Source organism: Bifidobacterium hapali, from assembly GCF_002259755.1.
Taxonomy (GTDB): Bacteria; Actinomycetota; Actinomycetes; order Actinomycetales; family Bifidobacteriaceae; genus Bifidobacterium; species Bifidobacterium hapali.
Window position 1 is genome coordinate 1 of sequence record NZ_MWWY01000043.1, and the last position, 49930, is coordinate 49930.

Sequence of the window (49930 nt, forward strand, 5' to 3'; positions counted from 1 at the left end):
TACTACCGGTACACCGCCGACGAGCTCGACCTGCTCAACGAGCTGTGGGAACTGGTGCGTGTCAAGGCCAACCTGTTCACCCCGTCCAAGAAACCCATCGCGCGCGAAAGCACACGGGACGGACGCCCCCGCCGCGTCTACGACAGGCCGCGCACACCATGGGAGCGGCTCAAGGAGTTCGACGACCAAGATAGGGCCGCGGGCGGCCCCGGCTTCATCCCCGACGACAAGCGCGAGGAGATCGAACGCACGCTCGCGACCGTGAACCCCGCCGAACTCGTCCGCCGCATCCACGACATCCAAGACCGGCTCGAGGACATGGCCGCCCCGCGCACCGCGCGGCTGGCCAGACGCTCGGGCCCGGACATGGCATACTTGAACAAGACGCTCGCCCGGATCGCGGGCGTCGAACCGGAAGACAACGAAACCCCACCAGCCGATAAGGACTAGGATTTCGCGCTCACCCTAAGTGAGGCACCACTCCGGATTACGCGCTCACTTTCAAATGAGGCACCTCGTGACTATGAAGTTAGATGAGTGGCTTAGACATGAACGTGATCAGAAATTGTCTCATGGCTTGTATTACAACATGCAACTTGCGTTTGCATATAACTCGAATCATATGGAAGGTTCTACGCTGACGCCTGAGCAGACGGCACAGTTGTATGACACGGGAGAATTATTACCGCAAAATGGGAACGATCTCATTCGTGCGGACGATGTTATTGAGACAACGAACCATTTTCGTGCATTTGATTGGATGCTTGATCATGTGGACGATCCAGTTGACAAGAGATTCGTGTGCACGCTTCATGCGATTCTGAAACGTGGTACTCGTCAAGAAACAGATCCTGACCGTAACGTAGGCGGATGGAAAATACTTCCTAACGTTATTAACGCTATCCAAGGTATACATACGGTTTTACCTGCCGATGTGCCACAGGCAATGCCCATAGTATTTCACGAGTTCGCGCAACTGGTAGATGAGCCATATGCCATTGCTCATGCGCATTGGATGTTCGAGACAACACACCCATTTTCAGATGACAATGGTCGCGTCGGCCGTCTCGTTTTATTTAAAGAACTGATGCGCATCGGCACAGTGCCACCACTGATTCGAGATAAGAACCGGGCATTCTATATTCGTGGTCTTTCACAATTTCCTACAGAGCCGGGGTATCTTATTGATACTTTGTTGTCTGAACGCGATTACTGCCGCCAACTTATCGACATGATGGCAACAGATCGTGTTGACTACACATACGTTGATGAATGGCATAATCGACATGATATGGAACAGAGATATGCTGCGAATCCGGCTGTTAACCCTTATATACGCGAACGCTGGGATGAACATGACATGTACCGTCGTGTGCCATCTGAACGATTCGTTCTCGGAGCGGGATTCATACCACCATCAGATTAAATTACGATACGTGCGGCAAGATCGTTCGCAACATATGTAATAAAACTGATGATTGCCGATCTTGTTGCGGACAATGAATGCACGAATGGTCATGGACACTGATAGTGTTGCACTGACTGATGAGCGTTCAAATACCAGTGAACATTTCAAGGAGACATGCAGTATGGCTGAACAGTCCGAGCAGAATACCGAACACCTCGCCCTGTGGGGCGGACGTTTCACGTCCGGTCCGTCGCCGGAATTGGCTGCCTTGAGCAAGTCCACCCAGTTTGACTGGCGTCTGGCGGACGATGATATTGCCGGTTCACGTGCACATGCGCGCGCACTTGGTCGCGCAGGACTGCTTACGCCGGATGAACTGACTCGCATGGAAAGCGCGCTCGACGAACTTCAGCGCCGCGTTGACTCCGGTGCGTTCGCCCCGATCGAAGACGACGAGGACGAAGCCACCGCGCTGGAACGCGGTCTCATCGATATCGCCGGAGACGAACTCGGCGGCAAACTGCGCGCAGGCCGCTCTCGCAACGATCAGATCGCCTGCCTGATTCGCATGTGGCTACGTCGTCACAGCCGCGTGATCGCACGCCTTCTGCTCGCACTCGCTTCCGCACTCATTGAACAGTCCCTCGCCGCAGGTCGCACGGTTATGCCAGGACGCACCCACATGCAGCACGCTCAGCCAGTCCTGCTCGCACACCAGCTTATGGCACACGTATGGCCGTTGTTACGCGATGTTGAACGTTTTGCCGACTGGGACAAACGTATCGACGCATCCCCATACGGTTCTGGCGCACTCGCGGGTAACACGCTCGGTCTTGAACCGGTTGCAGTCGCGCGTGAGCTTGGTTTCACTAATGTGACTGCTAATTCCATTGACGGCACTGCATCGCGTGATCTCGTTGCTGAATTTGCGTTTATCGCAGCCATGACCGGTGTTGACATCAGCCGCCTGAGCGAGGAGATCATTATCTGGAACACGCAGGAGTTTGCATTCGTGCGACTCGATGACGCGTATTCGACCGGCTCTTCGATCATGCCGCAGAAGAAGAATCCGGATATTGCTGAGCTTGCACGAGGCAAGTCCGGCCGCCTCATTGGCGATCTGACCGGTCTGCTCGCCACGCTCAAGGGACTGCCGACCGCATACGCGCGCGACCTGCAGGAAGACAAGGAGGCCGTTTTCGATCAGGTTGACACGCTTGAGGTGCTGCTGCCTGCGTTCACCGGCATGGTCGCTACCATGCAGTTCGACCATGATCGTCTCGAAGCTGAAGCGCCGACCGGATTCGCGCTCGCCACCGACATCGCCGAATGGCTTGTTAAGAATGGTGTGCCGTTCCGTCATGCGCATGAACTGTCCGGCGCATGCGTCAAGCTCGCCGAAGGTCGCGGTCAAGAGTTGTGGGATTTGACTGACGACGATTTTGCCACCGTATTCAAGGATTTCCTGTCGGCCGACATCGCGCCGAAGGTGCGCGAAGTACTGTCTACGGAAGGTTCCGTGTCTGCTCGCAACGGCAAGGGCGGCACGTCACCGCTTCGTGTACGTGAACAGATTGCTGCAGCAAAAGCGTCGGTTGAATCGTTGCGCGTGTTTGCGAATTCTGTGTCGGATGGCCCGGCATACAAGTCGCCTGAATCGTTGCGTAAATAATCGCGACCACTGATGATGTCAAACCGGGCGGTGAGCAACGTGAATCGCGATACAGTCGAGTAACAGGGGGGACGACATGGCGATGAACGATAATCAGTTGGAACGTTATGCGCGACATTTGATACTCAACGGTGTCGGTGTGAAAGGACAGAAGCGCCTGTTGGCAGCGAGCGTACTGATTATTGGTGCGGGCGGACTTGGTTCGCCTGTCGCCATGTACCTCGCTGCTGCTGGCGTTGGTCGTATTGGCATCGTTGATGGCGATACGGTTGATGTCAGTAATTTGCAGCGTCAGATTGTGCATACTACTGATCGTATTGGTCAATCTAAAGCTGAGTCTGCTGCTGTGACTATTCGCGCACTCAATCCGGATGTGAAGGTTGACGTCTATAATCAAACCGTTGATGCAGATACTATTGCAGCGCTGATTGAACCGTATGATCTGGTGATTGATGCGACTGATAATTTTGCTACAAAGTTTCTCATCAACGATGCGTGTGTACTGGCCGGTAAGCCGTTCATTCACGCTGGCGTAGTTGGGTTTACTGGACAAGTCATGGATGTGATTGCTGGCGAAGGACCTTGTTATCGGTGTATTTTTGAAGAAATGCCTCCGGCTGGTGAAGTCCCGACGTGCAAAGAAGCTGGTGTACTTGGTGCGGTGGTCGGCGTGATCGGTTCACTAGAAGCAACTGAAGCGCTCAAACTTATTATTGGAGTCGGAGAGCCCTTGATTGGACGTATGCTCACCGTAGACGCTTTGACGATGAATGTGCGACGTGTGCCGTTACCGGAGCGTGTGCCTGATTGTGCAGTATGTGGCGATCATCCGACAATCACATCGCTTGACCCGCAACGGTATATTCAACCTGCTTGCGTGATCTAACGAGCACGCATCGTAGTCATGAGATACGCCGAACATCGAGATACGGTAAAAACACGGTAAGATTACCACATAAACAAGGGGGAGTGGCATGGCAATCGCATTGCATGGGGAAGATGATACGCGCGACAACTACCGGCACATTACACCGGCTCAATTTGCTGCACTCGATCACAGTACGGTTACGTTGTTGGACTTGCGTGAACCAGATGAAGTGATTGTGCATCCGGTTAAGGATGCGATCAACATTCCGTTCGACCAGATCGGCCAACGCTTAAGTTCAGTACCGACCGGCAAGCCGGTGGTCGTATTCTGCCGTGTGGGCGACTGGAGTGAACAAGTATGTGAGATTCTCACAGATCGCGGTTACGAAGCGATCAATCTTGACGGTGGATTTACTGCTCTGCGTGATGCTGGATATGCGGATAGTACGGTTAGTGTGGGTAATGCGGATAATGCGGCGCGCACAATAGATGACAATCGTGTCGTAAAGTCAACGCCGGCACCTCTAGCCCCCAAGACACTGCATGTTAATGCAAAGGGACTCAAATGTCCCGGGCCAATCGTCGCTGTCGCTGACGCACTACGCCCTGAACCAGCTGGTACGAGGCTTACCGTTGATGCTACTGAAGATGCGTTTTGCTCTGATATCGCCGTATGGGCTGAACGTACCGGCAACAAGCTGGTAAGTCTTACGCGTGAAGGAGAACACGGTATTATTCACGCTGAACTTGAGAAAGGTTCAGTTGAAACAGCTAACGGTGGCACACCGGTTACTTGTGCGAGTGGAAATGCAACAGTGAATGGTTCCTGTACAGTACCTGCATCCACTGCGCAAGCGGGTGGCGATGTACTGCACGATAAGACATTTGTCGTCTTCAGTGGTGATCTTGATAAGACTATTGCCGTATTCATTATGGCCAACGGTGCGGCTGCGATGGGTCGTAAAGTTACTATTTTCTTCACGTTCTGGGGACTCAATATTTTACGTAAGCCCAAGCGTGTGCATGTGGCGAAAACCATTATCGAGCGTATGTTTGGCTTCATGATGCCACGCGGCACGCAGCGACTCGGCCTGAGCCGTATGAACATGGGCGGTATTGGCGCGAAAATGATTCGCTGGATTATGAAATCAAAGAACGTTGCCTCGCTGGAAGAGCTTATGAAGCAAGCTACTGATCACGGTGTGCGTTTGGTTGCATGCCAAATGTCGATGGACATTATGGGTATCCATAAGGAGGAACTCATTGACGGGGTTGAACTCGGCGGCGTGAGCACGTTCCTTGGCGCGGGTGAAACTAGTGATATAAGTCTGTTTGTCTGAGCTGTCGACAGACCCTGTTTGATCGGCCGAGGGTCGAGGGCATGCTATGGTAGAACGCATGGCTGAATCGGGGAAGAGTTTCGTACATCTGCACAATCACACGCACTATTCGCTGCTCGATGGCGCGTCGAAAATTCCGAACCTTGTCAATCGAGTCAAAGAACTCGGCATGCCAGCTGTCGGTATTACGGATCACGGCAATATGCACGGTGCATACGAAATGTGGAGCACTGCTGTCAATGCTGGTATTAAGCCGATTATCGGTATTGAAGCGTATGTGACGCCGGAAACCGCACGTCAAGATCCTACCCGTGTCAGCTGGGATACGAATTGGGACCCAAACTTGGACGAGAAGGGACGCAAGCGTAATCCCGATGATGTGTCTGGTGGTGGTGTGATCACCCACTTAACCATGTGGGCTGAAAACGACGAGGGCTTAGTGAGCCTGATGAAAGCATCGTCAGTCGCTAACCTTGAAGGCCGTGTCATGCGCTATCCGCGTATGGATAAAGAAGTGCTCGCAACCTATTCAAAAGGCGTCATTGCATCCTCTGGTTGCCCGTCTGGCATTATTCAGACTCGTTTACGACTCGGCCAGTTTGATGAAGCATTGCGCGCAGCCGGCGAGTTCCAAGATATTTTCGGCCGTGACAATTTCTACATCGAACTCATGGACCACGGTCTGAGCATTGAGACGAAGGTTACGAAAGACTTATTAGAGATCGCAAAACGTCTGAACGCGCAACTACTCGCCACGAATGACTCGCATTACGTGCGTGAAGAAGACAAAGACGCACAGGATGCGATGCTATGCATCAACTCTGGTGACACACTTGACAATCCAGACCGATTCAAATTCGACGGTTCTGGCTATTACATTAAATCTGCTGAGCAGATGCGTGAACTGTTCAAAGAGTTGCCTGAAGCCTGCGATAACACGTTAGAGATCGCTGAACGTTGCAATGTGATGTTTGACGATCACGAAGATGGCGCCTTCATGCCACAGTTTGCATGCCCAGAAGGTTGGGATGAGACATCACTCTTCCTCAAGAAAGTTGAGGAAGGACTCGAAAAACGATATGACGGGCATCCGCCAATCAATGTGTTGAAACAAGCTGACTACGAATGCGGTGTGATCTGCCAGATGCAGTTCTGCGGCTACTTCCTTGTCGTCGCTGATTATATTAACTGGGCGAAAAGCCACGGCGTGATGGTCGGTCCCGGTCGAGGTTCTGCAGCAGGCGCAATGGTCGCTTACGCGATGGGTATTACCGAACTTGATCCGATCAAACATGGTCTGATTTTTGAACGTTTCCTTAACCCTGAACGAGTTTCCCTGCCGGATATCGATGTTGACTTCGACCCGGATGGTCGTGCCAAAGTCCTCGAATATGTGGCCGACAAGTACGGTCACGATAAGGTTGCCCAGTGCGTGATCTACGGCACTATTAAAACGAAACAGGCACTTAAAGATTCCGCTCGTATCATGGGATACGATTTCTCAATGGGCGACACTGTCACCAAGGCACTGCCTCCAGCAGAAACCGGCGGCAAAGATATCAGCTTGCACGATATTTTCGATCCCAAAGCGAAACGTTACGCTGAAGCTCGTGAATATCGTGAACTCTACGAGTCCAATCCCGATGTCAAACGCATCACCGAGGAAGCGAAAGGTATCGAAGGACTGATTCGTCAAACCGGTGTGCACGCGTGCGCTACCATCATGGGTTCCGAACCCATCACCGACACGTCTCCGCTACTTGAACGCGTCGACGGTACGGTTACGACCACATTCGAATACCACACGTGCGAAACACTCGGTCTCGTCAAGATGGACTTCCTTGGCCTGTCCAACCTTACAACCATTCGAGATACTCTGCGCAACGTTGAACTCAACGGCAAAGGCAGTATCGACTATACAAAAATTCCACTTGACGATAAAGAAACCTACGAGCTCTTGTCACGTGGCGACACGCTCGGCGTCTTCCAGCTCGATGGTGACGGCATGCGCTCCCTACTACGCACGCTGAAACCAACTAACTTCAACGATATTTCCGCTCTTATTGCCCTCTATCGTCCGGGCCCAATGTCAATGGAATCACACACCAATTACGCCAAGCGCAAGAACGGATTGCAGAAAATCACGCCAATCCACCCCGAGCTTGACGAACCATTGAAGCAGGTGCTTGACGAAACATACGGTCTGATTATTTATCAGGAGCAGGTACAGTCTGCTGCGCGTATTCTCGCCGGCTATTCCCTAGGTAAAGCTGACGTGTTGCGTCGTGCAATGGGTAAGAAAAAGCCCGAAGTACTAGCCAAAGAGAAAGTCCCATTCTTTGCTGGTATGAAAGAACACGGCTATTCAGAAGAGGCTGCGGAAGCAATTTGGGAAATCCTTGTTCCGTTCTCTGGCTACGCATTCAACAAAGCCCACTCAGCCGCCTACGGTTTGATCTCATACTGGACCGCCTACCTAAAAACACACTATCCAGTCGAATTCATGGCAGCACTCTTACAAGGTGCTTCCACAAACAAAGACAAGACTGCACTGTACTTAGGTGAAGCGCGACGCATGGGCATCCAAGTACTCTCCCCAGACGTCAACGAATCCGTGTACGAATACTCTGCAGTCGGTGACGTGGTACGTTTCGGCCTCGGCGCAATCCGTAACGTAGGTGATGCCCCAGTCAAAGACATTATCGCTGAACGCAACGGCAAACGCGGCAAATTCGTCAACTTCATGGACTTTATTCGCCGCGTACCATTAAGCGCCCTCAACAAGCGCATGATCGAATCGTTGATCAAAGCCGGTGCATTCGACTCCATTGACCCGAACCGTCGTGCGCTGTTTACCATCCACGAAGCAGCAATCGAATCAGTCGTCGGCATCAAACGCAAACAAGCCGAAGGCCAATTCGACCTATTCGCGGACGATGAGGATGGGGGAGCAGAAGCAATGGGCGATGCCACCGTCAACGTACCCGACATCGAAGAATGGGATAAAAAAACCAAACTCAACTTCGAACGCGAAATGCTCGGACTCTACGTATCCGACCACCCGCTCTCAGGCATGCAATCCGTACTCGCAAACCTACGCGAAATGTCCATCGCACATCTTGTCGACCGTGCAAAAACCATGAGCGACGGGCAACAAGTCACCCTCGCCGGCCTCATCACCGGCGTCGACCGACGCGTCTCCAAAAAAGGCAACCCGTGGGCGATCGTCACTATCGAAGACATGGAAAGCTCCATCCAATGCATGTTCTTCGGTAAAGTGTACGAAAACTCAGCCGCACAACTCGAAGTTGACCAAATCGTACAAATCCGCGGACAGGCCGAAGTGCGCGACGAAACCGTCAGCCTACGCGCTACAGAAATGCAAGTGCCAACACTCGACGCTGAAGATGAGCGACCGATCGTGCTAACACTGCCACAAGCAGCAATGAACCGAGCAAACATGAACCGACTCGCCCAAGTACTACACGACCATCCGGGATATTGCGAAGTACACCTCGTCATGCTCGACGACGACGGCAACGCCACCGTTTTCACCCTCGGCGACCGATTCCGCGTCCATCGCAACACGTCACTCCTAGTCGATATCAAAATGCTGTTCGGCCCCAGCTGCCTACCAGCAGCATAACTGTTGATGGTTGGCAGTGTTTCATCAGTCTTCCTTGAATAGCGAAAGGTATCAATATGGTTGAGGTAACGGTGCCATCACCGATGTACGAGGACCCAATTACGGGAGGTCCAACCGATCCGACTGTGATCTGGAATGATGACGAACAACGAATGTACATGTTCTACACACAACGTCGCCCAAACCCGCATGCGGTAGGAGTCTCATGGGTGCACGGCACCAGCATTGCTGTTGCATCCAGCTATGATGGCGCTCACTGGCTGTATCGAGGCATGCTCGATCTCGCCATCGAGCCGGGATTGAACACGTTCTGGGCACCGGAAGTCGTCGAAATCAATGGCACATACCATATGTTCGTGTCAATGATTCAAGGAGTACCTACCGACTGGAGTGGACGCTCGCGCATGTTACACTACACGTCGCATAACTTATGGCATTGGACATGCGAAGGCGAGATTGACCTTAACTCGAATCGTGTGATTGACCCGTGCATCGCCAGCGAACCCGACGGCAGTTACTCCATGTGGTATAAGGATGAGGATCTTGACGGCGTCACCTGCCGTGCATCCAGTGACGATCTCATACATTGGACGGTAGTAGGACAAGAGATTTTCGATTGCCATCAAGAAGGACCGAACGTGTTTGATCTCGGCGGATACCGCTGGATGATCTCAGATTATTGGCATGGTCTAGCCGTATATCGTCAAAATAACGACGAGAAGAATACACACGACATACATCGTTGGACACGCTGCCCCGACATTCTTAACCACCCCAGCACGCGCAACCGTGATCAAGGCTTCGGCCACCATGCCGACATCTGGGTCAATCCTCGTGACGAGCATGCCTACATCGTATATTTTTGCCATCCATACGCACACGATGACAGTTCAACACGACTTACCGGAGAGCCAACCGACCCGACTGCAGCCCAGCTCAGCGTCGTACAAATGGCAGAACTATCCGTTGAACACGATGTGATCGTATGCGACCGCAACGCAGCTCCCACCATCACTCTATACTGACACATATCAACACAGAGCGCACATCCCACGCTATAGAGACGCAACCATGATAGACGAAACCGAGTCACAATGGATTGATAACACCCTCGAACGCCTCTCACACTCAACATTCCGAGCGAAATTCACGCTCAACGACAAAGACCGAGCCTACGCGCGAGCAAAAGGCAAAACAACCATCGACCGCCACGCCCACGAACTACTGCGCTCGCGGGTTGGTGGCGCCGAACCGCATAACGACGGTCGGCAGACGCCGTGGCGAGGTCACCCGGTCTTTACTGCGCAGCATGCCACGGCCACGTGTTGTCGTGGTTGTATCGAGAAATGGCATCATATACCGCGAGGACGTGCGCTGAGTGATGATGAGATTAATCGTCTTGCGGATCTGGTTATGGCATGGATTGAACGCGATCTTATTGAACATCCTGTCATTCATGGAGCTCAGTGATCTTGTTGAGCAATCCGTAAGATGAGTAACAATGTCAAAGTTGTTTTGTATGCCATATTCGGTATAGCATAGGAATCGCATAATTGCATATGTCACGTCATGCTGAAAGGGGCAATGATGAGCGAAGATACAAACACGGCGGTGTCGCCGCAGATTACGCTCAACGACAAAGCGCATTCGGTGATTCCACAAATCGGTTTTGGTACGTTCCAGATTCCTCCTGAAGATACACAGCGTGCTGTCGAGGAAGCCCTCGAAATTGGTTATCGTCATATCGATACTGCGGCCGCCTATTACAACGAGGAACAAGTTGGTGACGCGCTCAAAGCTACCGGTATGGCTGGCAAAGTATGGGTTACCACGAAGCTGCGCAACTGTGATCAAGGCTACGATTCTGCGATGGTCGCATTCGATGAATCACGCCGTAAGCTCAAAGTTGATGTGATCGACATGTATCTTATTCACTGGCCGTTCGCTGCAGCCGGATTCTATAAGGAAACATGGCAAGCATTGTTGAAGCTACGTGATGAAGGAGCAATCCGTGTGCCCTCTGTCAGTAACTTCCTGCCTGAGCACTTGCGCGGTATTATCGACGACTCTGGAGAAACCCCGGCTGTCAACCAAATCGAAGTACATCCGCGTTTCAGTCAGCCAGGCAATCTTGCCTTCTGCAAGGCGCACGGTATCGTCGCTGAAGCATACAGTCCGCTCGGTCACGGCAAAGATATCGAATCTGAGCCTGTTGTCGCCGCTGCTCAAGCGCATAATGTCACGCCAGCACAAGTCGTACTACGCTGGCACACGCAAGAGGGACGCATTATTATCCCCAAGTCGAAGCATGTTGAACGTATGAAAGCAAACCTCGCTAGTGCAAACTTCGACCTGACCGAAGCAGAGCTTGCTGCTATTGACGCATTGCACGATCCTCACGGCAACGTGAGTGCGGACCCGGCAACGTTCACGCACTCACAGTCGTGGGCAGATCAGCACGTACGCGGCAACATCTGAACACGCGAGCATATAAACGATTGAACATCGATATGGATGCGCTACTCGTGCTACTCTCGATACGCACGATCGAGTAGCGCATCCATATCATCGAACCGTTTAACTGTAGGATGCCATAGTGGACGTCCATCAGCGATAATCAATGTAGGTGTCTTCAGCACGCGCAAATCAAGCAACGGGTCACCTTCTAATACCAGTAGATCCGCAGTTTTACCAACCTCAACAGACCCAGTTACATCGTTAATATTGAGAATTTCCGCATTCCCTTGCGTAGCTGCATGAATCGCTTCAGCTGCGGTAAATCCAGCTCGTTTGACGAGCAAATCAAGCTCACGCCACGTATTGTACTGGGTTACAAAAGTCATTGCTGTATCCGTGCCAACACCTACTCGAAGCTCTTCGTCATGCGCATCGTCAACGCCGGCTAGCATACCAGCTACGACAGTGCGCGCGTTTGCTAATTGAATGTCGGTAATACCGGTCGTCTCTCGATCAAGCAACGTCATTGGCAAACCAGCTGACAATGTTGGTATCAGTGCTGACCAACCACGCAACGCATGAGGATTATGACGGAACAGTTCTACTGTGGTTGGGTCAAGCGCACTACCATGCTCGATCGTGTCAACGCCAGCTAACAATGCGCGACGCACACCTTCGGGACTTTGCGCGTGCGCTGCGACGATCACACCAGCCTCATGCGCTACATCACAGATTGCCCGCATGTGGTCAACACTCATTTGCGGACTGCCGGCTTCACCGAGCCGCTGCGCATCTGTCACGCCACCAGTTGCAGCGATCTTGATCGCATTGACACCATGCTCAAGATTGACACGCGTATTACGCGCCATGTCATCAGGTGTTTCACCGGTCAACGCGATCAGCGGAGCACCATGCCCATCTGGAATCGCTAACAGTGGTCCAGAAGCGAGAATACGTGGGCCAATCATTCGCCCATCAGCAATACGATCACGCAGCGCAACTGCTTCATAACCAACATCACCCAGTGTACGAATGGTGGTCACTCCAGAAGCAAGCAAGGTACGTGCGTTTGCCGTAACACGAGCGGTAAGGTATGGTTTGCCGATCGGCGAGTGCATAATCGCTGCAGTAATACGTTGACCGCGTGGCGTAGCTAGCTTCGGGTTAAGCGGCCGGCCATCGGAAAACAAATGTACATGCGCGTTAATAAGACCTGGCATCACGGTTTTACCCGTGGCATCTAGTACTCGGTAGCTTTCTGGAATAGTTGTCTGCGTGCTGGGAGAGATTTGTTCAATACGACCGTCACTACTGACAACGATGGTAGTATCGGGCAGCGTAGTGCCGGCTGCATCGCCAATAATGACCGATGCGTGGGTGAGTGCGAATGATTCTCGCGGTTGAATAGTCGTCATCTGATGCTCCTTTGCACCCAGAGTATAGGCCGGCTTCCTGAGCGAATGTGAAGCCGGCCGTGAAACGAGCGGATAATGATCTATGATCAGTCGTGCACAAGCTGGATATGCTCAACATCATCGCGATGCGAACGACGGTATATGACGAAACGATTGCCGATCGTCTGCACGAGTTCCGCGCCAAGTTCTTCAGCTAACGCGTCACCAGCTTCCTTCGCACTCAAACCGCAGCCATCAAGTACTGCACATTTGATAAGCTCGCGTTTTTCAATCGTCTCATCAGCCTGCTTGACAGTCGGCTCATTAATGTCGTTCTTACCGATTTGGATGAGAGGATTCATTGGATTGGCCAGTGCACGCAGTTGCTTGATCTGCTTCTTCGTTAATGCCATAAAGACTCCCTACTTGTTACTCGTTATTCGCATGAGCGTTTCGCCGTGCTCTATTGTTTCGATTATTTCCTACGGCTGATACCGTACGGATGCCTTATATGAGAATACCGGTGTGCCACGATGTCGGTTATTACCATTGTTTTTCGACACAACACGGGCTAATGTCTATGGCGAGAGACATTGAAATGCGACATCATGTCTATCAAGATTGGTTGACGTAATGTCAACTCCACCGTCAAGGAGGCGGAACATGTACTACTCGTCCGGCAACTATGAAGCATTCGCTCGCCCAAAGAAACCAGCTGGCGTTGACAATGCATCAGCCTACATCATCGGTACAGGACTAGCAGCCCTATCAGCAGCATGCTACCTCGTACGCGATGCACAAATGCCCGGCACTAACATCCACATCTTCGAAAAAGATTCCATCGCCGGCGGCGCATGCGACGGAGCCAACATCCCCGGCCTCGGATACGTCATGCGTGGCGGACGCGAAATGGACAACCACTTCGAAGTCATGTGGGACCTCTTCCGCTCCATCCCATCCATCGAAACGCCCGACGTAAGCGTACTCGACGAATACTATTGGCTCAACAAAGAAGACCCCAACTACTCACTCTGCCGCGCCACCAAAGATCTCGGTAAAGATGCCGAAACAAACGGCAAATTCGGATTATCCGACAAAGCATCCATGCAAATCATGAAACTGTTTTTCACCCCCGACGAAGAACTCTACGACAAACCAATCACCGACTTCTTCGACGACGAAGTATTAAACTCCAACTTCTGGATGTACTGGCGCACCATGTTTGCCTTCGAAAACTGGCATTCCGCACTCGAAATGAAACTGTACATCAAACGCTACATTCACCACATCGGTGGACTGCCAGACTTCAGCGCCCTACGCTTCACCCGCTACAACCAATATGAATCCATGATCCTGCCAATGGTCACATACCTCGAAACAGCCGGCGTACAATTCCACTACAACACCAAAGTTGAAAACGTCGAATTCGCTATCGGAGGCGGCGACGGCCCCAAACGCGAACACACCGGCGTCGGCCAAGACACCATCCTCAAAATCCAAGCAACCTCCGGCGTCTTCAAGCGCAACCCATATTCAACACCGACCAAGAAAATCGCCGTACGCATCGACCTCAACCACGACGGCGACAAAACCTCAATCGACCTCACCGAACACGACTACGTATTCATCACCAACGGCGGCTGCGTCGAAAACTCCACTATGGGCTCACAACACTCACCAGCCGCATGGAACCCCGACATCAAACCCGGCGGAGGCTGGGACATGTGGCGACGCATCGCCAAACAAGACCCGAGCTTCGGCCACCCCGACACGTTCTGCTCCGATCCACAAGCCACCAAGTGGATGAGCGCCACCGTCACCACACTCGACAAAGAAATCCCGCCATACATCCAACGCATCTGCAAACGCGACCCATTCACCGGACACGTCGTCACCGGCGGCATCGTCACCGTCACCGACTCCAACTGGCTCATGAGCTGGACACTCAACCGCCAACAACAATTCCGCGACCAACCCAAAGACCAACTATGCGTATGGGTCTACGGACTATTTCCCGACAAGCCCGGCAACTACATCAAAAAACCAATGACCGAATGCACCGGCGAAGAAATCTGCGAAGAATGGCTCTACCACATGGGCGTGCCAACCGACAAAATCGAAGCGCTCGCCAGTCGCCACGCCAATACGGTACCGGTGATGATGCCCTATATTACGGCCTTCTTTATGCCGCGTGCTGCCGGTGATCGGCCTGACGTGGTACCTGATGGCGCTGTTAACTTCGCATTCCTCGGCCAATTTGCCGAGACGCCGCGTGACACGATCTTCACTACCGAGTACTCGATGCGTACGGGCATGGAAGCAGTGTACACGCTGCTTAACGTGGACCGTGGCGTGCCTGAAGTGTGGGGCAGTGTGTATGACGTGCGTAACCTGCTTAATGCGACGGTCAAGTTACGTGATGGTGCTCCAGTGACAGCGATGAAGCTCAACTTTGTAGAGCGTGCAGTGCTCGGTAAGGTACTCAAGAAACTTGAGGGAACGGATATTGCTGCGTTACTGAAGGAGTATGGGGTGATCTGATTTTCTAATATCCGGTTTCCGGTTGCCGGCTGTCATACACGATGTTCGACACGCTCCAGGCCGCTCGGCCGAGTCTTACGGTCGAACATCGTGTATGACAGCCGGCAACCTCGTTTATTGACGAACATACGTTGGTGATATGCTGTACGTTTTTTGCTGGCATGGAGAGGTACTGCTGTCTGGTGTGTGCTGGGGATGCAGTATGAATGAGTGATATGACTGAGACGACAGGTGATGATGTACGTTTGACGATACGACATGCGACATCGGCGGATGTGGAAGCGCTTGCAACAATTGAAAACGAGTGTTTCCCTCCGGCTGAGGCAGCAAGTCTGGATGCGATTCGCGAGCGAGTGGCTGCATATCCTGAGTGCTTTTGGCTACTGTGTGATGAGAATGGTGCGATTATCTCGTTTATCAATGGGTTTGTGACTGATCGGCGTGACCTTGAAGATGACATGTACGATGATGCGTCACAACATAATCTGCAAGGGGCTTGGCAAATGATTTTCGGTGTGGACACTGCGCCACGCTATCAACATCATGGATATGCGAGTTTGCTCATGCGACGCGTTATTGAGGATGCACATGCTGCTGGACGCAAAGGGTTGGTGTTGACATGCAAAGAACGACTCGTTGGGTTCTATTCGCGCTTCGGCTATGTGGATGAAGGTATTTCAGATTCGACGCATGGCGACGTCGTCTGGCATCAGATGAGGCTCACCTTCTAACATCTAGCCATTTGAATCCTGATCGGATGTACTTGTCTTCAGATGCCCCAGTCAATGCGTATTGGGCTATCATAAATATATGTGAAAGGAGGCTCTCGTGCCTGAGGATAATGTGTTTATTGTGGATGGCATCAAAACTCAGTGGGACGATAATACGATGGTCGTTTCTGAATTGGGATTTGATCGTACCGCTACGTTGGACAATCATGGCAACATTCTATCTTCCACATTTGGCAAAGATGGAGAGTCTTTCCTCCATCATTGGTATGGCAAGATGAAGCCGATGATCGATGATTTTCGTGCTATCGACAAAGAATATGCCAATGCCTGAGGTGTTCTTTCTTGCCGGTTACAGCGTGTATTTTAGTACGCTGGATCGTGAACATGGCGTACATGTGCATGTGGCTCAAGGTAGTCGCAGAGATCTCGCTCGATTCGTATTACACGCAGATGGTACAGTGACACTTTCCCATAATCATGGCAAAATCCCGGCTAAACATATTCGCTTGATACAAGTAGCTCTTGTACGAGGATTTGATGAAGTCGTAGATGATTGGAAACGGTTATTTGGCGACGATATTCATTTCGATCGGTAAATGAACGGTAAATGTTGAGGGGTCTTTCAACGGTGTGTTTCCTGCTGAAAGACCCCTCAACATTGTGCGATAGCCAGCTCTTGCTGTACTTACTGCGCTTTGGCGGCGGATTCTACAAACGTCTCCATACCGTCAATCGGCACAACCGTATGAAAACGAACAGTAGCGGTTTGCAAATTACGCAACGCCGCTGGAGCAGTGGTACCAGTTTCGCGTGAGAGCACATCCATGCAATCGAAATCGGTGCCAGTGGCGTCAAAACCAAGAGATTCGTTCACTGTACGCGGGAACTTATACGGGCTTGCAGTCGCAAGAATCACACGCGGAGTTAGCGGATCGCGTGGCATCTGCTGCGCCACAAAATACGCGCATGCGGTATGCGGATCAATCACATAGTGATTCTTCTGCCAGCAATCAGCAATCATCTTTCGCACTTGATCTTCGTTAGCCCAGCCGCAGCCGAATAGTTGACGAATCTTCGCCAGCAGATCTTCTGGAATCTCATACGTACCCCAGTTTTTCAGATCATTCATCAGCATAGTGATTAATCGCGTATCACCCTCGGACAAGTAGTACAGCATGCGTTCAAGGTTCGAGGAGACGAGAATATCCATCGACGGTGAAATCGTCTGATAGAACGGACGCTGACGGTTATACGTGCCAGTTGTCAGGAAATCGAACAGCACATTATTTTTGTCCGATGCAACCACGAGATGCTTGACTGGCAAACCGAGTTGCTTCGCATAATAACCGGCGAGAATATCACCGAAGTTACCAGTCGGCACAACAAACTCGATTTCGTCACCCACGTTGATAGCCTGCTGTTCGAGCAGCTGCGCGTACGCTGAGAAGTAGTAGACAACTTGCGGTACGAGACGACCTACGTTGATTGAATTTGCAGAAGAAAGTACTACATGCGCGTCCGTAGCGAGGCGATCAGCTAGAGCGTGATCGCCAAAAATGCGCTTGACTGCGGACTGTGCGTCATCAAAATTGCCTTCAACCGCCGCAACATTCACGTTGCTACCGGTCTGCGTAGTCATCTGCAGTTCCTGAACTTGTGAGACCTTGCCTTGCGGATAAAACACAGTAATCGCAGTGCCTGGTGCATCTGCAAAACCAGCCAAAGCAGCTTTGCCAGTATCACCAGACGTAGCAGTGAGAATCATAATCTTCTCATCCGCTTGAGCAGCAGTCTTGTCACCCGCCGGCGTTGTACGAGCCATAAACCGTGGCAAAATCTGCAACGCCACATCTTTGAACGCAGAAGTAGGTCCACGGAACAGTTCCAGCACATAATCGTCGCCGAGCGGCTTCAGTGGCGTAATCCGTTCATCCGACCATTGCGCGCCATACGCTTGTGTGATACACGATTTGAGTTCGTCTTCGCCGAAATCTGGCAGCAATGCGTGGAGTACGTCGTACGCAATATCTTGGTATGAACGACCAGCAAGGTGCGCAATATCAACCTTGACGTCACCGAGTGCATCGGTAACAAACAGGCCGCCATCGTCGGCAATTCCCTTACGAATGGCTTCTTTGGACGTCAACGAGTCAGTAGTGGAACGCGTGGAATGGAACGTGATCATGATGTCCTTCGCGAAGTGAAACGGGTAACAGCAATGTGGATTAAGTTTACCGCCGGAGGTGGGCAGTTTCCGCGTTGTGTTCCAGATGATGGCAACGCACTGACGCTGTAATGCGCTATGGTGTGGGTATGACGAATAGCAAAGAGGAGCAGATGCCGCAGACTATTTTCGATGCAGTATGTGCGAAAGCTGATGCGGCTGCTCGTGCCCAGCAAAAACTTGCACGGGCCGATACAGAAGCAAAGAATGAGCTGCTTGGCGCGATTGCTGATGCGCTCGATGCTCGCGCTGATGAGATTGCAGGAGCTAACGAGCTCGATATGATTGAAGCTCGCGAATCTGGCATGGATGCAGGTAAGCTCGACCGACTACGTTTCGATGTACCGCGTGTGGCTGCAGCAGCGACAGGAGTACGGCATGTTGCCACGCTGCCTGATCCGATTGGTGAGATTGTACGCGGTTATCATCTGCCGAACGGTTTACGACTTCAGCAGGAACGTGTGCCGCTTGGTGTGATTGGCATGATTTATGAGGCGCGACCAAACGTCACCGTTGACGTGGCAAGTTTATGTCTCAAATCTGGCAATGCGGCAATGCTGCGTGGTGGGCATGCCGCTGAACGTACGAATGCAGCCACGCTCGCCATTATTCGTGACACAATCGCTGCACACGGTTTTGACCCGTCACTCGTTGACACAGTAGACGAATACGGTCGTGACGGTGCAACTGCCATGATGGAAGCTCGCGGTCATATCGATGTGCTGGTACCTCGCGGGGGAACGGGACTTATTCAAGCAGTCGTGCGTAATTCCAAGGTTCCAGTTATCGAAACTGGCGCCGGTAATGTGCACATTTATGTCGATGCGTCTGCCGATCTCGACAAGGCTATTCCGATTATTATCAACGCGAAAACTCAGCGTGTGGGCGTATGCAATGCGGCTGAAAAGCTCATCATCCATCGCGATGTTGCCGAGCGTTATCTGCCAGCTATTGCGCAAGCTCTTACTGAGGCGAATGTTGAATTGCATGCTGACGAGACGTCGTACGATATTATCAATGCTGCTGATATTGATGCGATTGATGGCGATGTGAACTTAATTCACGCCACTGATGAGGACTGGGATACTGAATATCTCGCGTTGACAATGGGCGTAAAAGTCGTCGATTCGCTCGATGAAGCGATTGATCACATCAACGCTCATTCGACCGGGCACACCGAGTCGATTATTGCGGAGGATTATTCTGCGATTGAAGAATTTACCAGCCGCATTGACTCAGCAGTTGTCATGGTTAACGCTTCTACTCGGTTCACTGACGGGGGAGTATTCGGTTTTGGCGCAGAACTCGGTATTTCTACTCAGAAGATGCATGCGCGTGGCCCGATGGGATTGCGCGAGATGACTACAACAAAATGGATTGGCTATGGCACTGGACAGGTGAGACGATGAGCCAGGAGGAGACGACGATGACTGCATCCACGGATAATGCTGACACTGCAACCACCATTACCACCATTACTCCCATTGCTAGGAACGTTACTGGCAGTGGCACTGGTGTTACTGGTCCTGACAATACTGGCATAACTGACAATACTGTGGGAGAGCCGGGTGTTCCGTCATCAGCTACAGCAGCATCGCAGGTACCGCACTCGGACATCATGACCGAAGATGGGGTATTGGTAACCAAGCCGTTACGTCCTGATATTGATTTAACTGATCCGCGACTTGGTATGAAAATTGCCGCCGAACGACTGAGCATTGTGCGGTATGTATTCCTCGTGCAGATTGAGGATGGTATTGCTTCCGCAGCTCAACGTGCGTCGCTCGAATACGCGGACGCGGTGCTCATTGGCTGGCCAGACGAACATTCTGACGAGGTTGTTGATTTGACGGCTGACCAGTTGCATACGGTACGTGAGCAGATGGAGCTTATGGAACAGTACATTCGTAAGTTCTCTGCAATGGAACGCAACGGTGACGTCGACGGCATGACTGACACACTGATTCGTGTCACTGAACGCGTTGCTGAAGTACGTCGCTTGTATCAGCCTGACTTTGCATTGCCAACGTTCGCTGAAATTCGCCGCGTAGTCCAAGACGAGTGGAATGAGGATATGGGCAAGATCGACCCGCAAGAGTCAGAACCGACAGCAGGGGAGATTGCGCGCGAATCTCGCGACGCTGACCGCGAACAGGAAGGTGAAACGGCGTGAGCGCAATAAGCGAAACAGCAATAGCAGCAAATGGTGCCGCGAACGAATCTGCGCGACGTATGGCTGACTTATCTCCGGAAAGCACGGTTGAAAACAGTGTGAATGCAGTCAGTACGGCGGCTGGTATACCTCGCCGATTGCTGTCAACCCGTGGCAATCGTCATGCGCGTCCGCGCATTGGCATTATGGGCGGTACGTTTGATCCGATTCATAATGGTCACTTAGTTGCTGCGTCCGAAGTGGCATGGGTGTATGACCTAGACGAAGTGATTTTTGTTCCTACTGGTCGGCCTGTATTCAAACTTGACAAGAAAGTGACGAACGCTGAAGACCGGTATCTCATGACCGTGATTGCGACTGCGTCTAACCCTAAGTTCACGGTTTCGCGCGTTGATATCGACCGTCCGGGCATCACATACACCATCGATACGCTGCGCGATATTCGCGCTGAACATCCTGATGCTGAACTGTTCTTTATCACCGGTGCGGACGCGGTTGCTGAGATTATGCAGTGGAAAGATGCCGAACATATGTGGGACCTCGCCCACTTTGTTGCGGTTACACGTCCCGGGTACTCGTCGCCTCAAGGTGTGCGTCTTCCCGAAGGCAAAGTGGATACACTTGAGATTCCCGCACTGGCAATTTCGTCAACTGACGTGCGCCGACGCGCCTCACACAATGAACCAGTATGGTATCTCGTGCCGGATGGCGTGGTGCAATACATTGGCAAACATGGTTTATACCGGTGAACTCTTGGTAAACACGCGGACGCGTACCGGTCGGCGTGAACGGATACTATGAGGACAGTCACTTCAGCGAAACCGAACGTTTGGAGATATGGTGAGCGCAATCCTTGAAGGAAAGCCTGATAAGAATCTCATCCTAGTGACAGGGCGTACGCATCCGAAACTGGCGGCAGATGTGGCCGCGCAGCTCGGTATCGACGTGCTGGAAACTACCGCATATGATTTCGCAAACGGCGAGATGTACGTGCGTTACACCGAATCTGTGCGTGGCGCGGATGTGTTTGTGTTGCAAACGCACTCCAAGCCGATCAACAAGGCGATCATGGAACAGCTCATCATGATTGATGCGCTGAAGCGTGCGTCGGCTCGTTCTATTACTGCGGTATGCCCATTGCTGGGTTATTCACGACAGGATAAGAAGCATCGTGGCCGTGAGCCGATTTCGTGCCGTCTGGTATTTGACCTGCTCAAGACCGCAGGTGCGGATCGAATTATGAGCGTTGATCTGCATGCTGCACAGTCACAGGGATTCTTCGACGGTCCGGTTGATCATTTGATCGCAATGCCAGTATTGGTGGATTATATTCGTGACCGGTTCTCGAACCAGCTTGACAATGTCACTGTTGTGTCCCCGGATGCTGGTCGTATTCGTGTGGCTGAGCAGTGGGCTCAGCGTCTTGGCGGCGGTCCCCTCGCATTCGTGCACAAGACGCGCGATATTACTCGTCCTAATCAGACGGTTGCTAATCGTGTGGTTGGTGATGTTGCGGGCAAGGATTGTGTGCTCGTTGACGACCTTATTGATACGGCTGGTACGATCGCTGGTGCGTGCCATGTGCTTGCTGAGGCGGGCGCGAAATCAGTTACCGTGGTTGCTACGCATGGTGTGCTGTCTGGACCTGCTATTGAGCGATTGAAGGGATGTGGTGCACGTGAGGTAGTGCTCACGGATACTGTGCCGATTCCTGAAGAGAAGCGTTGGGATGGGCTGACGGTGTTGTCGATTGCGCCGCTGCTTGCTAGTGCTATTCGTGCTGTGTTTGAGGACGGATCGGTTGCCCGACTGTTTGACACGTATCCTGAGCATCACGGACAAGGATTCCTGTTTGCGTAAAGGATGATGGCACATGCTAATGCGATGTGTGCGGTGCACGCGACACGCCGTACACATCACAACTTGCGAGTCGTCTTTACCCGCACAAATAAACGGATATGCGCTGTATGAGTAAGATTTGCGGCAAGATTGATTTGACGTAGTCGCATCGTATGGCATAATAAACACTTGGCGGAAAACGCAGCAGCTGATTTTCCGCTGATCCTCCATGGTGTAATGGCAGCACACGGGTCTTTGGAACCCTTTGTCTTGGTTCGAGTCCAGGTGGAGGAACCCGCCGAACGCTCGACAAGTGTTCGCGACATGATGCTGGTAATCAGTCGGCGTGTCGCGAATTGCGGTCGGGCGTTTTTCATTTGCGAGATCGAATAGGAGATTTGTTTCATGGCTCTTTCTGCCGCAATCATCCTCGCCGCAGGCGAAGGCACCCGTATGCGTTCTGCTATGCCAAAAGTGCTTCACACCTTCGCCGGTAAAACCTTCCTCAACCGCGTCATGGACTCTGTTGCCGCGCTCGAACCGTCAACGCTTGCTGTGGTTGTTCATTATCAGGCAGATCGTGTCGCCGAAGCTGCACGCTCGTATCACAGCAATGTCGAGATCGTTCACCAAGACGACATTCCCGGCACTGGACGTGCCGTACAGTGCGCGATGGCACAGTTGGAAGCTGAACATAAGCTCGATGGTTATGTACTCATTGCTGCGTCAGATATGCCGTTGCTTGATTCAGAAACATTGCGTGGCCTCGTCGCATTCCATGAAAACAGCGGCAATGGTGCAACCGTACTGACCACTATCCTTGACGACCCAACTGGTTATGGTCGTATTATCCGTGATCGTGATGGCCATGTGCTTCGTATCGTTGAACAGCGAGATGCCAACCGCAGTGAACTAGCTGTGCAGGAAGTGAACACGTCCGTATACGTGTTTGATGCGGCTGTGCTTGCCAAGGCTATCGCTGGTTTGAAGAATAACAATGCTCAAGGTGAGTTCTACTTAACTGACGCACTCGAAACTGCTAAGCAGGAAGGCAACGTTGGTGCGTTTGCTGCTCCCGATCCGTTGAGTGTTGAAGGAGTGAATGATCGCGTCCAACTCGCTGCGCTTTCACGTGAACACAATCGTCGCGTATGCGAGGCATGGATGCGTGCTGGCGTGACCATTCTCGATCCTGAGACCACATGGATTGAAGACGATGTTGTGCTCTCTCGCGATGTGACCGTGCTACCCGGTAGTTTCCTGCAGGGCCATACCACTGTTGATGAAGCCGCAGTGATCGGACCGTATACGACACTTATTGACGCGACTATCGACGCTGAAGCTGTAGTTGAACGCTCCCGCGTCCAAGAAACGCATATTGGTCGTGCCGCCAACATTGGCCCGTGGACGTATTTACGTCCGGGCAACGATTTAGGCGAAGAGTCCAAGGCTGGCGCGTTCGTGGAAATGAAGAAAGCTCATATTGGCAATGGCACCAAGGTGCCGCATTTGAGCTACATGGGTGATGCAACACTCGGCGATCATACGAATATTGGCGGTGGCACTATCACTGCCAATTATGATGGCGTGCACAAGAATAAAACACATATTGGTTCAGGCTCACACATTGGTGCGGGCAATCTGTTTGTTGCTCCTGTCGAAGTTGGTGACAATGTGACTTCTGGCGCAGGTTCGGTGATTCGCCATACTGTGCCCGACAACACGATGGTCTACTCGGAGAACACGCAACACAACGTTGAGGGTTGGAAACCCAAGTGGAAACGCTGATCGCATGACGTGATATGCGTCAACGCATCACACATCGTGCATCCGTAATACAGTAGGTCATGAGCGGCCGCGGTGCTGGGTAATATAACCATCGCCGCGACACCGACCGTGATGCGCGAACCAGCGCGCTAATAAAGAAACAGACAGAAAGACAGGAACTTGACCGCAGCACAGCATTCCATTGACATGGTTCGTATTGCCGCCGAATCGGCAGACCGACTTAAGGCCACTGATATCGTTGCATACGACGTGAGTAGTTTGCTCGGCATCACTGATCTCATGTTGGTAGCAACCGCCGCAAACGAACGACAGGTACTCGCTGTAGCGCAAGAGGTTGAAAAAGACCTCTACGTTAAAGGCGACGGATTGCAGCCACGATCGCGCGAAGGACTGACCGAAGCTCAATGGGTACTGCTGGATTACGGTGATTTCATCGTGCATGTCATGCATGAAGAAGCACGTGAGTTCTATCGCCTTGACCGCCTGTGGCGTGACTGCGAGACAATCGATCTCAAACTTGCGCATCCGGAACCTTCAACGGTTAATCTCACACAGGAAGCCTGAGCTATGACTGAGCCGCACGTTCGTTCTATCACGTTAGTGCGTCACGGACGCACCGAATACAATGCACGGCACTGTTTCCAAGGACAAATCGACATTCCACTCGACGCTGTTGGACGCTGGCAAGTAGAACAAACTGGTGCGGCACTCAAAGCCCTGTATGTAGACGGGCAGCCGGACTATCGTCATCAGCTTGTCGTCGCCTCCGATTTGAGTCGTGCGGCGGCAACAGCTCACGCATTTGCTGATCTGCTAGGGCTAGAAGTCCATCTCGACCAGCGTGTACGCGAACGCAGCTTCGGCAAATGGGAAGGCATGGAACTCGCCGATATCGAGCGACTGTACCCCGAAGCGTACCGTTCATGGGCTCAATTCCGTGATGGTGAACTTGCCTTCGACGCCGAGCCCAAAGCTCATGTGGGTGCGCGTGGTGTCGAAGCGTTGAATGACTGGGCGCATCGTGCCGGTAATGACACGGATTTGTATGTGTTCTCGCACGGCGCATGGATTATGCAAACCACGCTCACTCTGCTCGGCTTAAGCACCGTACATCCCGATTTCGCTGATCTATTATCAATGCGCAACGCACACTGGGCTCGATTCGTCCCTGCCGATATGGCCGACGGAACACTACGGTGGCGGCTCATGGACTATAACCACGGCCCTGCACTCGCTGATACTGACCAGTGGGAGCATCCGCAGGGCTGACTACTGATTTATTAACCTCTGACAGGACAGGCAAGAACGTCAACCTCATCTCATAGCCGTATGCTGGATATAACGATATGTAATTGGCATATCGTCAGCCACGACTGAGGGAGGGCGTAATGTCCGACGATCTAAATCTCAATACAATCTGGTGGCAGGTGTACCCACTCGGCTTCACCGGTGCACCCATTCGTCCTGCTACCGATGCCGAACGCACACTTACGCCACGGCTTGATATGATCACTTCGTGGCTCGATTATCTTATTGATCTCGGGGCGAACGGGCTCATGCTCAACCCGGTGTTTGCTTCGAGCACGCACGGCTACGATACGACTGACTATTACCGCATCGACCCGAGACTCGGTGACGATGCAGCGTTCGATCGACTTGTTACGGCATGTCATGCGCGGGGCATTCGTATCATGCTTGATGGCGTATTCAATCATATTGGCCGTCAATCCTCGCTGTTTCAGCGAGCGCTCGTTGGCAATGATCCTCACACTGAGAGTATGTTTCGTATTGCGCGAGACAGTGCAGGGCAAGTTAGCGGATACGAACGGTTTGAAGGTAACGATGATCTACCTGTGTTTAACCACGATGAGCCGGCAGTAGCGCAGCTTGTTGCAGATGTGATGTGCTACTGGATGCGTCGCGGCGTTGACGCATGGCGGCTTGATGCAGCATATGCGGTGCCACCGGAGTTTTGGACACATGTGTTACCGCAAGTACGTCGTGCATTTCCTCAAGCGTGGTTCATGGGGGAGGTCATTCATGGTGACTATCCGGCAATAATCACTGATTCCGGTATGGATTCACTCACTCAGTACGAGTTGTGGAAGGCGATCTGGAGTTCGATTAAATCTGGTAACTTTTACGAACTTGACTGGAGTCTGGCACGTCATAACACGTTCATGCGTACATTTACGCCGCTCACTTTCGTTGGTAATCATGATGTGACTCGTATCGTCAGTCAGATCGGTGAATCGGAGGCAGCACTTGCAATGACGGTACTGTTTAGCGTTGGTGGTGTTCCTAGTATGTATTACGGCGATGAGCAAGCCTGGCGCGGCGTGAAAGCAGATGTGTTGGGCGGTGATGATGCCGTCCGGCCTATGTTCCCGTCTAACCGTGACGGACTCGGCAACGATGGTGCGTGGATGTTCCAGCTTGTGCAAGGATTAATTGCGATCCGACGTCAACATCCGTGGATGATACGTGCGATCAGTGAACCAACGCAAGTGAGCAATCGTAGTTATTCATATGACGTTATCGGCACCGGGAATGATGCGAATCAGAGGCTGCATGTTGATTTGCGATTAGGGGAGCGGCCTACCGCTGATATTAGTGAGCATGGCGTGCATCTCTATCATGTTGAGCACTGAATTGTTGCGGTAATCACAACAACAGTCGTGGCATCTTGACAGTGGTTGCTAAGTGGCTGGTCATGGTGGTTCGTATACTGTTCTGGTCCGTTTTTAACGGTCATTGTGAACGGCATACCGATATGAAAGAGCACTATGAGCCAGTCCGACACTGAGCCGACTGACGGCACTCACGCAGCAACGCAGCCGCATAGCCCGTCTAGCAACGTTACGTTACAGTCATCATGTGTGCAACAGCGGCAACATGTAACTGATACTGATCATCAGACGCACGATCATGCGTTGCATACGAACTTGAAGCGCGGCATGGAATCGCGTCATTTGCAGATGATCTCTCTCGGTGGCGTGATCGGTACAGGCTTGTTTTTAAGTTCTGGCTATACGATTCAACAGGCCGGTCCAATCGGCACGATTCTCGCCTACGGCATCGGTGCGCTTATCGTGTATCTTGTCATGCTCACACTTGGTGAATTGTCTGTTGCAATGCCAGTGACTGGTTCCTTCCATGTGTATGCCGAACGTTTTATCGGCCCCGGTACTGGTTTTGTGATTGCGATCCAGTATTGGTTAACGTGGACCGTTGCGCTTGGTTCTGAATTTACGGCGGCAGGGCTCCTGATGCAACGGTGGTTCCCGCATACGCCAACATGGATATGGTCTGCTGCGTGTATTATGCTTATTTTCACTGCGAATGCATTATCGGTACGTTTTTTCGCTGAAGCTGAATTCGTGTTCGCCTCGATTAAAGTGTTCGCAATCTGTGCGTTTATCGCAATTGGCATGCTCGCGATTGTTGGCATTATTCCAATCGCTGGTTATGAACATGCGCCAATGTTTGACAATCTCATCAAAGATGGTGCGTTCCCGAACGGATTCATGCCTGTGTTCGCTACGATTCTCACGGTTAATTTTGCGTTCTCCGGTACTGAACTTATCGGTGTAACTGCCGGCGAAACACGCGACCCTGAGACAGCTGTACCCAAAGCTATTCACACCACATTGTGGCGTCTTGTACTGTTTTTTATCGGTTCGATTGTGGTGATGTGTGCGCTGATTCCGTGGCGTCAAGCTGGTGTTGGTGAGAGTCCTTTCGTTCTCGTGTTTAACTCAATTGGTATTCCATATGCAGCCGACATCATGAATTTTGTCGTGCTTACAGCTGTGTTGTCTGCGTCAAACTCTGGCTTGTATGCTTCGACACGCATGGTGTGGTCGATGGGTCACGAGGGAATGATTCCACGCTGGTTTGCGAAAACGAACCGTCGTGGTGTGCCGATGCTCGCGTTGTGTGCTGCGATGGCGGGCGGTTTGCTTGCCTTGTTATCGAGCGTGATTGCCGCGTCAACCGTGTATCTTGTGCTCGTAGCATTGTCGGGACTGTCCGCTGTGGTCGTATGGATTGCTATTGCATACTGTCAGATCGTGTTCCGTCGTCGTTGGCTTGCTGCTGGGCATACGACGGACGAACTGAAGTATCGTACGCCGGGTTATCCGTACGTATCGTGGGCTGCATTCATCTTGTGTACTGCGTCATTTGTGCTAGTGATCTTTGACAAAGAGCAGCGGTTCGCACTCGTCGCTGAAATAGTGTTTATTGTTATCTGCTACGCCATCTACTACGTGCAGGCATGGTGGCGGCGTCAGCGTCTAGCACGATCGTCGGCTGACGTTCGTGAAGATTTCGCTGATAACATGTGATAGTTACGTTGTTTTCACCTGCTACTCAGCGCGTTGCCAAGAAAAACCGCTATCGTTGCGTCGCGTGAAGAATTTTTTCGAGGGTCTTTCTCTGTCGTCGCTGATCGCGGGCGCACTAGCTGCGGTCACTTCGTTTCTGCTGTCAGCAAAGATCGGTATAGCAGGATCGGTGATTGGCGTAGCTGCTGGCTCGATTGTATCCGCGGTCGCATCACAGATTTATAAGAACGTACTCAAAGCATCTGGTGAGAAGCTCCAAGATGTGACTGGAGTTGGCACTGGTTCCTCAGAGGATAAGTCTGACAAAGATGCTCATGAGGAGCTGGATGAGGTAGATCGTGTAGGGCGTGTCATCAGTTCTGATGAAGGCTCGCTGGTGCCGGGCTCGAATAGTGATGATGCGACTCGCGTGTTGGGTACGATTACTCGTACTGGTTTGCCATCGAATGAAACTAGTTACAGTGTTGGTCGTAGTGTGTCTGGTCGTGCAGCTACTGGACGAATATCTGGAGCTGGCCATATTTCGCAAGCATCGTTGGATGCGACTGATCGACAGAAACGTATTGCAATCGTGATTGCAATCGTGAGCGCGTTAGCGGCGGTTGCAGCAACAGCCGGTATCGTCATGCTCGTGACTCGCGGACAAGGCACTGATTCAGTAGTACGTGACTGGGTGAATACGACACAGACACCAACGCAACAACAGACTGAACCGCCGGCTGACCATCAGTCTGGGACTGATACTGATAACGGGTCGGTTAGTGGCAACAATACTGATGACACAACGGACGATGCCGCCAAGGGGGATACGTCCTCGCACGATTCGACATCGAATGGCAATGGCTCATCATCGAACACTAATGACAGCACGACTAGTGGCAATTCCAGCGAGGATTCCTCATCGAATGGAACTGGAACGTCTTCCGGCTCTTCGACAGGAGGATCTGGTTCCTCATCGGGGTCTACCAGTGGCAATAGTACTAGTGGCAGTAGTACGACGAATAACAACACTTCAGGAGAAACGTCTGGCTCTGGTTCTGACAGCAACTCGTCATCAGATAATACGTCTTCCGGCTCGGCTTCTACGGACAGTTCGTCATCAGGCTCTTCAACTGATCACTCCTCGTCAGGATCACAATCTTCTGGTTCATCGACAGATTCAACAAGCGGTTCAGCCGGAACCAGCAACGAGCAGTAAAAACAGTTTGGTCTGTTTGTCAGGGCAGTACCTACAAATAGCTTTGCTATTTGCTTAACGGCGCTGTTCTGACAAGGGGAGCCAAGAACATTGTTAACGCACTAATGACGAAGGATTCTAGTCATTCAGCTTATGCGAGACACGCCGTCGGTTGCGCCGATCGTGGCGGTGTCGTATTGTATTCCACGTTCAGCAATGAGCAATACTCATAATCGGGGCTATAGCGCAGCTGGTAGCGCATCTCCATGGCATGGAGAGGGTCAGGGGTTCGAATCCCCTTAGCTCCACGGAATCCGCTTCTCACGGCGGAATCCTTTGCGGACATAGCTTAGTTGGTAAAGCGCAACCTTGCCAAGGTTGAGACCGCGGGTTCGAGTCCCGTTGTCCGCTCCAGTAATGGCTCCCGATGGGAGCCATTTGTGTTTGTTTGTAGTCTAACGGTTTTTCCGAGTGCTTCTGAGTGGCAGAAAATGCTCACTGAGCGGCACTCAGTGAGCATTTTCTGCCACTCAGGAACACTCGTGGCGGTTTTCTCTCACTGAGTACCATGCAGGCGAGCGTTTTCTGCCACTCACAAACCATACAGGGCCGGGGCGCACCGGGAGTGGCGGTTTTCTCTCACTGAGCATCGTCTCAGTGAGAGAAAACCGCCACTCCAACACTGATCTCGCAACAATGTCTCCCTGATGTCGGTACTCGCTTCTATCGTGTCGCATGTTGATTACCAGTCCAGGTCTGCACATTAGTAACGCGGACCCCGATAGCAAAGGACATATCATGGCGCAAAGCTCCATCTCCATCACGGTCAATGGCGAAACGAAGGAGGTGGAAGCAACCACCACTGGCGTCGAACTGTTCGCGGATGACAAGAACATTATCGCCGTACGTCTCAATGGCGAACTGCGTGACCTGTACACGCCGCTTGCAGATGGCGACACGGTTGAATCTGTCGCCCTTGATAGCGAGGACGGCCTTGGTATCATGCGTCACTCTGCAACGCATGTTATGGCTCAGGCTGTTCAAGAACTGTTCCCGAACGCTAAGCTCGGCGTCGGCCCGATTATCAAGGACGGCTTCTACTACGATTTCCAAGTTGATCAGCCGTTCACTCCGGACGATCTGAAGAATATCGAGAAGCACATGCAGCGGATCATCAAGTCCGCGCAGTCGTTCCGCCGCCGCACGGTCACCGAGGAGGAGGCGCTTGCTGAGGAAGCCGATCAGCCGTTTAAGATCGAGCTCATCAAGGATAAGGAAGCACATCTCGATCCGTCTACTGCAACCGAAATTTCCGGCAAGGAACTGAGCTTCTACGATAACGTTGACCGTGACGGCAATGTCGTGTGGAAGGACTTGTGCCGTGGGCCGCACCTGCCGAACACGCACTTCATTAAGGCATTTAAGATTGAGCGTTCTGCTGCTGCATACTGGCGTGGCAGCGAGAAGAACCCGACCATGCAGCGTATCTACGGTACTGCGTGGGCGACGAAGGAAGATCTCAAGGAATATCAGACTCGTCTTGAAGAAGCCGCGAAGCGTGACCACCGTAAGCTCGGTGCAGAAATGGACCTGTTCTCCTTCCCAGAGGAAATCGGACCGGGCCTTGCTGTGTTCCATCCGAAGGGTGCTGCGGTCATCAACGCGATGGAAGATTACTCGCGTGAGATGCATCGTAAGTACCACTACAGCTTCGTACAGACTCCGCACATCACTAAGGGTGGTCTGTATGAGACTTCTGGCCACCTGCACTGGTACAAGGACTCTATGTACCCGGCCATGCGTCTGGACGAGGAGCGCGACGCGGACGGCAACATCACCAAGCAAGGCTTTGATTACTACTTGAAGCCAATGAACTGCCCGATGCACAACCTGATCTTCAAGTCTCGTCAGCGCTCATATCGTGAGTTGCCGCTGCGTTTGTTTGAGTTTGGTACTGTGTACCGTTACGAGAAGTCCGGTGAGGTTCATGGTCTGACCCGTGTGCGTGGTTTGACTCAGGATGATTCCCACATCTACTGCACTCGCGAACAGATGAAGGGAGAGCTCACCAATCTGCTGACCTTCGTGCTCAAGGTGCTTAAGGACTTCGGCTTGAACGATTTCTACCTTGAGCTGTCCACCAAGGACCCGAACAAGTACGTCGGTTCCGACGAGATTTGGGAGGAAGCAACCAACACGCTTGCTGAGGTTGCCAAGGATTCTGGTCTTACCCTCGTGGCTGATCCGGGTGGAGCTGCATTCTACGGCCCGAAGATTTCCGTGCAGGCGCGTGACGCGATCGGACGTACGTGGCAGGTGTCGACTATTCAGCTCGACTTCAACCTTCCAGAGCGTTTCCAGCTTGAGTACATTGCAGCTGACGGTACCCATCAGCGCCCGGTGATGATTCACCGTGCACTCTTCGGTTCTATCGAGCGTTTCTTTGCTGTGCTGCTTGAACACTACGCAGGTGCGTTCCCAGTGTGGCTTGCCCCGGTGCAGGTGCTTGGTATTCCGGTGGCTGACGAGTTTGCACCGCATCTGGCAGGTTTCATCAAGAGCCTTGAAGATGATATGGTTCGTTGCGAAATTGATTATTCTGATGATCGTTTCGGTAAAAAGATTCGTAACGCATCGAAGTCTAAGACGCCGTTCATTCTCATCGTCGGCGAGGAGGACGCCAAGAACAACGCGGTGAGCTTCCGCTTCCGTGACGGTAGCCAGCTCAATGGCGTACCGGTCGATCAGGCACGTGCGCAGATTCTTGACGTGATCGCTAAGCGCGTCCAGATCAACTCTGTCGATGATTTTAAGGCTGCTGTAGCTGCGCCGGCTGAGGACTGATTCAGGTTATACGAAGTGGCGGGTTGGCCGTCCGTGTGTTGTTGGGCAGTCAACCCGCCACTTCATGTGATGCGCAGTAAACCGTGATCGTAGAGTGCCTGAAGGCTGATCATCTTCAGTTGTCTGCAAATCGCTCTAAAATTATTTCGTTTGCCAGTTTTTATTCGTAAGATCTGCTAGGAGCATTATGTCAGGTCATTCCAAGTGGGCGACTACTAAGCACAAGAAGGCCGCTATTGACGCTAAGCGCGGCAAGCTGTTCGCCAAGCTCATTAAGAATATTGAAATTGCTGCCCGTATGGGTGGCGGCGATCCGGACGGCAACCCGTCACTGTACGACGCTATTTACAAGGCTAAGAAAGCGTCCATGCCTGCGGACAACATCAAGCGTGCTGTCAAGCGTGGCTCTGGTGAAGAAGCTGGTGGCGCAAGCTACGAAGACATCGTGTATGAAGGCTACGCACCTGCTGGTGTGGGCCTGATTATCGAGTGCTTGACTGATAATCGCAACCGTGCTGCTGCCGAAGTGCGTTCCACCTTGACTAAGGGTAATGGTTCACTCGCAACGTCTGGTTCCGTGTCTTTCAACTTTGAGCGTAAAGGTCAGATTGAGGTTCCGTCTGAGGGCGTGGACTTTGATGATCTGTTTGAGAAGGCGGGCGACGCTGGTGCTGAGGATGTGGTTGACGATGGTGATGTGTTCACTGTTGTCACCGATCCATCTGACCTGCACACGGTGCGCAAGAGCTTGCAGGATGCTGGTTTTGACTATGATTCTGCAGATATGGTTATGCGTCCGAAGAATGAGGTTGAGTTGAGCCTTGAGGATGCGCAGAAGGTGTCTCGTCTCATCGATAATCTCGACGATCTGGACGATGTACAGAACATCTATTCCAACTGGACCGCTTCCGATGAGGTTATGGCCCAGCTTGACGAGGAGTAATCGTTAAGTGATTATTCTTGGCGTTGACCCCGGGCTTACTCGCTGCGGGGTCGGCGTGATCGAAGCCGGCGCACATCGCCGGCTTTCGTTTATTCACGTCGATGTGGTGCGTTCGTCGCCTGATACGTCGCAGGATTTGCGTCTGCTCGCTATCTATAACGGTTTAGTTGATAAGATTGAACGGTTTGCGCCAGATACAGTGTCTATTGAACGCGTTTTTGCTCAATCGAATCATAATACGGTGCTCGGTACTGCGCAGGCAGCAGGTTTAGCTATGCTTGCTGCAGCACAACGGGGTATTCCGGTGGCATTGCATACACCAACTGAGTCGAAGCTTGCAATCACGGGTAATGGTAAGGCTGAAAAACCGCAGATGGAACGTATGGTTGCTCGCATTTTGGGCCTTAACGAGCCGCCTACTCCTGCTGATGCTGCTGATGCGCTTGCTATTGCGATCTGCCATGCGTTACGACCGCAAGGCGCATTGCAAGGTGGCGAGCGTGAGCAACATTTGACTGCTGCTCAACGTCAGTGGGCGTTAGCTGCACAACGATCGAAGAGACGGCACGGGACCGATCGCGGCATGTAGTTGCTTGCCATAGGTGATGTATTTCTGTCTGTGGGCTGTGGCGTGTCGCTAAGTATTAGGCTGTACATGATATGTTTTCAGCCGTTTTCTGTGGTACGTGGTCCGGCATATCCGATATGGTTGTAGAACAGATGTTCGAATATGGTATTTGGTGAGGACTCGTCATGATAGGTATGCTCAGTGGCCGCGTTGCTGAAGTGAGTGCGGATTGTGTGCTGATTGAGGTGAGCGGCGTAGGATACGAAGTTCGCATGCCGTCTGCGGAATTGTCGTCACTGCATGCTGGCCGAGACATTCGCGTTTACACATCGTTATCGGTATCGCAAGACGCGATCACTCTGTTTGGCTTTCTCACTGCGGCTTCCAAACGAATGTTTCTACAACTACAAAAAGTGAGCGGCATTGGCCCGAAGGTAGCGTTATCGTTGTTGTCAACATTGCCGCCAGATAGGCTTGCCAAAGCAGTGGCAGATGGCGATGCTGCAGCCCTGTCGAAGGCTCCTGGACTAGGTCGTAAGGGTGCGCAGAAGATTATTCTTGAGCTTAAGGGTACGATCGACCTTGATTCTATTGAATCTGCTGGTGTGCCATCATCTGTTCGTACCCCTCAAGATGCGAACGTGAACCAAGTGATTGAGGGACTTATGTCGTTAGGCTGGCGCCAGCAAGATGCTCAATCTGCAGTGGACACTGCTTGCCGGGATAATGATATTGTAATGCCTCTTGCAGCTGATGATGTACCTCGTGTGCTCAAACTCGCCTTGACCTCCCTTGATCGCGGAAGGTGACCGATATGGAATATGATGCTCAGACGAACACCGGAGCGAACGAGGAATCGTTACGCATGGTGTCTGCTGCGCCTATTGGCAATGAACCGGTTAGCGATGAGGAGTTGCGTCCTCATGCGTTGGACGGATTCATTGGTCAACCGCTGTTGAAAGCTCAGTTGCAACTCTTTCTCGATGCTGCTCGCAAGCGTGAGGTACCGCCCGACCATATCTTGCTTGCTGGTCCTCCGGGCTTAGGCAAAACCACGTTGGCGATGATTGTAGCCAATGAGCTCGGCGTGCCGATTCGTGTGACTTCTGGCCCAGCTATTCAACATGCAGGAGATCTCGCCTCAATTTTAAGTTCACTTGACGCAGGCGAAGTGCTCTTCATTGATGAGATCCATCGTTTGCCGCGGCCTGCAGAAGAATTGCTGTATATTGCGATGGAGGATTTTCGTGTTGATGTCATGGTTGGTAAAGGACCTGGCGCAACCTCGATTCCGTTAACATTGCCACGTTTTACCGTAATTGGTGCAACCACGCGTGAGGGTATGTTGCCTTCACCACTGCGTGCCCGTTTTGGTTTTACTGCTCATCTCGATTTTTACCCGCATGAAGAACTGGAGAAACTTATCGAACGCTCGGCTGATGTGCTTGGTGTGAAGTTGGATGGGCAAGCAGCTCATGAGATGGCGGTGCGATCTCGTGGAACACCTCGTATTGCCAATCGGTTACTACGACGTGTGCGTGATTGGGCTATTGTTCACGATTTGGACAGTGTGGGTCCTGACGATGTTAAGTCAGCGCTGGAACTCTACCAGATTGATGCTGAGGGGCTTGATCGTCTTGATATTGCCGTATTAAACGCTATTGTTACTCATTTCAATGGCGGTCCAGTAGGCTTGAACACACTTTCTGCCATTGTGGGAGAGGAGTCTGAAACTGTGGAAACGGTTTGCGAACCGTACCTAGTTCGTGAGGGATTCCTCGTTCGTACGCCGAAAGGACGTGTTGCCACCGACAAAGCGTGGGCTCATTTGGGCTTAACGCCGCGCGAGGATGTCAGTAAGCTATTCTAAACTTGCTGATTTGGACACCAGTTATAACCGTGGAAATCATGTCAGTAGCAGATTATCCATGCGACCGTTAGGAGTATCGTCGTGCCTGCAAATTCCGTAAATCTTGTGATGATTGTCTTTCTTGTGTTCATGATCGGCGTCATGTGGTGGCAGTCAAAGAAAGCCAAGCAACAGCAACGTGAAAAGCAGGATTTCCGTGCTAATTTGCAGCCTGGCACTGAAATCATCACTATTGGTGGCGTGATCGGTAAGGTTGTCTCCGTTGATACTCAATATGAAGAGATTGTTATTGATTCTGAGGGTTCTCTTCTGCGTTTTAGTTTTAACGCCATTAGCCGCGAATATGTGCGTCCTGCATATGTGAGCGATGATGAAGTAGACGAGAATGGTAACCCGTTGCCGCAAGAGGACGCGACTGCAACGACAGACGATGATCAAGCGCAAGTACCGCTTGAGGAGTCTGTTTCGGTTACCAGTTCGGATACCAATGATGAGAACGTGAAGGATTCAACCGACAAACAGTGATCCGTAGTAATGTGTGGTCGGCATGATTACAACATCGTGCCGACTTCATAGTATGGATGATGAGGAAAGGGCACAGCATCATGGCATCTGACATCACCCTCGCTGGATTAGCGACGCTCGGTGAGAGAGACGCACAATATGTAATCTCTCATATTCGTACCATTCCAGGATTCCCCAAAGAAGGTATCCTATTTCGAGATTTCATGCCGGTACTTGCTGACGCTAAGGCGTTGAAGTTGCTGGTTGACGCGTTGGAACAGACATTGCCAGTGCCGCTGGATTCCTTTGATGCGATCGCTGGTCTTGAAGCGCGTGGTTTTCTATTCGGTCCGATTTTGGCAACACGTTTAGGCAAGGGTTTTCTTGCTGTTCGTAAAGCTGGCAAATTACCTCCGGAAACAATCAGCGAATCATATGATTTGGAATATGGTACTGCAGCTGTCGAAGTTGAAACCGATCTCGTGAAGCCCGGTATGCGTGTGCTGATCGTTGATGATCTGATCGCTACTGGAGGCACCGCTAAGGCTGCTGCTGATCTTATTCGTCGTGCCGGTGGGTCAGTTGTTGGGTTTAGTTTCATTATGAAACTCGATGGACTAAACGGCTTAGAACAGTTGGGTGACGTTCCTAGCAGCACCTTGGTGACTATGCCTGCCTGAGTCTTTTCATGGGGAGTGAGACATATACTCGCTCCCTTTACCGTACAATCTCAATCTCAATCGGCGACGATTCCTCATATAAAACATATCAGTGATCGTATTGTTGTTCGTCTAATCCGGTAAGTAGGAATTTATGGATTTATATGAATATCAGGCAAGGGAACTATTGGCTGGGCAGTCTATCCCGCAGCCGAAAGCAGTGTATGCTCAGAATTCTCACGAAGTAGCTGAGGCAGCTGAACAACTTGGCTATCCTTGTGTCATCAAAGCACAAGTGAAGATCGGTCATCGAGGTCAAGCAGGCGGCGTCAAGATCGCTCATAATCGAGATGAAGCTATCCTGATGGCTGAGAGTATCCTGCCGATGACTATCCACGGGCACAAGGTCAACGGTGTACTTGTTGCTGAAGCGAAGAATATTCTGCACGAATACTATGTTTCCATTTCCGTTGATCGTTCATCTCGTGACTTTGACGTGTTAGCTACAGCCAATGGTGGTACGGAAGTTGAAGAGATCGCGCGAGAGCATCCTGAATCAGTCAAACGGTTACACATTGATGCGCTCGACGATTTTGACCATGATGCTGCTGTTGAAATGGCTAACAGTATCGGTTTCTATCATGCTGATGTGAATCAGGCAGCTGAGATTCTACTCAAAATGTGGCAATGCTTCAAAGATAACGATGCCACACTTGTCGAGATCAATCCCCTTGCCAAAATCGGCGATCCGGATGACGAATCCTCAAAGTCACTGTGTGCACTTGATGCCAAAATCTCTCTTGACGGCAACGCTGCTTTCCGTCATGACGGATGGAAACGTTTTGCTGACAGTACTGAAGCTGATCCATACGAAACTCGTGCTGCTCAACATGGCTTACATTACGTGCACCTGCACGGGCAAGTCGGCGTGATCGGCAACGGTGCTGGCTTGGTTATGAGCTCGCTTGACGCTGTATCTGGCGCTGGTGAGGAACAAGGTACCGGTATCAAACCGGCGAATTTCCTCGATATTGGCGGTGGAGCATCTGCTGCAATCATGTCTGATAGCCTTGAAATTGTTTTGTCTGATCCGCAAGTTGAATCCGTTTTTGTGAACGTATACGGCGGTATTACATCATGCGAGCAAGTCGCGGAAGGCATTCTCGAAGCATTAGATAAGCTCAATGCAGCCAAACCAATTGTTGTACGGTTTGACGGCAATGCAGCGGCAGAAGGCTTGAGTATTCTTGCACAAGCAGATAACCCCAATCTGCATGTGGCTAATACTATGGAAGAAGCCGCGCAACAAGCTGCTCGTCTCGCGTCAATTGCAAAGGAGAATCACTGATGGCACTGTTCATTGAAGACGGCGCACCAGTCATCGTTCAAGGTATGACTGGACATCAGGGCATGACCCATACGGCGCGCATGCTCAAAGCCGGGACCAATATTGTAGGCGGCACTAATCCGCGTAAAGCCGGTACGGTGATTGATTTTCCCGGTGCACATGCTGATGGCTCAGACGCTCATATACCGGTGTTTGCTACGTGTGCCGAAGCTCGTGAGCAGACGGGAGCTAAAGCCAGCGTAGTATTCGTGCCACCGAAATTTGCTAAAGATGCTGTTGTTGAAGCGGTGGAAGCCGGTATCGAACTCATTGTAGTTATTACCGAAGGTATTCCGGTTGCCGACAGTGCTTATTTTGTGGAACTCGCTTTGCGACGTGGTGTGCGTATTGTCGGCCCTAATTGCCCGGGATTGATGACGCTACCTTCCACGCCGCAGTCACATGGTGTAAATCTTGGCATTATTCCTGATGGAATTGTTGGTCGCGGTCCTCTCGGACTTGTTTCTAAATCCGGTACGTTGACTTATCAGCTTATGGGCGAGCTACACGACATAGGGTTCACCGCATGTCTTGGCGCTGGTGGCGATCCTATTGTTGGCACCACATTGCAAGAAGCGTTGGAAGCGTTTGAAGCCGACGACAACACTAAAGCTGTTATGATGATCGGCGAAATTGGTGGCACTGCAGAGCAGGATGCCGCGCAATGGGCTCATGAGCATATGACGAAGCCGGTTGTTGCCTATATCGCTGGTTTCACTGCGCCGGAAGGCAAACAAATGGGTCACGCGGGCGCTATCGTCTCCGGTGGTAAGGGCACGGCTCAAGATAAGAAGATCGCCCTCGAATCTGTCGGTATTCGCGTAGGTCGGACTCCGGGACAGGCAGCCGATATTATGCGTGACGTATTGGCTGAGCATTCGATCGCATGATCGATCGTCTCAAATTATGGTGCAAAGGCGTCGCCATCGCGGCGGCGTCAATGGCCGTATTTGCTATTGCGCTGGGATGTTTCATTGCATTAATGCTGTTGGTCATCTCGATGGAAGAAGGCGGAGATAATCTTTCTGCCTATTCGCTATCGTTGACGGCAGCCATGATATTGCTTGCGCAAGGTAGTGGCTTTTCTGTAGCACCTGTAAGCCTTACCCTTACGCCATTATTGCTGACATTACTGCTGATTGCGCTTATCCGAGCGTTTGCGCAGCGACTCACTTGTAGCATATCCGGCTATATCGGTGGTCTTATGGCGTGGCTGACATTAGACATGCTGTTCAGCCGAGGCACGAACGTCGCTTTACATGACGCGATATGGCAGCTAATGGCTAAGGGAGCTGGTGTCTTCACACTCGGCTATCTGCTTGCGGCTATTCCCGTGTCGTTGACTGTTGTACGTGCGCTTGAACGTATACGACAATCGGTAAGCGAACCGTTGCGTAGAACGATACGTATTGGCGTAATGACGAGCATCACGCTTATTTCACTCTATATAGTGTGCGGTTTCGTTACCGTTATTGTGTGGTCGGTGCGTAATCGCATGGCTGTCGTAGCGCTTTACGAATTGCTGGGAATGAGTACAGGGTCGCGTATTGTCACTACGATCGCATGTTTGGCTTGGCTACCTAACGTGTGTATTTGGGCGGTTTCATGGCTATTCGGTGGCGGTTTTGCTATTGGAGATCTTGGCTTGTTTACACTATGGGTTGGCCAATCGTCGCAACTTCCAACCATCCCAGTGTTTGGCATACTACCCGAACCGATATCTGATCAGCGTTTGCGCATCGCGCTAGTATCGATTCCACTGGCGTGTGGTCTGTTATGTGGCATGATCTCGATGATCGCGAACCGCGGGTTTAGCGTTCGAGCTGCGGCACCGGACGACACGCCCGGCATGAAGCGTATGATTGTTGCGTTCGCATATCCGGCTGGATCTTTTTGTATATCGAGTGCATTGATGTCGGTACTCTGTTCGCTGATATTCCTTATTGCCAATGGGGGATTAGGTAATCAGCGGCTTGCTCATCTTGGTGTCGATGTCATGCAGTCGACGCAAGCGCTCGCTCGACCTACAGCATTTGGCCTTATGTCGGCATGGATAATCGCGCTGATTGGCGTGGCGTTAGTTTTCGGGATACGCTGGGCTGCACGACGTATTCGTATGCGTCACGAATCGCATGATACTGATGTGTCCAATTCCGGGCAAACACTTCAGACAGTAACTACTAAGGAGGAACAGGATGACAAACACGAATCGACCGATACGACGGGCGTTGGTGTCCGTATTCCATAAGGAAGGCATCGAAGTCCTCGCTGATGCATTCGTCAAAGCTGGCGTCGAAGTCGTTTCTACTGGCTCGACTGCTAAGCGACTTGCACAACTCGGTGTCAACGTCACCGAAGTATCGCAAGTAACTGGTTTTCCAGAAAGTCTTGACGGACGAGTCAAGACGCTCGATCCTCACATTCATGCCGGTATTCTCGCTGACATGACGAATCCGGATCATGTTGCTCAACTTGAGCAGCTTGGTATTAAGCCGTTTGATCTCGTTGTTGTGAACCTGTATCCGTTCGCTGATACTGTGCGTTCGGGTGCGGATGAAGCTGCAACGATTGAGAAGATTGATATCGGTGGTCCTTCAATGGTGCGTGGCGCTGCGAAGAACAGTGCAACTGTTGCGATTGTGACTGATCCAGCGGATTATCGTCTTGTCGCTGAGCGTATTCTTGACGGTCGCGGATTTGATCTCGCTGAACGTCGTTGGCTGGCGGGTAAGGCGTTTGCTCATACCGCTGCATATGATGCGACGATTAACGAATGGACTGCTAAGCACTGGCCGAAGCCAGCAACCATCGAAACTCCTGATGAGGATGAGAATGGCGCTGCTGTCAATAGTGCTAAGTTCCCAGCGGCGTTTACACGCACATGGGATCGTGCCCACGTGTTGCGTTACGGTGAGAACCCGCATCAGCAGGCTGCACTGTACATTGATCCGCTGCATCGTGATGGTTTCGCACATGCCGAGCAGCTCGGCGGCAAGCCGATGAGCTACAACAATTATGTGGATGCTGATGCCGCGTGGCGTGCTGTGTGGGATTTTGCTCCGCGTATTGCTGTCGCTGTGGTGAAGCACAACAATCCATGTGGTCTTGCTATTGGTGAGACTGCAGCCGAAGCACATAAGAAAGCTCATGCTTGCGATCCGATGAGCGCATACGGTGGTGTAATCGCATGCAATAGCACTGTCACCCTTGAGATGGCTGAGAGCGTGCGCCCGATCTTCACTGAGGTTATCGTCGCGCCGGCTTACGAGCCAGAGGCTCTTGAACTGCTTCAAACTAAGAAGAAGAATCTGCGCATTTTGAAGGTGGCTGAGCCACCGAAGAGTCATACGCAGTTCCGTCAGATTGATGGTGGCTTGCTGGTACAGGACACGGATCTCATTGATGCGCCGGGTGACGATCCGAACGCATGGAAGCTCGTATCTGGTGAACCAGCTGATGCTTCGACGCTCAATGATCTGCTGTTTGCATGGCGCGCGATTCGTTGCGTGAAGTCGAATGCGATTCTACTCGCTCATGATGAGGCAACTGTTGGCATTGGCATGGGACAGGTCAACCGCGTGGACTCCTGCCATCTAGCAGTGGAACGTGCGAACACGCTGGCGGATGGTGCTGATCGTGCGACTGGTTCTGTGGCTGCGTCGGACGCGTTCTTCCCATTTGCTGATGGTGCGCAGATTCTCATCAACGCTGGTGTCAAGGCTATTGTTCAGCCGGGTGGTTCCATCCGTGATGAAGAAGTAATCGATGCAGCGAAGCAGGCCGGTGTGACCATGTACCTGACTGGTACTCGTCACTTCTTCCACTGATCCCGCACTTGGCTTCCCCGTGAAGAGGGGAAGCCAAGTCAGCTCAATGTAACCGTTGCGGAAAGGCACATACCATGCACGATCATCCGTTCGTCTCTGAAGCTCACGAAGGCAAGCCGTGGTTTGAATGGCTCGTGGCTGTTATCGTGGCGTGTGCGGTGATCGTTGCGGCTCTTGGATATGAGATGGCCGCAACCGTGATCATATCGGTTGCGGCCATTATTACCGGCGTATTGCGTCTCGTGCTTCGAGAACGCAGTCCGTGGAAGGTTCGCTCAGTGGCGTTCGACTCCTTCATCGGTATTGCTCTGGGTATTGGCTTGCTCGTCACGTTCTTCGTCATCCCGTTGATGCGCTGAGTTATCAAACGGGATTTGCTCGCTGCCATCGTTATTTGCAGCCTCATGAACGTCAGCCGATGCAATAGGTGCAGCAGATACATTATCGCCGTCCGCCGTAGTAACATCGCCTAGCGCTGCTACCGCTACTTGAGCTGGCTTACGAACATGCGTATCCTGAGCCATCTGTGCGATAATCATCACCAGAGATACCACAGCAGCGCCAAGAATCGGGCACACCCAGAACACCCACAGCTGTCCTAGCGGTTCAACATTAAGTCCCTGCCCTTGTGCGAACACTGCAATACCAGTAGCACGAGCAGGATTAAGCGCAGCTCCGGTCACCGGATACGTGATTGCGGCGCCAATACCATATGCGGCACCCATCGCCAGTGCGTAATCGTGCGAAGCCTGACCATCATCATCCATAGAGCGCATCGCCATACCAACGATCAACACGGCCGCAATTACTTCGACCACAATCGCCAGCACAATACCAAAGCTGATACCAACTTGATTCACTGTCTGATAGGCAACAGAACCATTCTCGAAACCATTAATCGCAGGTGTCAACCAAACTTTGCGAGTAATCTGCTCGGATGTCGGCATCAGAAAACGTACTACTGCACCAGCGCCAATCGCACCAATCAGCTGCGCGACAATATACAACACACCGTCAAGCAGACGAGTTTTCGATGTCAACATGGCAGCAATAGTCACCGCTGGGTTGAACTGTCCAGCTGTAATATTCGACAGCAACATTGTCACCGCAGCGTACGTCACGCCGATACCCAACGCAATAAACGCCATATTCACGTTATAAATTGACGTGCCAAACGAACAAATCAAATAAATAGACAAACAAATCAGAAAGCTACCAGCAAACTCAGCAAGCGTATGAGACATAAGCGATCGGTTCGCGTGACGTGCGCCACTGATACCCGTCTCACTCGCCGTGTCAACGGTGTGGTTCATGTCTGGTGACTCGAAAGTAGTCATTATTATTCCTCTTTACATAGCCGTCGCGGGACTGACCCGCCGAACGACTGCCATAGTACCAGCAGACATGGGGTACCGGTATACTAATTCCGTCTGCGGTTGATGAACATACTGTTACAACCGCATGCACATAGATTGCACGATTCGCGTATGGATTGAAGTACGCAAGGCCACGTTGGGAGAACGATGCCACACGCATATTCTCGCGCCGAGAAGGCGCATATTAATGATGATGATAATGCTATCCGCCTGCAGAAAGTTCTTGCACAGGCTGGATTCGGTTCTCGCCGCAAGTGCGAGGAAATGATTACTGACGGCCGTGTTGAGGTCGATGGTGAACTGGTTACTGAACTTGGTACGCGTGTTGATCCTGAACGTCAGCAGGTACGTGTCGACGGATCACGAGTTCGTATTAACCCCAATCACGTCACGTTAGCGCTCAACAAGCCTAAGCGTGTGCTCAGCGCTATGGAAGATCCTAAGGGCCGCTATACATTGCGCGACATTGTTGGCGACAAGTATGATCGCATCTTCCACATGGGTCGTCTGGACTACGATTCTGAAGGTCTTATCCTCATGACGAACGATGGCGAGCTGAGCCAACACGTCATGCATCCTAAGTATGAGGTCGAGAAGACGTACATTGCTACGATCGAAGGCAAGATCAGTGGTACAGTGTGCCGCCGACTCGTCACCACCGGTGTACAGCTTGACGACGGTTGGATTAAACTCGACAGATGTGCGATTATCGATGCGAACCGAGATACCACAATCGTCAAAGTCGTACTGCATTCAGGCAAAAACCGTATCGTACGTCGTATTTTCGGCTCGATCGGATTCCCTGTGAAGCGACTAGTTCGTACACAAATCGGTCCGATTAAACTCGGTGAAATTAAACCTGGCTCGTATCGCGTACTGTCGCAGACAGAAGTGCGCTCATTGTCGAAGGCGGTGGGTTTGTGATTCGCGTTGCTATTGACGGTCCCGCTGGCGTGGGTAAGTCATCCACGTCGAAGGCGCTAGCCAAGTATTACGGTTTCGCGTACCTTGATACGGGTGCAATGTACCGCGCATGTGCATGGTGGTGCATGAAGCAAGGCATTGATTTGGATGCTGAAACTGTAGATGAGCGTCTAATCACTGAGACTGTTGGTGAGTTCTTTACTGGTGGGCATTTTGATATTACGGTTGACCCCGATGATTCGCGTGTGACATGCGATGGAGAGGATATTAGCGAGGCGATTCGCTCGTCTGAAGTCTCTTCGCATGTCTCGAAGGTATCGAATGTGATTCCAGTACGTCGTGTGCTCATTGCGGCACAACGTGCAACAATCGCGCGCGAGGCTGCTGTTGATTCGTTCTCAGATGGTCGCGGCATTGTTGCTGAAGGACGTGACATTACTACTGTTGTCGCTCCTGATGCTGAGGTCCGTGTGCTGCTCACGGCTCGAGAAGAAGTGCGTCAGGCTCGTCGTACTGGTCAGGCTGTTACGGCGGTTGGTGCTGATGCTGCTGTTGGGGCGGAGGATGTTGCTGCTCGTGACAAGGCAGACGCTAAGGTGACGAGTTTTATGACGGCTGCCGAAGGCGTGACGACGATTGATAATTCCGATATGACGTTCGAACAGACGTTGGATGCGTTGATCGAACTCGTAGATGCTGCTATCGAGGAGCAGGAATATCAGCAGTACGTTGCCAATCTTGAGGGCTACGATCTCGATGAGGCTGATGAGGCACTTGTTGCAAACCGTGGCGGTGTTACGGTTACCGGTGAATCTGGTCCTAAACAAGTAGGCGTACTCGCGGTGATTGGTCGTCCGAATGTTGGCAAGTCTACGCTAGTGAATCGTATTCTTGGCCGTCGTGCCGCTGTTGTGGAAGACACGCCCGGTGTGACCCGCGATCGTGTCAGTTACGATGCGGAATGGACTGGTACGGACTTTAAACTTGTTGATACTGGTGGCTGGGAGGCTGACGTCGAAGGCATTGACTCGGCTATCGCGTCACAGGCGCAGATTGCAATGCAATTGTCTGACGCAATCATATTCGTAGTGGATGCGCAAGTTGGCCTAACGGATACAGATGAGCGCATTGTCAAATTGTTACGTGCCTCTGGTAAGCCAGTAACGCTCGCCGTCAATAAGATTGATGACTCGTCAAACGAGTATTTGTCGGCTGAATTCTGGAAGCTTGGACTTGGCGAACCGTATGCGATTTCTGCCATGCACGGTAGGGGAGTGGGCGATCTGCTTGACGCAGCGCTTGACTCGCTCAAGAAAGCGAAGAAGACTTCCGGATTTTTGACACCGACTAACTTACGTCGTGTTGCACTGGTTGGTCGGCCGAATGTTGGCAAGTCGTCGCTGCTCAATCAGCTTGCGGGTGAAGAACGTGCGGTGGTTAACGATTTAGCTGGTACCACGAGAGACCCGGTGGACGAAGTCGTACGCATGGATGGTGAAGATTGGCTGTTTATCGATACTGCTGGTATTAAGCGACGGCTGCACAAGCTATCTGGTGCAGAATACTATTCGTCACTGCGCACGCAGGCTGCGATCGAGCGTTCTGAGCTGGCGTTGGTATTGTTTGACGCATCACAGCCGGTTTCTGATCAGGATCTTAAAGTGATGAGTTCTGCTGTTGACGCGGGCCGTGCGATTGTGCTGGTGTTCAACAAGTGGGATTTGATGGACGAGTTTGATCGTCAACGCATGGAGCGTTTGTGGAAGACTGAGTTTGAACGTGTGACGTGGGCTGCGCGCGTGAACTTGTCTGCTAAAACTGGTTGGCATACGAATCGTTTGACGCGTGCGATGCGAGAAGCGCTTGAATCATGGGATAAGCGTATTCCGACTGGTAAGCTCAACGCGTTTCTCGGTCAGATTCAGTCCGCGCATCCTCACCCGTTGCGCGGTGGCAAGCAGCCTCGTATCCTGTTCGCAACACAAGCCTCAACGCGCCCGCCTCGGTTTGTGATCTTTGCAACCGGGTTCCTTGAGCACGGGTATCGACGCTTCATTGAACGTTCGTTGCGTGAAGAGTTCGGTTTTGAGGGCTCTCCGATTCAGATTTCAGTGAATATCCGCGAAAAGAAGAAGCGCAAGTAAGTTTTCTTTGTAACAACTCGCACTATACGCACTAAATAAGGGCATCTGTGACTGATTTGTTGTCAGTTGCAGATGCCCTTTTGCATGTGTTCAGCATTGTTGTATGCGTTTATGTACGGGCAGCTTTTTGAGTAAACCAGCTGAGTAGCTGGTACTGGCGGCATGGATTAGCGGCTGAGAAAATCATGAATATCATTAATCTCTTGATCGCAGATTACATGAGCCATGCCGCGATATTCATGGTATTCGAGATGACCGGCTGCATTGAGTACGCGGCGAGCAGTGAGTTGATCGTCATGTGGAATCGTACGATCGTTTGCGCCGTACGCGAGGAAGATACGAGTCGGTGACGTAAGAGAAGTGGTATGGTTCTCACCCTTAAACGATGGGCTAAGCAAAATCGCAGCATCGAACATAGTTGGATGATCGACAATCATGCGGTATGCAAGATAACCGCCTTGCGAGAACCCAACAAGGATCTTGCGACGATGAGTGAACATCGTTGAATCTAACAGTGAAACAACCGCGTTACTGACCTGCTCACAGGCACGACGACGTTTCTCAACCGTGCAACCATCCGGATACCAATACGCGCCGCCCATGTATGGGCGGTCATACGTTCCGTGGAACGATAGATAACTCGGTTGTGGTGCCAGTAGCGGGGAAGTTACTGGGCATGATACTTGTTGTTCAGCCTTGTACACGGCGTCAATGATACGAATCATCTCATGCTCGTCATTGCCATAACCGTGGAACATGATAAACAAGCGATCATCAAGTACATCGGCTGTTGCGTTTGCGTTTGTGTTCGCAGCGTTGCTGGTGACCTGATTATTGGTGATTTCATTGTTATTAATCTGACTAATGTATCGCAATTGCATGAGCTGTCACTTCCTGTTGTGTTGTTAGCAAAAGTCTATCTTGTGCAGGGCGCGGCCATTCTTTATGACTCGCGGGCATAGGCCAAACTCGGTTACACAGAGCATTGTTCAAAGAGATAAAACAGTTGTGAGAAAATAAAAAGAATTGACTGTTGATTTGCATGCTACGTATGAGGAGATACTGTGGGCATCAGAACACCAAAGCAGAAAAGCCGTAGGATACAGTTATATCAGCAAATACATGCCCTTGAAGATCCTCATGAAAAGAAAACACGCTCCTGTGGGAAGGTGAGGTTTAGGACTGAACTTGATGCCAAAATTGCATTATCTGGTGCACGCAGGCAACGACGAGGTTCAACTCAGGCGAAGGATGCGCGTCGGTATTATCTGTGTCCACAATGCCACGGCTATCATTTGACATCCAAACCGTATTATGGGCGAAGACGTGAGGATAAACCGAACAGGTCAAAGAATACGGTCGTCGTTCAGACATCTTCAGAGCGTAAAGGTATATCCGTATTCATTGAGCACATTGGTGATATGTGGATTTATACGATTCCTGAATTTGATGCATACGGTACGACTTCTTCACAGGAGGAAGCGAAAAAAGCTGTTCGGACAATCATGAAATTTGTTGATCCGTCTATTACTGCATCATTCCGTTATTATGCAGATGATCAGGGTATTGAGATGTTTTATGCGTTACAGGTCGCTGGAGCGCAAAATCTAGTCACGCCAGAGAAAACTTCTTATATGGAGCCGTTGTTATCCCAATTACGATCGTGCTTATTTCGGCATGGGTATCGATTTCGTAAATACGATTCGCGCTATCCGGGGCCGCCAGACATTGTATTACCAAAGTATCGTATCATGGTCTTTGTTGATCCCTGTTTGTGGCATGATCGTTCTGAATGTAAAAGGAAAGCGCTTCCTCCTGAAACGTTGCGACTATGGCGTGAAGCTCATATCGATCAACGGGAAACAGCAATGGAAGAGCGTTATCATCTCATCGATGAAGGATGGATTGTACTGTCGTATTGGGAGTGCTATTTCTATGACAACCGAAAACGAGAGAAACGTTTGAAATTATTTCTCTCTGATATACGGCATGCTTCTATGAACACTTCTGACTCAGTTTAATCAGGCAAGCTGGAACATACGTTTTTATACAACGGTTAGCTGGGTACACCTGATTTATTAATAATTGCAGGTTAGCAGGGAGTGATGAGACTGAAGGTTATAAAGACACGCTGAGGATGGTGTGGCTTGCGTTCTTTGCATCATATGCTAAATTAGCTAATCGTTGTCTTTACAACATCGGCTCATAGCGCAGCTTGGTAGCGCACTTGACTGGGGGTCAAGGGGTTACTCAGTCATACTGAGTGACACCTGACCGGATGTCAGCTACCAGTAGGGCTAAGGGCCTACGCTGAAAAGCGGATAATTTAAGACAGACACGATTAGACACGATGACGGAATTACCTACGTTGTTTTTCCCGCTCAGACACGACGTGAATAATCAGTCAATCGGACCATAGCGCAGTTTGGTAGCGCACTTGACTGGGGGTCAAGGGGTCGCGGGTTCAAATCCCGCTGGTCCGACCAGAAAGCCCGGAATTTCAACGATTCCGGGCTTTTCCATTATTGTCCGAACCCCCTCTTTTGGCCCTCCAGACACGATTCAGACACGATTTTCGGACACGACCAGACACGACGACCACGCGACACGCCTCAAATCAAGCCATTTTCAAGCGGTCGCCCGGCGACTTTCCCGGCTCTTCCAAGACGACTTTTCACAACTTCTTCATAAAACGGCCCCGCTTGTTTTGTTTCAATGTTTGTTCGACAGGGGGGGTGGTGCTGTTTTCTTGGACTGTGATCCAAGGAGGAAACGGCCATGGCGAGGTACAGCAAGGAGCAGCGTCGGCGTGCGGTTGAGTTGTATGTGCGGTACGAGTGCTGCGCTGCGGATGTGATCCGCGAGCTGGGTTATCCCAGTCGGGAAGCGTTGCGCATGTGGCACCATGACTGGCTCGAGGAGCAGAGGACTGGGGTGCCGTCGAGTCGTGGGGAGCGGTATGCGCGCTACACGGCGGAGCAGAAGCGGGCGGCAGTGGATCATTATCTGACGCACGGGCGGCGGGCGAGCCGTACAATCCGCCGGTTGGGGTATCCGAGCAAGACGCTGCTGGCCGCGTGGATCGACGAGCTCGCGCCGGGCGAACGTCGTCTGTGCCATGGGCCCATACCCGAGGAGCTCAAGCGTGAGGCCGTGCTCCGGGTCGCGTCCGGCGAGATGAGGTCGCGTCAGGCGGCGGAAGAACTGGGCGTGGATTCATCAGTCGTGAGAAACTGGAAGCGGCAATTGCTCGGCGAGACGAAAGGGGCCGCGGTGGC

At 51.7% G+C, this 49930-nt stretch carries 43 protein-coding genes, 4 tRNA genes and 1 pseudogene; 43 read left to right on the forward strand and 5 right to left on the reverse strand.

All coding sequences use genetic code 11. The annotated features are described in order from the left end of the window. From BHAP_RS09870 to BHAP_RS09910, 9 genes and pseudogenes are all read left to right on the forward strand, one after another. Positions 1-450, forward strand: a pseudogene (locus BHAP_RS09870) (integrase catalytic domain-containing protein); the annotation flags it as partial. 73 nt (positions 451-523) lie between these two features. Next, positions 524-1426, forward strand: a complete 903-nt coding sequence (locus tag BHAP_RS09875; RefSeq protein ID WP_244569389.1) for a Fic family protein — start codon at positions 524-526, stop codon at positions 1424-1426. Between the two features lie 163 nt (positions 1427-1589). After that, complete coding sequence (gene argH, locus BHAP_RS09880) at positions 1590-3080, forward strand: argininosuccinate lyase (protein WP_094730552.1); 1491 nt, start codon at positions 1590-1592, stop codon at positions 3078-3080. A 76-nt stretch (positions 3081-3156) separates the two neighbouring features. Continuing rightward, entirely contained in the window at positions 3157-3966 is an 810-nt protein-coding gene (thiF, locus tag BHAP_RS09885; RefSeq protein WP_094730521.1) for a thiazole biosynthesis adenylyltransferase ThiF, read from the forward strand. Between the two features lie 88 nt (positions 3967-4054). Beyond that, on the forward strand, positions 4055-5287 hold the full coding sequence (locus BHAP_RS09890) for a DsrE/DsrF/DrsH-like family protein (RefSeq protein WP_244569387.1): 1233 nt from the start codon (positions 4055-4057) through the stop codon (positions 5285-5287). 58 nt (positions 5288-5345) lie between these two features. Next, the gene (dnaE, locus tag BHAP_RS09895) at positions 5346-8933 is read left to right on the forward strand and encodes a DNA polymerase III subunit alpha (RefSeq protein ID WP_169713212.1); all 3588 of its coding nucleotides are present in this window, start codon (positions 5346-5348) and stop codon (positions 8931-8933) included. A gap of 56 nt (positions 8934-8989) precedes the next feature. Next, positions 8990-9958 carry a family 43 glycosylhydrolase gene (locus BHAP_RS09900; RefSeq protein WP_094730523.1) on the forward strand — a complete coding sequence of 323 codons (969 nt, stop codon included), beginning with the start codon at positions 8990-8992 and terminating at the stop codon, positions 9956-9958. Between the two features lie 46 nt (positions 9959-10004). Next, positions 10005-10403 (forward strand): DUF4186 domain-containing protein, encoded by a 399-nt coding sequence (locus tag BHAP_RS09905; protein ID WP_094730524.1) that lies wholly within the window; start codon positions 10005-10007, stop codon positions 10401-10403. 117 nt (positions 10404-10520) lie between these two features. Beyond that, complete coding sequence (locus BHAP_RS09910; protein WP_420807737.1) at positions 10521-11411, forward strand: aldo/keto reductase; 891 nt, start codon at positions 10521-10523, stop codon at positions 11409-11411. A 50-nt stretch (positions 11412-11461) separates the two neighbouring features. Here BHAP_RS09910 and BHAP_RS09915 read toward each other — a convergent pair whose 3' ends face one another. Further along, positions 11462-12805, reverse strand: coding sequence for a metal-dependent hydrolase family protein (locus BHAP_RS09915; protein ID WP_094730526.1), 1344 nt, complete (start codon positions 12803-12805; stop codon positions 11462-11464). 86 nt (positions 12806-12891) lie between these two features. Further along, entirely contained in the window at positions 12892-13197 is a 306-nt protein-coding gene (locus tag BHAP_RS09920; protein WP_094730527.1) for a YhbY family RNA-binding protein, read from the reverse strand. Between the two features lie 250 nt (positions 13198-13447). Between BHAP_RS09920 and BHAP_RS09925 the strand changes: the two genes are divergently transcribed. From BHAP_RS09925 to BHAP_RS09940, 4 genes are all read left to right on the forward strand, one after another. Further along, a complete protein-coding gene (locus tag BHAP_RS09925) occupies positions 13448-15325 on the forward strand; it encodes an oleate hydratase (protein ID WP_094730528.1) in 1878 nt (625 codons plus the stop codon). A 215-nt stretch (positions 15326-15540) separates the two neighbouring features. After that, on the forward strand, positions 15541-16056 hold the full coding sequence (locus BHAP_RS09930) for a GNAT family N-acetyltransferase (RefSeq protein WP_169713213.1): 516 nt from the start codon (positions 15541-15543) through the stop codon (positions 16054-16056). Positions 16057-16153: 97 nt separating this feature from the next. Next, on the forward strand, positions 16154-16387 hold the full coding sequence (locus BHAP_RS09935; protein WP_094730529.1) for a hypothetical protein: 234 nt from the start codon (positions 16154-16156) through the stop codon (positions 16385-16387). Further along, the gene (locus tag BHAP_RS09940; protein WP_094730530.1) at positions 16380-16652 is read left to right on the forward strand and encodes a DUF4160 domain-containing protein; all 273 of its coding nucleotides are present in this window, start codon (positions 16380-16382) and stop codon (positions 16650-16652) included. Before BHAP_RS09935 ends, BHAP_RS09940 begins: the two co-directional genes overlap by 8 nt. Positions 16653-16741: 89 nt before the next feature. Here the strand turns inward: BHAP_RS09940 and thrC are convergent, their stop codons facing one another. Next, on the reverse strand, positions 16742-18241 hold the full coding sequence (gene thrC / locus BHAP_RS09945; RefSeq protein ID WP_094730531.1) for a threonine synthase: 1500 nt from the start codon (positions 18239-18241) through the stop codon (positions 16742-16744). Positions 18242-18369: 128 nt separating this feature from the next. Between thrC and BHAP_RS09950 the strand changes: the two genes are divergently transcribed. From BHAP_RS09950 to BHAP_RS10070, 25 genes are all read left to right on the forward strand, one after another. Continuing rightward, positions 18370-19689 (forward strand): glutamate-5-semialdehyde dehydrogenase, encoded by a 1320-nt coding sequence (locus BHAP_RS09950; protein ID WP_094730532.1) that lies wholly within the window; start codon positions 18370-18372, stop codon positions 19687-19689. A 209-nt stretch (positions 19690-19898) separates the two neighbouring features. Next, complete coding sequence (locus BHAP_RS09955; RefSeq protein WP_094730555.1) at positions 19899-20453, forward strand: phosphoribosylglycinamide synthetase; 555 nt, start codon at positions 19899-19901, stop codon at positions 20451-20453. A 59-nt stretch (positions 20454-20512) separates the two neighbouring features. Next, a complete protein-coding gene (gene nadD / locus BHAP_RS09960; RefSeq protein WP_094730556.1) occupies positions 20513-21202 on the forward strand; it encodes a nicotinate-nucleotide adenylyltransferase in 690 nt (229 codons plus the stop codon). Positions 21203-21290: 88 nt separating this feature from the next. Then, complete coding sequence (locus tag BHAP_RS09965) at positions 21291-22313, forward strand: ribose-phosphate diphosphokinase (protein WP_094730533.1); 1023 nt, start codon at positions 21291-21293, stop codon at positions 22311-22313. A gap of 202 nt (positions 22314-22515) precedes the next feature. Beyond that, positions 22516-22586 (forward strand) — tRNA-Gln (locus BHAP_RS09970). A gap of 111 nt (positions 22587-22697) precedes the next feature. Continuing rightward, positions 22698-24080, forward strand: coding sequence for a bifunctional UDP-N-acetylglucosamine diphosphorylase/glucosamine-1-phosphate N-acetyltransferase GlmU (gene glmU, locus BHAP_RS09975; protein WP_094730534.1), 1383 nt, complete (start codon positions 22698-22700; stop codon positions 24078-24080). A 159-nt stretch (positions 24081-24239) separates the two neighbouring features. Next, positions 24240-24644 carry a ribosome silencing factor gene (rsfS, locus tag BHAP_RS09980; RefSeq protein ID WP_094730535.1) on the forward strand — a complete coding sequence of 135 codons (405 nt, stop codon included), beginning with the start codon at positions 24240-24242 and terminating at the stop codon, positions 24642-24644. A 3-nt stretch (positions 24645-24647) separates the two neighbouring features. Beyond that, positions 24648-25349, forward strand: a complete 702-nt coding sequence (locus tag BHAP_RS09985) for a histidine phosphatase family protein (protein ID WP_094730536.1) — start codon at positions 24648-24650, stop codon at positions 25347-25349. Between the two features lie 119 nt (positions 25350-25468). Next, positions 25469-26731, forward strand: coding sequence for an alpha-amylase family protein (locus BHAP_RS09990; RefSeq protein WP_094730537.1), 1263 nt, complete (start codon positions 25469-25471; stop codon positions 26729-26731). Between the two features lie 306 nt (positions 26732-27037). Further along, positions 27038-28429 (forward strand): amino acid permease, encoded by a 1392-nt coding sequence (locus tag BHAP_RS09995; protein WP_244569390.1) that lies wholly within the window; start codon positions 27038-27040, stop codon positions 28427-28429. A gap of 64 nt (positions 28430-28493) precedes the next feature. Further along, positions 28494-29627, forward strand: coding sequence for a hypothetical protein (locus tag BHAP_RS10000; RefSeq protein WP_143248787.1), 1134 nt, complete (start codon positions 28494-28496; stop codon positions 29625-29627). 214 nt (positions 29628-29841) lie between these two features. Next, positions 29842-29914: transfer RNA gene (locus BHAP_RS10005), tRNA-Ala, on the forward strand. A 30-nt stretch (positions 29915-29944) separates the two neighbouring features. Continuing rightward, positions 29945-30020, forward strand: a tRNA-Gly gene (locus BHAP_RS10010). 384 nt (positions 30021-30404) lie between these two features. Further along, entirely contained in the window at positions 30405-32450 is a 2046-nt protein-coding gene (gene thrS, locus BHAP_RS10015) for a threonine--tRNA ligase (RefSeq protein ID WP_094730539.1), read from the forward strand. Positions 32451-32637: 187 nt separating this feature from the next. Then, a complete protein-coding gene (locus tag BHAP_RS10020) occupies positions 32638-33393 on the forward strand; it encodes a YebC/PmpR family DNA-binding transcriptional regulator (protein ID WP_094730540.1) in 756 nt (251 codons plus the stop codon). A gap of 7 nt (positions 33394-33400) precedes the next feature. After that, positions 33401-33982, forward strand: coding sequence for a crossover junction endodeoxyribonuclease RuvC (gene ruvC / locus BHAP_RS10025; RefSeq protein WP_094730541.1), 582 nt, complete (start codon positions 33401-33403; stop codon positions 33980-33982). A gap of 164 nt (positions 33983-34146) precedes the next feature. Continuing rightward, positions 34147-34770, forward strand: coding sequence for a Holliday junction branch migration protein RuvA (ruvA, locus tag BHAP_RS10030; protein ID WP_094730542.1), 624 nt, complete (start codon positions 34147-34149; stop codon positions 34768-34770). 5 nt (positions 34771-34775) lie between these two features. Beyond that, complete coding sequence (gene ruvB, locus BHAP_RS10035; RefSeq protein WP_094730543.1) at positions 34776-35831, forward strand: Holliday junction branch migration DNA helicase RuvB; 1056 nt, start codon at positions 34776-34778, stop codon at positions 35829-35831. 108 nt (positions 35832-35939) lie between these two features. Continuing rightward, entirely contained in the window at positions 35940-36356 is a 417-nt protein-coding gene (locus tag BHAP_RS10040) for a preprotein translocase subunit YajC (RefSeq protein ID WP_169713214.1), read from the forward strand. A 77-nt stretch (positions 36357-36433) separates the two neighbouring features. Then, positions 36434-37015, forward strand: coding sequence for an adenine phosphoribosyltransferase (locus BHAP_RS10045; RefSeq protein ID WP_094730558.1), 582 nt, complete (start codon positions 36434-36436; stop codon positions 37013-37015). 133 nt (positions 37016-37148) lie between these two features. Then, on the forward strand, positions 37149-38342 hold the full coding sequence (gene sucC / locus BHAP_RS10050) for an ADP-forming succinate--CoA ligase subunit beta (protein WP_094730544.1): 1194 nt from the start codon (positions 37149-37151) through the stop codon (positions 38340-38342). Next, positions 38342-39271, forward strand: a complete 930-nt coding sequence (gene sucD, locus BHAP_RS10055) for a succinate--CoA ligase subunit alpha (RefSeq protein WP_094730545.1) — start codon at positions 38342-38344, stop codon at positions 39269-39271. The genes sucC and sucD overlap by 1 nt, the downstream gene beginning before the upstream one ends. Next, on the forward strand, positions 39268-40629 hold the full coding sequence (locus BHAP_RS10060) for a cell division protein PerM (RefSeq protein ID WP_094730546.1): 1362 nt from the start codon (positions 39268-39270) through the stop codon (positions 40627-40629). Before sucD ends, BHAP_RS10060 begins: the two co-directional genes overlap by 4 nt. Beyond that, on the forward strand, positions 40577-42208 hold the full coding sequence (gene purH / locus BHAP_RS10065; protein WP_094730547.1) for a bifunctional phosphoribosylaminoimidazolecarboxamide formyltransferase/IMP cyclohydrolase: 1632 nt from the start codon (positions 40577-40579) through the stop codon (positions 42206-42208). The genes BHAP_RS10060 and purH overlap by 53 nt, the downstream gene beginning before the upstream one ends. A 74-nt stretch (positions 42209-42282) precedes the next feature. Next, entirely contained in the window at positions 42283-42567 is a 285-nt protein-coding gene (locus tag BHAP_RS10070) for a DUF3017 domain-containing protein (RefSeq protein WP_094730548.1), read from the forward strand. Here BHAP_RS10070 and BHAP_RS10075 read toward each other — a convergent pair. Beyond that, on the reverse strand, positions 42484-43452 hold the full coding sequence (locus BHAP_RS10075; protein WP_094730559.1) for an MIP/aquaporin family protein: 969 nt from the start codon (positions 43450-43452) through the stop codon (positions 42484-42486). The genes BHAP_RS10070 and BHAP_RS10075 overlap by 84 nt on opposite strands. 279 nt (positions 43453-43731) lie before the next feature. Between BHAP_RS10075 and BHAP_RS10080 the strand changes: the two genes are divergently transcribed. Together BHAP_RS10080 and der are read left to right on the forward strand one after the other, a co-directional pair. Then, the gene (locus BHAP_RS10080; protein WP_094730549.1) at positions 43732-44508 is read left to right on the forward strand and encodes a pseudouridine synthase; all 777 of its coding nucleotides are present in this window, start codon (positions 43732-43734) and stop codon (positions 44506-44508) included. Continuing rightward, the gene (der, locus tag BHAP_RS10085) at positions 44505-46652 is read left to right on the forward strand and encodes a bifunctional cytidylate kinase/GTPase Der (protein ID WP_094730550.1); all 2148 of its coding nucleotides are present in this window, start codon (positions 44505-44507) and stop codon (positions 46650-46652) included. The genes BHAP_RS10080 and der overlap by 4 nt, the downstream gene beginning before the upstream one ends. A 167-nt stretch (positions 46653-46819) precedes the next feature. Here der and BHAP_RS10090 read toward each other — a convergent pair whose 3' ends face one another. After that, entirely contained in the window at positions 46820-47410 is a 591-nt protein-coding gene (locus tag BHAP_RS10090; protein ID WP_244569391.1) for an alpha/beta hydrolase, read from the reverse strand. A gap of 306 nt (positions 47411-47716) precedes the next feature. Between BHAP_RS10090 and BHAP_RS12190 the strand changes: the two genes are divergently transcribed. From BHAP_RS12190 to BHAP_RS10105, 3 genes are all read left to right on the forward strand, one after another. Beyond that, complete coding sequence (locus tag BHAP_RS12190) at positions 47717-48673, forward strand: PDDEXK family nuclease (protein WP_420807738.1); 957 nt, start codon at positions 47717-47719, stop codon at positions 48671-48673. 388 nt (positions 48674-49061) lie between these two features. After that, positions 49062-49138 (forward strand) — tRNA-Pro (locus BHAP_RS10100). Positions 49139-49430: 292 nt separating this feature from the next. Continuing rightward, the coding region (locus BHAP_RS10105; RefSeq protein ID WP_143248788.1) for a transposase at positions 49431-49930 on the forward strand (500 nt) is incomplete at its 3' end.

What these genes read in the sequence shown, in the direction of transcription:
- BHAP_RS09955 (WP_094730555.1), top strand. Translation starts at nt 19,899, where the DNA reads ATGACCGAAGATGGGGTATTGGTAACCAAGCCGTTACGTCCTGATATT.
- BHAP_RS09875 (WP_244569389.1), top strand. Translation starts at nt 524, where the DNA reads ATGAAGTTAGATGAGTGGCTTAGACATGAACGTGATCAGAAATTGTCT.
- ruvB (WP_094730543.1), top strand. Translation starts at nt 34,776, where the DNA reads ATGGAATATGATGCTCAGACGAACACCGGAGCGAACGAGGAATCGTTA.
- thrC (WP_094730531.1), bottom strand. Translation starts at nt 18,241, where the DNA reads ATGATCACGTTCCATTCCACGCGTTCCACTACTGACTCGTTGACGTCC.
- BHAP_RS10075 (WP_094730559.1), bottom strand. Translation starts at nt 43,452, where the DNA reads ATGTCTCATACGCTTGCTGAGTTTGCTGGTAGCTTTCTGATTTGTTTG.
- BHAP_RS09905 (WP_094730524.1), top strand. Translation starts at nt 10,005, where the DNA reads ATGATAGACGAAACCGAGTCACAATGGATTGATAACACCCTCGAACGC.
- BHAP_RS10090 (WP_244569391.1), bottom strand. Translation starts at nt 47,410, where the DNA reads ATGTTCCACGGTTATGGCAATGACGAGCATGAGATGATTCGTATCATT.
- dnaE (WP_169713212.1), top strand. Translation starts at nt 5,346, where the DNA reads ATGGCTGAATCGGGGAAGAGTTTCGTACATCTGCACAATCACACGCAC.
- BHAP_RS10070 (WP_094730548.1), top strand. Translation starts at nt 42,283, where the DNA reads ATGCACGATCATCCGTTCGTCTCTGAAGCTCACGAAGGCAAGCCGTGG.
- sucD (WP_094730545.1), top strand. Translation starts at nt 38,342, where the DNA reads ATGGCACTGTTCATTGAAGACGGCGCACCAGTCATCGTTCAAGGTATG.
- BHAP_RS09925 (WP_094730528.1), top strand. Translation starts at nt 13,448, where the DNA reads ATGTACTACTCGTCCGGCAACTATGAAGCATTCGCTCGCCCAAAGAAA.
- BHAP_RS10020 (WP_094730540.1), top strand. Translation starts at nt 32,638, where the DNA reads ATGTCAGGTCATTCCAAGTGGGCGACTACTAAGCACAAGAAGGCCGCT.
- BHAP_RS10040 (WP_169713214.1), top strand. Translation starts at nt 35,940, where the DNA reads ATGATTGTCTTTCTTGTGTTCATGATCGGCGTCATGTGGTGGCAGTCA.
- BHAP_RS09910 (WP_420807737.1), top strand. Translation starts at nt 10,521, where the DNA reads ATGAGCGAAGATACAAACACGGCGGTGTCGCCGCAGATTACGCTCAAC.
- BHAP_RS09920 (WP_094730527.1), bottom strand. Translation starts at nt 13,197, where the DNA reads ATGGCATTAACGAAGAAGCAGATCAAGCAACTGCGTGCACTGGCCAAT.
- BHAP_RS09965 (WP_094730533.1), top strand. Translation starts at nt 21,291, where the DNA reads ATGGTGAGCGCAATCCTTGAAGGAAAGCCTGATAAGAATCTCATCCTA.
- BHAP_RS10060 (WP_094730546.1), top strand. Translation starts at nt 39,268, where the DNA reads ATGATCGATCGTCTCAAATTATGGTGCAAAGGCGTCGCCATCGCGGCG.
- nadD (WP_094730556.1), top strand. Translation starts at nt 20,513, where the DNA reads ATGGCTGACTTATCTCCGGAAAGCACGGTTGAAAACAGTGTGAATGCA.
- glmU (WP_094730534.1), top strand. Translation starts at nt 22,698, where the DNA reads ATGGCTCTTTCTGCCGCAATCATCCTCGCCGCAGGCGAAGGCACCCGT.
- purH (WP_094730547.1), top strand. Translation starts at nt 40,577, where the DNA reads ATGACAAACACGAATCGACCGATACGACGGGCGTTGGTGTCCGTATTC.
- BHAP_RS10080 (WP_094730549.1), top strand. Translation starts at nt 43,732, where the DNA reads ATGCCACACGCATATTCTCGCGCCGAGAAGGCGCATATTAATGATGAT.
- BHAP_RS09985 (WP_094730536.1), top strand. Translation starts at nt 24,648, where the DNA reads ATGACTGAGCCGCACGTTCGTTCTATCACGTTAGTGCGTCACGGACGC.
- sucC (WP_094730544.1), top strand. Translation starts at nt 37,149, where the DNA reads ATGGATTTATATGAATATCAGGCAAGGGAACTATTGGCTGGGCAGTCT.
- BHAP_RS09900 (WP_094730523.1), top strand. Translation starts at nt 8,990, where the DNA reads ATGGTTGAGGTAACGGTGCCATCACCGATGTACGAGGACCCAATTACG.
- argH (WP_094730552.1), top strand. Translation starts at nt 1,590, where the DNA reads ATGGCTGAACAGTCCGAGCAGAATACCGAACACCTCGCCCTGTGGGGC.
- BHAP_RS09930 (WP_169713213.1), top strand. Translation starts at nt 15,541, where the DNA reads ATGACTGAGACGACAGGTGATGATGTACGTTTGACGATACGACATGCG.
- BHAP_RS09940 (WP_094730530.1), top strand. Translation starts at nt 16,380, where the DNA reads ATGCCTGAGGTGTTCTTTCTTGCCGGTTACAGCGTGTATTTTAGTACG.
- BHAP_RS09915 (WP_094730526.1), bottom strand. Translation starts at nt 12,805, where the DNA reads ATGACGACTATTCAACCGCGAGAATCATTCGCACTCACCCACGCATCG.
- ruvA (WP_094730542.1), top strand. Translation starts at nt 34,147, where the DNA reads ATGATAGGTATGCTCAGTGGCCGCGTTGCTGAAGTGAGTGCGGATTGT.
- thiF (WP_094730521.1), top strand. Translation starts at nt 3,157, where the DNA reads ATGGCGATGAACGATAATCAGTTGGAACGTTATGCGCGACATTTGATA.
- thrS (WP_094730539.1), top strand. Translation starts at nt 30,405, where the DNA reads ATGGCGCAAAGCTCCATCTCCATCACGGTCAATGGCGAAACGAAGGAG.
- BHAP_RS09990 (WP_094730537.1), top strand. Translation starts at nt 25,469, where the DNA reads ATGTCCGACGATCTAAATCTCAATACAATCTGGTGGCAGGTGTACCCA.
- BHAP_RS09890 (WP_244569387.1), top strand. Translation starts at nt 4,055, where the DNA reads ATGGCAATCGCATTGCATGGGGAAGATGATACGCGCGACAACTACCGG.
- BHAP_RS09950 (WP_094730532.1), top strand. Translation starts at nt 18,370, where the DNA reads ATGACGAATAGCAAAGAGGAGCAGATGCCGCAGACTATTTTCGATGCA.
- BHAP_RS09995 (WP_244569390.1), top strand. Translation starts at nt 27,038, where the DNA reads ATGGAATCGCGTCATTTGCAGATGATCTCTCTCGGTGGCGTGATCGGT.